Source organism: Arthrobacter sp. UYNi723 (assembly GCF_054057635.1).
Genome location: NZ_JBSRZM010000012.1, coordinates 1 through 57,671, shown reverse-complemented (window position 1 = coordinate 57,671; position 57,671 = coordinate 1). Strand labels below are relative to the sequence as shown.

45 protein-coding genes (1 of these 45 running past the window's edge) are annotated in these 57,671 nt (G+C 66.3%); 18 read left to right on the top strand and 27 right to left on the bottom strand.

The genetic code is table 11. The features are described 5' to 3' along the window. Positions 1 to 240, bottom strand: partial view of an ECF transporter S component gene (locus tag ACVWY0_RS11140; protein WP_485836748.1) — the 5' end (the start) only. Its footprint begins 603 nt before the window's first position; the window shows 240 of its 843 coding nt (coding positions 1-240); it begins with the start codon at positions 238 to 240; its stop codon lies off the left edge, out of view. A 143-nt stretch (positions 241 to 383) separates the two neighbouring features. On the opposite strand from ACVWY0_RS11140, the gene ACVWY0_RS11135 reads away from it, so the two are divergent. After that, positions 384 to 932, top strand: a complete 549-nt coding sequence (locus tag ACVWY0_RS11135) for an FAD-dependent oxidoreductase (protein WP_485836747.1) — start codon at positions 384 to 386, stop codon at positions 930 to 932. Continuing rightward, the gene (locus tag ACVWY0_RS11130) at positions 845 to 1,564 is read left to right on the top strand and encodes an FAD-dependent oxidoreductase (RefSeq protein ID WP_485836746.1); all 720 of its coding nucleotides are present in this window, start codon (positions 845 to 847) and stop codon (positions 1,562 to 1,564) included. Before ACVWY0_RS11135 ends, ACVWY0_RS11130 begins: the two co-directional genes overlap by 88 nt. A 9-nt stretch (positions 1,565 to 1,573) precedes the next feature. Here ACVWY0_RS11130 and ACVWY0_RS11125 read toward each other — a convergent pair whose 3' ends face one another. From ACVWY0_RS11125 to ACVWY0_RS11090, 8 genes are all read right to left on the bottom strand, one after another. Next, the gene (locus ACVWY0_RS11125) at positions 1,574 to 2,599 is read right to left on the bottom strand and encodes a nucleoside hydrolase (protein ID WP_485836745.1); all 1,026 of its coding nucleotides are present in this window, start codon (positions 2,597 to 2,599) and stop codon (positions 1,574 to 1,576) included. 12 nt (positions 2,600 to 2,611) lie between these two features. Continuing rightward, a complete protein-coding gene (locus ACVWY0_RS11120; protein WP_485836744.1) occupies positions 2,612 to 3,589 on the bottom strand; it encodes an aldo/keto reductase in 978 nt (325 codons plus the stop codon). An 11-nt stretch (positions 3,590 to 3,600) separates the two neighbouring features. Continuing rightward, entirely contained in the window at positions 3,601 to 4,161 is a 561-nt protein-coding gene (locus ACVWY0_RS11115; protein ID WP_485836743.1) for a hypothetical protein, read from the bottom strand. Beyond that, positions 4,158 to 4,775 (bottom strand): DUF402 domain-containing protein, encoded by a 618-nt coding sequence (locus ACVWY0_RS11110; RefSeq protein ID WP_485836742.1) that lies wholly within the window; start codon positions 4,773 to 4,775, stop codon positions 4,158 to 4,160. The genes ACVWY0_RS11115 and ACVWY0_RS11110 overlap by 4 nt, the downstream gene beginning before the upstream one ends. After that, positions 4,772 to 6,745, bottom strand: coding sequence for a 1-deoxy-D-xylulose-5-phosphate synthase (gene dxs, locus ACVWY0_RS11105; RefSeq protein ID WP_485836741.1), 1,974 nt, complete (start codon positions 6,743 to 6,745; stop codon positions 4,772 to 4,774). Before dxs ends, ACVWY0_RS11110 begins: the two co-directional genes overlap by 4 nt. Before the next feature lie 129 nt (positions 6,746 to 6,874). Continuing rightward, complete coding sequence (acnA, locus tag ACVWY0_RS11100; protein ID WP_485836740.1) at positions 6,875 to 9,685, bottom strand: aconitate hydratase AcnA; 2,811 nt, start codon at positions 9,683 to 9,685, stop codon at positions 6,875 to 6,877. Between the two features lie 152 nt (positions 9,686 to 9,837). Then, complete coding sequence (locus ACVWY0_RS11095; protein WP_485836739.1) at positions 9,838 to 11,262, bottom strand: class I SAM-dependent RNA methyltransferase; 1,425 nt, start codon at positions 11,260 to 11,262, stop codon at positions 9,838 to 9,840. Beyond that, positions 11,259 to 13,235, bottom strand: a complete 1,977-nt coding sequence (locus tag ACVWY0_RS11090; protein ID WP_058929324.1) for an APC family permease — start codon at positions 13,233 to 13,235, stop codon at positions 11,259 to 11,261. The genes ACVWY0_RS11095 and ACVWY0_RS11090 overlap by 4 nt, the downstream gene beginning before the upstream one ends. Before the next feature lie 118 nt (positions 13,236 to 13,353). Here ACVWY0_RS11090 and ACVWY0_RS11085 point away from each other — a divergent pair, with 118 nt between their 5' ends. Beyond that, positions 13,354 to 14,025, top strand: a complete 672-nt coding sequence (locus tag ACVWY0_RS11085; protein ID WP_056345371.1) for a potassium channel family protein — start codon at positions 13,354 to 13,356, stop codon at positions 14,023 to 14,025. Beyond that, the gene (locus tag ACVWY0_RS11080; protein WP_485836738.1) at positions 14,025 to 14,765 is read left to right on the top strand and encodes a potassium channel family protein; all 741 of its coding nucleotides are present in this window, start codon (positions 14,025 to 14,027) and stop codon (positions 14,763 to 14,765) included. The genes ACVWY0_RS11085 and ACVWY0_RS11080 overlap by 1 nt, the downstream gene beginning before the upstream one ends. Here the strand turns inward: ACVWY0_RS11080 and ACVWY0_RS11075 are convergent. The 4 genes from ACVWY0_RS11075 to dut all read right to left on the bottom strand — a co-directional run bounded on the left by ACVWY0_RS11075 (position 14,732) and on the right by dut (position 17,220). Further along, entirely contained in the window at positions 14,732 to 15,484 is a 753-nt protein-coding gene (locus ACVWY0_RS11075) for a DUF3159 domain-containing protein (protein WP_485836737.1), read from the bottom strand. The genes ACVWY0_RS11080 and ACVWY0_RS11075 overlap by 34 nt on opposite strands. Next, complete coding sequence (locus tag ACVWY0_RS11070; protein ID WP_485836736.1) at positions 15,481 to 15,843, bottom strand: single stranded DNA-binding domain-containing protein; 363 nt, start codon at positions 15,841 to 15,843, stop codon at positions 15,481 to 15,483. Before ACVWY0_RS11070 ends, ACVWY0_RS11075 begins: the two co-directional genes overlap by 4 nt. Then, entirely contained in the window at positions 15,836 to 16,573 is a 738-nt protein-coding gene (locus tag ACVWY0_RS11065) for a DUF3710 domain-containing protein (protein ID WP_485836735.1), read from the bottom strand. The genes ACVWY0_RS11070 and ACVWY0_RS11065 overlap by 8 nt, the downstream gene beginning before the upstream one ends. 104 nt (positions 16,574 to 16,677) lie before the next feature. Continuing rightward, positions 16,678 to 17,220, bottom strand: coding sequence for a dUTP diphosphatase (dut, locus tag ACVWY0_RS11060; RefSeq protein WP_485836734.1), 543 nt, complete (start codon positions 17,218 to 17,220; stop codon positions 16,678 to 16,680). Positions 17,221 to 17,335: 115 nt separating this feature from the next. Here dut and ACVWY0_RS11055 point away from each other — a divergent pair, with 115 nt between their 5' ends. Next, the gene (locus ACVWY0_RS11055) at positions 17,336 to 17,824 is read left to right on the top strand and encodes a DUF3093 domain-containing protein (protein WP_485836733.1); all 489 of its coding nucleotides are present in this window, start codon (positions 17,336 to 17,338) and stop codon (positions 17,822 to 17,824) included. Between the two features lie 10 nt (positions 17,825 to 17,834). Here the strand turns inward: ACVWY0_RS11055 and ACVWY0_RS11050 are convergent, their stop codons facing one another. Next, entirely contained in the window at positions 17,835 to 18,134 is a 300-nt protein-coding gene (locus ACVWY0_RS11050; RefSeq protein ID WP_485836732.1) for a DUF4193 domain-containing protein, read from the bottom strand. Between the two features lie 291 nt (positions 18,135 to 18,425). Here ACVWY0_RS11050 and sepH point away from each other — a divergent pair, with 291 nt between their 5' ends. Beyond that, complete coding sequence (gene sepH / locus ACVWY0_RS11045) at positions 18,426 to 19,811, top strand: septation protein SepH (RefSeq protein WP_485836731.1); 1,386 nt, start codon at positions 18,426 to 18,428, stop codon at positions 19,809 to 19,811. 4 nt (positions 19,812 to 19,815) lie between these two features. Here the strand turns inward: sepH and ACVWY0_RS11040 are convergent, their stop codons facing one another. The 3 genes from ACVWY0_RS11040 to ACVWY0_RS11030 all read right to left on the bottom strand — a co-directional run bounded on the left by ACVWY0_RS11040 (position 19,816) and on the right by ACVWY0_RS11030 (position 24,523). Further along, entirely contained in the window at positions 19,816 to 20,982 is a 1,167-nt protein-coding gene (locus ACVWY0_RS11040; protein WP_485836792.1) for an alkaline phosphatase family protein, read from the bottom strand. Positions 20,983 to 21,061: 79 nt separating this feature from the next. Continuing rightward, positions 21,062 to 21,808, bottom strand: coding sequence for a DUF5998 family protein (locus ACVWY0_RS11035; protein WP_485836730.1), 747 nt, complete (start codon positions 21,806 to 21,808; stop codon positions 21,062 to 21,064). 42 nt (positions 21,809 to 21,850) lie between these two features. Next, the gene (locus tag ACVWY0_RS11030) at positions 21,851 to 24,523 is read right to left on the bottom strand and encodes a bifunctional acetate--CoA ligase family protein/GNAT family N-acetyltransferase (protein ID WP_485836729.1); all 2,673 of its coding nucleotides are present in this window, start codon (positions 24,521 to 24,523) and stop codon (positions 21,851 to 21,853) included. A gap of 111 nt (positions 24,524 to 24,634) precedes the next feature. Here ACVWY0_RS11030 and ACVWY0_RS11025 point away from each other — a divergent pair, with 111 nt between their 5' ends. After that, positions 24,635 to 27,145, top strand: a complete 2,511-nt coding sequence (locus ACVWY0_RS11025; RefSeq protein WP_485836728.1) for a DNA gyrase/topoisomerase IV subunit A — start codon at positions 24,635 to 24,637, stop codon at positions 27,143 to 27,145. A 9-nt stretch (positions 27,146 to 27,154) separates the two neighbouring features. Beyond that, positions 27,155 to 27,673, top strand: a complete 519-nt coding sequence (locus ACVWY0_RS11020; protein ID WP_056345336.1) for a DinB family protein — start codon at positions 27,155 to 27,157, stop codon at positions 27,671 to 27,673. Between the two features lie 6 nt (positions 27,674 to 27,679). Here the strand turns inward: ACVWY0_RS11020 and cydD are convergent, their stop codons facing one another. From cydD to ACVWY0_RS11005, 3 genes are read right to left on the bottom strand one after another with little or no spacing between them, the layout of a single operon-like run. After that, positions 27,680 to 31,195, bottom strand: a complete 3,516-nt coding sequence (cydD, locus tag ACVWY0_RS11015) for a thiol reductant ABC exporter subunit CydD (RefSeq protein WP_485836727.1) — start codon at positions 31,193 to 31,195, stop codon at positions 27,680 to 27,682. 6 nt (positions 31,196 to 31,201) lie between these two features. Next, entirely contained in the window at positions 31,202 to 32,251 is a 1,050-nt protein-coding gene (cydB, locus tag ACVWY0_RS11010; protein ID WP_485836726.1) for a cytochrome d ubiquinol oxidase subunit II, read from the bottom strand. 22 nt (positions 32,252 to 32,273) lie between these two features. Further along, complete coding sequence (locus ACVWY0_RS11005; protein WP_485836725.1) at positions 32,274 to 33,866, bottom strand: cytochrome ubiquinol oxidase subunit I; 1,593 nt, start codon at positions 33,864 to 33,866, stop codon at positions 32,274 to 32,276. Between the two features lie 262 nt (positions 33,867 to 34,128). Here ACVWY0_RS11005 and ACVWY0_RS11000 point away from each other — a divergent pair, with 262 nt between their 5' ends. Both ACVWY0_RS11000 and ACVWY0_RS10995 read left to right on the top strand, forming a co-directional pair. Next, positions 34,129 to 34,515 carry a BlaI/MecI/CopY family transcriptional regulator gene (locus ACVWY0_RS11000; RefSeq protein WP_058929341.1) on the top strand — a complete coding sequence of 129 codons (387 nt, stop codon included), beginning with the start codon at positions 34,129 to 34,131 and terminating at the stop codon, positions 34,513 to 34,515. 6 nt (positions 34,516 to 34,521) lie between these two features. Next, positions 34,522 to 35,559, top strand: coding sequence for a M56 family metallopeptidase (locus tag ACVWY0_RS10995; protein ID WP_485836724.1), 1,038 nt, complete (start codon positions 34,522 to 34,524; stop codon positions 35,557 to 35,559). A 96-nt stretch (positions 35,560 to 35,655) separates the two neighbouring features. Here the strand turns inward: ACVWY0_RS10995 and ACVWY0_RS10990 are convergent, their stop codons facing one another. After that, the gene (locus tag ACVWY0_RS10990; protein WP_485836723.1) at positions 35,656 to 37,764 is read right to left on the bottom strand and encodes a DNA gyrase/topoisomerase IV subunit B; all 2,109 of its coding nucleotides are present in this window, start codon (positions 37,762 to 37,764) and stop codon (positions 35,656 to 35,658) included. Between the two features lie 256 nt (positions 37,765 to 38,020). Here ACVWY0_RS10990 and ACVWY0_RS10985 point away from each other — a divergent pair, with 256 nt between their 5' ends. Next, positions 38,021 to 38,242 (top strand): DUF7455 domain-containing protein, encoded by a 222-nt coding sequence (locus ACVWY0_RS10985; protein WP_056345317.1) that lies wholly within the window; start codon positions 38,021 to 38,023, stop codon positions 38,240 to 38,242. A gap of 169 nt (positions 38,243 to 38,411) precedes the next feature. On the opposite strand, the gene ACVWY0_RS10980 is transcribed toward ACVWY0_RS10985, so the two are convergent. The 4 genes from ACVWY0_RS10980 to ACVWY0_RS10965 all read right to left on the bottom strand — a co-directional run bounded on the left by ACVWY0_RS10980 (position 38,412) and on the right by ACVWY0_RS10965 (position 43,699). Then, positions 38,412 to 39,719, bottom strand: a complete 1,308-nt coding sequence (locus ACVWY0_RS10980) for an RNA polymerase sigma factor (RefSeq protein ID WP_058929344.1) — start codon at positions 39,717 to 39,719, stop codon at positions 38,412 to 38,414. 266 nt (positions 39,720 to 39,985) lie between these two features. Further along, positions 39,986 to 41,248, bottom strand: a complete 1,263-nt coding sequence (locus tag ACVWY0_RS10975; protein ID WP_485836722.1) for a DUF4192 domain-containing protein — start codon at positions 41,246 to 41,248, stop codon at positions 39,986 to 39,988. 81 nt (positions 41,249 to 41,329) lie between these two features. Then, positions 41,330 to 42,691, bottom strand: coding sequence for an MFS transporter (locus ACVWY0_RS10970; RefSeq protein ID WP_485836721.1), 1,362 nt, complete (start codon positions 42,689 to 42,691; stop codon positions 41,330 to 41,332). Positions 42,692 to 42,760: 69 nt separating this feature from the next. After that, a complete protein-coding gene (locus ACVWY0_RS10965) occupies positions 42,761 to 43,699 on the bottom strand; it encodes a proteasome assembly chaperone family protein (protein WP_485836720.1) in 939 nt (312 codons plus the stop codon). A 260-nt stretch (positions 43,700 to 43,959) separates the two neighbouring features. Between ACVWY0_RS10965 and ACVWY0_RS10960 the strand changes: the two genes are divergently transcribed. The 5 genes from ACVWY0_RS10960 (at position 43,960) to ACVWY0_RS10940 (ending at position 50,208) form a co-directional block, all read left to right on the top strand. Beyond that, complete coding sequence (locus ACVWY0_RS10960) at positions 43,960 to 45,486, top strand: leucyl aminopeptidase (protein ID WP_485836719.1); 1,527 nt, start codon at positions 43,960 to 43,962, stop codon at positions 45,484 to 45,486. Positions 45,487 to 45,769: 283 nt separating this feature from the next. After that, entirely contained in the window at positions 45,770 to 47,152 is a 1,383-nt protein-coding gene (gene lpdA / locus ACVWY0_RS10955; RefSeq protein ID WP_485836718.1) for a dihydrolipoyl dehydrogenase, read from the top strand. A 124-nt stretch (positions 47,153 to 47,276) separates the two neighbouring features. Next, positions 47,277 to 49,034 (top strand): 2-oxoglutarate dehydrogenase, E2 component, dihydrolipoamide succinyltransferase, encoded by a 1,758-nt coding sequence (sucB, locus tag ACVWY0_RS10950; protein WP_485836717.1) that lies wholly within the window; start codon positions 47,277 to 47,279, stop codon positions 49,032 to 49,034. A gap of 162 nt (positions 49,035 to 49,196) precedes the next feature. Further along, a complete protein-coding gene (locus ACVWY0_RS10945) occupies positions 49,197 to 49,547 on the top strand; it encodes a hypothetical protein (RefSeq protein WP_252614038.1) in 351 nt (116 codons plus the stop codon). Positions 49,548 to 49,779: 232 nt separating this feature from the next. Continuing rightward, the gene (locus ACVWY0_RS10940) at positions 49,780 to 50,208 is read left to right on the top strand and encodes an OsmC family protein (protein ID WP_111906955.1); all 429 of its coding nucleotides are present in this window, start codon (positions 49,780 to 49,782) and stop codon (positions 50,206 to 50,208) included. Between the two features lie 124 nt (positions 50,209 to 50,332). Here the strand turns inward: ACVWY0_RS10940 and ACVWY0_RS10935 are convergent, their stop codons facing one another. After that, the gene (locus ACVWY0_RS10935) at positions 50,333 to 53,827 is read right to left on the bottom strand and encodes a S41 family peptidase (RefSeq protein WP_485836716.1); all 3,495 of its coding nucleotides are present in this window, start codon (positions 53,825 to 53,827) and stop codon (positions 50,333 to 50,335) included. 74 nt (positions 53,828 to 53,901) lie between these two features. On the opposite strand from ACVWY0_RS10935, the gene ACVWY0_RS10930 reads away from it, so the two are divergent. Next, positions 53,902 to 54,795, top strand: a complete 894-nt coding sequence (locus ACVWY0_RS10930) for a TIGR01777 family oxidoreductase (protein ID WP_485836715.1) — start codon at positions 53,902 to 53,904, stop codon at positions 54,793 to 54,795. Positions 54,796 to 54,836: 41 nt separating this feature from the next. On the opposite strand, the gene ACVWY0_RS10925 is transcribed toward ACVWY0_RS10930, so the two are convergent. Continuing rightward, the gene (locus ACVWY0_RS10925; protein ID WP_485836714.1) at positions 54,837 to 56,762 is read right to left on the bottom strand and encodes a serine/threonine protein kinase; all 1,926 of its coding nucleotides are present in this window, start codon (positions 56,760 to 56,762) and stop codon (positions 54,837 to 54,839) included. Positions 56,763 to 56,910: 148 nt separating this feature from the next. On the opposite strand from ACVWY0_RS10925, the gene lipB reads away from it, so the two are divergent. Then, entirely contained in the window at positions 56,911 to 57,579 is a 669-nt protein-coding gene (gene lipB, locus ACVWY0_RS10920) for a lipoyl(octanoyl) transferase LipB (RefSeq protein ID WP_485836713.1), read from the top strand. The last annotated feature ends 92 nt before the right edge of the window (positions 57,580 to 57,671 follow it).

The following is a 57,671-nucleotide window of genomic DNA, read 5'->3' as shown; positions in this document are numbered from 1 at the left end:
CGTGGACACGGGCAGTGTGGGCAGTACGCCGATTATCAGGAGCACCGCCCCCAAGAGGAAGCCGGACAGGGCGATCAGGGCCGACGCGCTGCCGGGACCACCGGTGATGTCCGCAGGCTGGTTCAGGACCAGGTAGACGTAGGTGCCGGCGATGGCCAGCGCTCCGAGGGTTTCCAGCAGGCGGCGGTTCCGGACAGTGGCCGGCGTCGGTGACGGCAGCGAGAGGGAGGGCGATGACATGGCGTTCCTTCTGGGGATGCAGGCTGTGGCGCCCGGATGGCCCGGGCGGTACGGAATGCCGCCTATGTCACCTCGGCGGCAGCCGGGGGCGTCTGCGCCGGCCCGGATCCGGCATCAGTCTACCGTCCGGAAATTCGCAAGCCGTGCTGGTCCTTGGAGGCAACCCCGCCATTAGGTTCCGCACTACCGTCCGTCCGCTGGCAGCAGCCGGCCGTACGATGTGCCTGAACGTCGGCTGCATCCCCACGAAGATGTTTGTCTACCCGGCCTCCTTGGCCGCCGCGCCCAGGGAAGCCGCCCGGCTGGGCGTGGACCTGAGCCTGGACAAGGTGCGCTGGAATGAACTGCAGGACAGGATCTTTGGCCGGATCGATGCGATCTCCGAGTCCGGCCGCCGGTACCGGGCCGATGATCTGGCCCATGTGGACCTGTACCAGGAACACGTCCGGTTCACCGGTCCACGGACGCTCACCACTGATTCCGGGGTGGAGCTCACCGCGGACCGGGTGGTGGTGGCCGCGGGATCCCGGGCCGTGCTCCACGATGTCCCGGGGATCGGCCTGCCGCAGGTGCACACCTCAGGTTTGGCTTCTCGCTCCGGGCAGTGGAGGACAACGGCGACGGCAGTGTCACCGTGGTGTTCGCGGACGACGACGGCATACCGCTGCGGGTCGCGGCGGACATCGTCCTGATGGCTACCGGTCGGGTGCCGAACACGGACCGGCTGGGCGTGGACGCCGCCGGCTTTGACCTGGATGAGGACCACACCCTGTCCGTGGACCTCCGGGTCCTCGCCGGCGGCAAGCCCGTTGAGGGTGTCTATGCCCTGGGTGACATCGCCAACAGCTACCAGCTCAAGCACGTCGCCAACCGGGAGGCCCGGGTGGTGGCGCACAACCTGGAACACCCGGACCGGCTCCGGACCATCAACTACACCGCGGCGCCGTTTGCGGTATTCAGCAATCCGCAGGTGGCCTCCGTGGGCCTGACCGAGGAGGAAACCCGGTCCCAGGCAACAGCCGGGACAGACGTTGTGACCGCCGTCCAGGACTACGGCTCCACTGCCTATGGCTGGGCCATCGAGGACGAGGAAGGGGTGGTCAAGCTTGTGGCCGAGCGGTCCACCGGCCGCCTGCTCGGCGCGCACATCATGGGCCACGAGGCCTCGCTCCTGATCCAGCCGCTGATCCAGGCGATGGCCACCGACGTATCGGTCCACCAGCTCGCGCGGGGACCGTACTGGATCCATCCGGCCCTCATGGAAGTAGTGGAGAACGCCCTGCTCGCGCTGGACGTGGACTTGCCTGAAAACGCGCCGCTGTAGGGCGAACGTTCAGCGCAGCCGCGCCGCGAGGCCGCCGACGGACCGTATCAATTCCCCGAAGGCCTGCTCAGGGTTGTTGTCCGAGACGATCCGGGCATTTGGCGGGTGACTCCACAGGTTCCGGTAATCGGCCACGGTGGTCCCCATCAGCAGGGGCGATTCAACCTCGACGTCCACGGTGGCCAGGCGGGTTGCGTAATCGAGCGTCCCGGCGGCCACACCGGCGGCGAAGTAGTCGTGGACGTGCGCCAGGTAGCCCTGGCCGTAGAGACGGTGGAACTCAAAGTAGAAGCGCAGCGCATCGGACAGGTGCCGCACCAGCGGACTGTCGGCCGTGCTCCTGAGCCCTTCAGGCTGCTTCGGCAGGACCAGCTCCCGCTCACCGCAGCCGGCCGCCTCCGCGAGCCGCAACACATGCTCCGGCCGCAGCTCGATCCGCTCAGTGGTGTCCAGTGAACAGACAATGGGCAGCCGGTCTACCGGCAGGCCGCGGTAGGCCGCATAAACTTCCTTGGCCGCCTGCGGATCAACGTGCGTATTCCATTCGGCGGTGGGAGTGGTGTTCCCCTGGTGGTAGAAGCTGCCGCCCATGATCACTACCTTGCCCAGCATTTCGGGCAGCCGAGGTTCGCGGCGGATGGCCAGCGCGAAGTTCGTCAGCGGCGCCGTGATCAGGGCCGTGAGCTCCCCCGGATGTGCACGGGCCGCCTCCACCCACAGGTCGGCGGCGTGCCGCGCCGCGACCGACCCGGACGGCGGCGGCAGGACGGCGTGGCCAATGCCCTGGGGTCCATGGGTTTCCGGCGTGGTCACCAGCGGAATGCTCAGCGGAGCGAATGCGCCGACGGCGACCTCCACCCCTGTGCGTCCGCACAGCTCCAGCATGGCGAGCGTGTTTCGCGCCACCTGGTGGGCGTCCACGTTCCCGGGCGACGCCGTCACCGCCACGAACTCCACCTCCGGCAAGGAGGCCAGGTAAGCCAGCGCCAGGGCATCGTCGATCCCGGTATCCACGTCCAGCAGTAGCTTGGTCATCGTCAGGGTTTCCTAAAAGAGTGCCACTTTGGGGACCTTCGGGAAGATCGCATCCAGTTCGGCGCGTTCCGTCGGCGACGGCACCCAGGCAACAGCGGCCGCATTTTCGCGGACCTGCTCCGGCCGGGTGGCCCCGGCGATCACGCTGCTGACGGCAGGCTGGGCCGCGAGCCAGGAGAAGGCCACCTGGATCTCGGTCAGGTCGCGGTCGGCCGCGAAGGAACTGAAACGCTGCAGCTGGTCCCAGTCGGCGTCGTGCACCATGTTGGTCCGTGTATGGCTCAGCCGTGATCCGGCCGGAGCCGAGCCCGGCGAATATTTGCCCGTCAGCAGGCCGTTGGCTAGCGGGAAGTAGGGCAGGACACCCAGGCCGTAGGCTTCTGCCGCCGGCGTGACCTCGAGTTCCGCCCGCCGGTCCAGGAGGTTGTAGTGGTTCTGCGTCGAAATGAAACGTGTGCCGCCGGCGGCCCGGGCCACAAATTCCGCCTCGGCGATCTGCCAGCCGGCGCGGTTGGAGTGTCCGATGTAGCGGACCTTGCCGCTGGAGACAAGGTCATCGAGGGTACTCAGCGTCTCCTCGATGGGGGTCAGCGGGTCAGGCGTGTGGAACTGATAAAGGTCGATCCAGTCCGTGCCCAGCCGCCGCAGCGAGGCCTCCACCGCACGGACTATGTAGCGCCGGGACCCCCGGGCCCCAAAGTCGTTGCCATTGGCACCCCGGACGTCCATGCCGAACTTGGTGGCTACCACCGCATCATCCCGATTGCCGGCCAGGGCCTTGCCCAGCATCGTCTCGCTGAGTCCGGGTTCGCGCCCGTAGTTGTCGGCAACATCGAAAAGCGTCACCCCGGCGTCGAGGGCGGCACGGACGACGGCGTCAGTCCCCGCCTGCGATTCGGTCACCGTGTGGGCACGGCCCAGGTTGTTGCAGCCGAGCCCCACCACGGAGACGGTCAGCCCGGAGTTTCCCAGGCGTCGGTAGTCAGGCATGGATTTCCCCTCTAGAGGCTGAAGGTGTTGGCAGGCTTCGCGGAGTGTTTGAGTTTGAAGTGGTCCGGTTCGCTGTACGGGGCGGCGCCGATGCTGAGCTTGGTGAAGTCGAGGTCTTCTCCGCGGCTGCAGACCTTGATGGCGCTGACGGCTTTGTTCACGTCGGGGCAGAGGCAGACGATGTTCAGTTTGTAGTCGCCGAACTCGGAGCGTTCCACGGTTCCCAGGCCGCGCCAGGCCAGGTGGCTGATGAGGGCGTCTTTCGCCTTTTCCTCAAGGTAGCGGTCACGGTCGGTGCCCTCCTTGGTTTTGAGGGCGAACTGCGCCACCACCCAGAACTGGTCCTCGTCGGGGATTTCGGCGAAGCCGTCCTCTGCGCACTGCACGGCAAAGGCATCCATGAGGCCCTCCACCGCAGCGGCGTCAGCCACATCGGTCTCTTCGGTTTTGCTCTGGTGGCCAACCACGCCGTAGTTCATCACGAACTGGCTGTAGTCCTCGTCGAACCAGCCTTCACGGAAGTGCAGTACTCCCTCGTCGTCCCGTTTGTAGACCCTGATGATTCCGCTCATGACCGTCCCTTCGTGAACCATCCGGCATCTGTTCCGTCGAATGGTGCGTGCTGTGCCTTGACGGCCTGATAAAGCTCATCGGCGGCGGCCTGGATGTCATCCACCAGCCGGTCCGGGTAGTTCATGGCGATGCGGTGCACGGCGAACTCGTCCTGGTCATCGATGAAGACGCCCCGGCCGGCCATGCGGATCACGTCCAGGTCCATGTCGATCACATGGAACTCGGTGACCGCGGGCCGGATGTCCGTCCACTCGTGGGAGACGGCGAGGTCAACGTAGACCCTGACCCCGCTGGGGTGGGCGTCGTCGTAGAACGTGGCCACCCAGTCTCCTGACCGCGGCACCAGGAGCACGGCGTCGGATGCTGTGTAAAAGGCAGCGCCCGGACGCGAACAGAATTCGTTGGTCCCCTGGAAGATCCACCAGCCGTGCCGGTCTTCGCCGAGGTACCGCCCCGGGACCACCCAGTGGGCTTTTCCATTCCATTTCCGGTTCCGGGCCACCACCAGCTGGCCTGGCTGCAGTCCCGCGGGAACGCGGGTGGTGCTGGTGTGCCTCGCCGGGCTTGAATCCCCGACGGCGGCCGGATACTTCAGTGCGTCCTCTTCCCTCACAGGATCGGCAGGCTGCCGGTGGTGGGGTGTTCCTGGCCTGGCAGGGGGCGCGCGAAGGGGACTTTTGTGCCCAGAACCTGGGCGACGACGTCGTGCGTGATCTGCTGGGCCGTCAGCCCGACGCGCTCCAGCACCTGGCTGCGCGTGCCGTGGTCCAGGAACTCCGCAGGGAGCCCCACCTCGTTCAGGGCGGTGTCCACGCCGGCGGCGCGCATTTCCTGCCGGATCCGCGATCCGACGCCGCCCGCCCTGACACCGTCCTCGATGCAGATGACCAGCCGGTGGTGGGAGGCCAGCGCAATGATGGAACGCCGCACCGGCAGCACCCAGCGCGGGTCCACCACGGTGGTGCTGATGCCTTGGGCGCCCAGGCGGTTGGACACGTCCAGGGCCAGTTCGGACATGGCTCCGACGCTGACGATCAGGACGTCGTTTTCGGTGGAGCCGGCCGGCCGGCGGGCCAGCACGTCAACTCCGTCGCCCAGGCGTTCGATGGCTTCCAGCTCGGCGCCCACGGTGCCCTTGGAGAAGCGCACCACAGTGGGGGCGTCATTGATGGCCACGGCCTCGCGCAGCTCTTCCCGCAGCCGGGAGGCGTCGCGCGGCGCGGCGAGGTGGAGTCCGGGCACGATCTGGACCATTGCCATGTCCCACATGCCATGATGGCTGGCCCCGTCCGGGCCGGTGACGCCGGCCCGGTCCAGGACGATGGTGACGCCGGCTTTGTGCAGTGCCACGTCCATGAGGAGCTGGTCAAAGGCACGGTTCAGGAAGGTGGCATACACGGCCACTACGGGGTGGAGCCCGCCGAAAGCCATGCCGGCGGCGGACGTCAGCGCATGCTGCTCGGCGATGCCGACGTCGATCACGCGGTCCGGGTGCTTGGCCGCAAACTTGTGCAGGCCCACGGGAATGAGCATGGCCCCGGTGATGCCCACAATGTCGGTGCGTTCGTCGGCGATCTTCGCGATCTCGTCAGCAAAAACAGACGTCCAGGACTGTGCCCCGGAAACTCCGGTCGGTTCGCCTGTCTCCGGATCGATGATGCCGACGGCGTGGAACTGGTCCGCTTCATGGGCCCTGGCCGGGGCGTAGCCGTGGCCCTTCTCGGTCATGGCGTGGACAATCACGGGTCCGGCGTAGTTCCTGGCCGTGGACAGGGCGTGCTCCATGGCCTGCAGGTTGTGGCCGTCAACGGGGCCGATGTACTTCATGCCGAGGTCTTCGAACATGCCCTGCGGCGCCCACCAGTCCTTGATGCCCTTTTTCATGGCGTGCAGGCTCTTGTAGGTGAACTGGCCTATGGGGCCGCCGTTCTGGAGCTTCTTCTTCCACCAGTCCAGCGTGCCCTCATAGGCAGGGGCGGCGCGGAAAGAGTCGATGGTGGGGCGCAGTGAGGCAAGGTAATCTGCGAAGCCGCCCACTGTGGGGGCATAGGAGCGGCCGTTGTCGTTGACCACGATCACCACGCGGCGGCGCTTGTCCGCCGCAATGTTGTTGATGGCTTCCCAGGCCATGCCGCCGGTCAGCGCCCCGTCTCCGACGACGGCGACGGTGTATCGCTCCGACTCGCCGGTGAGCTGCCTGGCACGGGATATGCCGTCCGCCCAGGAGAGGGAGGAGGAAGCATGCGAGCTTTCCACAATGTCATGCTCGGACTCGGCGCGGGACGGGTAGCCGGACATGCCGCCCTGCTGGCGCAGGGTACTGAAGTCCTGGCGGCCGGTGAGGAGCTTGTGCACATAGGACTGGTGGCCCGTGTCGAACACAATGCTGTCCCGGGGCGAATCGAAGATGCGGTGCACGGCCAGGGTCAGTTCCACAACGCCGAGGTTCGGTCCGAGGTGTCCACCTGTCTGGGAGACGTTGGTGATCAGGAAACTCCTGACCTCAGCGGCCAGCTCTTCGAGCTGCCCTTGAGACAGCTGGTTCAGGTCCTGCGGATTCCGGATGGTGTCCAAGATTCCCAATGACCCCTCCTTCGGGTGGTAGACGTGCCTGTTAACTCTAACGCCTCGCGGAAAATGCAAAGCCGAAGCCCCGGCTGGTCGGTGACCGGCCGGGGCTTCGAAAGAGTACTGCGTGGGTTCAGATTCCGGCTAGTTGGCCGAGATCTGGCGCAGGACGTACTGCAGGATGCCGCCATTGCGGTAGTAGTCGGCTTCGCCCGGAGTATCGATGCGGAGTACTGCATCGAAGGACTTGGCGGAGCCGTCTTCAGCGGTGGCGGTGACCTTGAGGGTCTTGGGCGTGGTCCCCTCGTTCAGGGCAATGACGCCCTCAACCGAGAAGGTTTCCGTGCCGGTCAGCCCCAGGGTGGCTGCGGATTCTCCAGCCGGGTACTGCAGGGGCAGGACGCCCATGCCGATCAGGTTGGAGCGGTGGATACGTTCGTAGCTCTCGGCGACGACGGCCTTGACGCCCAGGAGGGCGGTGCCCTTCGCTGCCCAGTCACGCGAGGATCCGGAACCGTATTCCTTGCCAGCCAGGACCACCAGCGGGGTGCCGGCTGCCTGGTAGTTCTGCGCGGCGTCGTAGACATAGGCCTGCGGGCCGTCAGCCTGGGTGAAGTCGCGGGTGAAGCCACCTTCGACGCCGTCCAGGATCTGGTTCTTGATGCGGATGTTCGCGAACGTGCCGCGGATCATGACTTCGTGGTTGCCACGGCGTGAGCCGTAGGAGTTGAAGTCCTTGCGCTCCACACCGTTCGCCAGCAGGTACTGGCCGGCAGGGGTGTCCGACTTGAAGGAACCGGCCGGGGAGATGTGGTCGGTGGTGACCGAATCGCCCAGCTTCAGCAGCACGCGCGCGCCGGAGATGTCCTGGACGGGTTCCGGCTGCGCCTTTATGCCGTCGAAGTACGGGGGCTTACGGACGTAGGTGGAGTTCGGATCCCAGGCGAAGGTGTCGCCGGCCGGGGTGTCGAGCGCCTTCCAGCGTGCGTCGCCGTCAAAAACGCCCTCGTAGCCGCGGGCGAACATGTCCTTGTCGATCGAGGAGTCGATGACCTGCTGGACCTCAACCGGGTTGGGCCAGATGTCCTTCAGGAAGACCTCGTTGCCTTCGGAGTCGGTGCCCAGGGAATCGGTGTCGAAGTCGAAGTCCATGGAACCGGCCAGGGCGTAGGCGATGACCAGCGGCGGGGAGGCCAGGTAGTTCATCTTCACGTCCGGGTTGATCCGGCCTTCGAAGTTGCGGTTACCGGAAAGCACCGCTGTGACGGAAAGGTCGTTGGCCTGGATGGCCTCGGAGATTTCGGCGTCCAGCGGTCCGGAGTTGCCGATGCAGGTGGCGCAGCCGTAACCCACGATGTAGAAGCCGAGCTTCTCGAGGTACGGGGTCAGGCCAGACTTGTTGTAGTAGTCGGTGACAACCTTGGACCCGGGAGCCACGGAGGTCTTGACCCACGGCTTCGAGGTCAGGCCTTTGTCGACGGCGTTGCGGGCCAGCAGGGCTGCGGCCAGCATCACCGAAGGGTTGGACGTGTTCGTGCAGGACGTGATCGAGGCGATGGATACCGCTCCGTGGTCCAGCTCGAACTCGCGGCCGTCTTCAGTCTTGATGTGCACCGGGTTGGACGGACGCCCGTGGGCGCCGTTCGCTGCGGACACAACACGGCTGGTCTCGGTGGTGTGCGAGTCGGCGTGCGTGAACGACGGCGCGTCCGATGCGGGGAAGGACTCGTCCAGTGACTCGTCCACGCTGCCGTCTTCGATGGCGACGTAGCTGTGGATGTCCTTGCGGAACTGTTCCTTGGCATCCGTCAGCTCAATGCGGTCCTGGGGACGCTTGGGGCCGGAGATGGAGGGAACAACCGTGGACAGGTCCAGCTCGAGGTACTCGGAGAACTTGATCACCTTGGACGGGTCGTGCCAGAGGCCCTGCTCCTTCGCGTAGGACTCCACGAGGGCAACGTTCTGCTCGGACCGGCCGGTGAGGCGCAGGTAATCCAATGTGACGTCGTCGATGGGGAACATTGCGGCGGTGGAGCCGAATTCCGGGCTCATGTTGCCGATGGTGGCGCGGTTGGCCAGCGGCACTGCCGCAACACCTTCGCCATAGAATTCCACGAACTTGCCCACAACACCGTGCTTGCGCAGCTGCTCGGTGATGGTCAGCACCACGTCCGTGGCCGTGGCGCCGGCCGGAATGGACCCGGTCAGCTTGAAACCCACAACACGAGGGATGAGCATCGAGACAGGCTGTCCCAGCATGGCCGCTTCGGCTTCGATGCCGCCAACGCCCCAGCCCAGTACACCCAGGCCATTGACCATGGTGGTGTGCGAATCGGTGCCGACGCAGGTGTCGGGGTACGCCCGGAGGACGCCGTCAATTTCACGGGTCATGACCGTGCGGGCCAGGTATTCGATGTTGACCTGGTGCACAATGCCGGTTCCCGGGGGAACAACCTTGAAGTCGTCGAATGCTGTCTGGCCCCAGCGCAGGAACTGGTAACGCTCGCCGTTGCGCTGGTATTCGATCTCCATGTTGCGCTCCAGTGCGCCGGAGTTGCCGAAAGCGTCGATCTGCACGGAGTGGTCAATGACCATTTCCGCAGGAGCGAGGGGGTTGACCCGCTTGGGGTCGCCGCCGAGTTCCTTGACCGCTTCACGCATTGTCGCCAGGTCCACCACGCAGGGGACGCCGGTGAAGTCCTGCATGATCACGCGGGCAGGCGTGAACTGGATTTCTGTATCGGGCTGGGCATTGGGATCCCAGCCAGCCAAGGCACGCACGTGATCGGCAGTGATGTTCGCGCCGTCCTCGGTCCTCAACAGGTTTTCAAGCAATACCTTGAGGCTGAACGGAAGGTTTTCTGCACCTTCAACGGAGTTCAACCGGAAAATTTCGTATTCGGTTCCGGCTACATTAAGTTTGCCTTTTGAACCGAAGCTGTCCACAGTGCTCATCGCAGGACTCCTCTCGCAACAGTTTCATCTTTGTCGCGCGGTAGACCGCTTTCTAGTTAGGCAGGCCTAATTAGTGCTGGCCACAAAAATTGCAGGAGGTCAGCCGTGAATACGGGGCGCGACGTGGGATTACTACCGCAATCCTAGTAGCATCACTGACCCGGCGTCAGCAACGCCACCGTCTCCAGGTGGTGGGTGTGCGGATAGAGATCGAAGGCCCGCAGGCCCGCCAGGGACCAGCCTGCCTGCTGGAAGTACCCCACATCCCGGGCAAACGACGCCGGATCACAGGACACGTAGGCGATGGCGCGGGGCCCGGCGGCGATCAGCTGGCTGACCACGGGCTTCCCGGCGCCCGCCCGGGGCGGGTCCAGCACAATGGCGTCGAAATTCCGCGGCTTTTGGCGGAGGACACGTTCCACCCGGCCGTGCTCAATCTCCACCTGCGGCGCACCGTGAAGGTTCTTGCGGGCGTCCCGGCTGGTTCCCGGTGCGCCTTCCACCGAGAGAACCGAGCCGGTCTCCCCCACCGCGTCAGCCAACGGAGCCGTGAACAGCCCAGCGCCGGCGTAGAGGTCTGCCACCACGGAACCCGGCGCCAGGAATCCGCCATTGTGGAGGAATTCTGTGATGGCCCCCACAAGCGTCCCGGGCGCGTCGCGGTGGATCTGCCAGAAACCGGCGCCGGTAACCCTGTAGTCGTGGCCGGCCGCCGACTCCTGGACCCAGGTCCGGCCGCGCAGCTGCGCAACTTCGCCGGTCAGGGGGTCGAATGTGGCCACGGAGACGTCGTCCGGAAGCTGGGCCGCAATGGCGCTGAGCCGCTTGGGCTTGGTGCCGGGTGCAGGAGCCAGCAGCACCAGTGGGCGTGAACCGTTCGACGGCGCCGCCACCTCCACGCGTTCGATGCCAGTCAGGTCAAGGTCCCACAAGCGCAGCCGGTTGATGCGCTCCGTTGCGAGCGGCATCTCCCGGACGGCAATGACGTGGTCGGAACGGTGCGCGTGCATGCCAAGTTTGCCGCCCGGAGTCACCGAGAAGCTGGCGCGCGTCCGCCACCCCAGGCCAGTGCCGGCGTCGTATGTTGAATCCGTCCCCAGGCTGGAATCCCGCCCGCCCGCGTCCACAGCCTCCACAGCCTCCACGAGGTTTCCGAGGTCCAGCCCGTCGGGCAGGCGTTCGACGGCGGCGAGCCGCTGAAGCTGTTCAGCCAGTACCGCCGACTTGAGCGTGCGCTGGCGGGCCAGGGAGATGTGGCCGAATTCGGCCCCGCCCACCGGCGGATGCCCGTGGGCCCAGGCGCGGAGGGAGTCCGCCGGACGCCAGAAGTGCTCCACCCGGTCCGGGGAGGCTTCCAGCACCTCCACAACGTCGGCGCGCCAGAACTTGGCAGACTCCCCCGCGTCGGTGAGGCGGACGCGTACCTTTTCGCCGGGGATGCCGTGCCGGACAAAGATCACCCTGCCCTCGTGCCGGGCCACACAGTGGCCGCCGTGGGCCACCGGGCCGACGTCGAGCACCAGTTCGGTGGGGGCTGCCGTGGCAGCTGGGGAGTGGGTCTGGGTCTGGGGGTTCATCGGATATCCTGCATGTTTTTGGCTTCTTCGGACGATTTCAACTGCCACGGGACACTGGCCACCATCACGCCAGGTTCAAAGTGCAGCCGGGTTTTGATGCGCAGCGCCGTCTGGTTGTGAACCAGCTGTTCCCACCATTTGCCGACCACGTATTCGGGGATGTAGACCACGATCAGGTCGCGGGGGGAATCACGGCGCATGTTCTTGACGTATTCCATGATGGGCGTGATGGTTTCCCGGTACGGGCTGGCGAGGACGGTCAGCGGCACGGGGATCTCCAGCTTTTCCCAGTCGGCAACCGTGTGCGCGGTTTCCTCGGCGTTGATGTCCACCGTGATGGCGTCCAGCCGCGACGGCCTCGACGCCCGGGCGTAGGCCAGGGCACGCAACACCGGCTTGCGCACGTGGGACACCAGCAGTACCGCGTGGACCCTGGATGGCAGGGCACGCGGCGAGGAGTCCTCGTCCACGGCCAGTTCCTTGGCCACGTTGTCATAGTGTGCCCGGATGCTCCACATGATCAGGAACAGGATGAACATGGCCAGCAGCGCGATCCACGCGCCTTGCTGGAACTTGGTGATCAGCACGATCACCAGCACCAGGGACGTCATGCCGAACCCGATGCTGTTGATGGTGCGGGACTTCACCATCCGGCGTCGGGTGGCTTTGTCCTTGGCGAGCTTGAGGTGCCTCCCCCAATGCCGGATCATGCCCAGTTGGCTGAGGGTAAAGGAGATAAAGACGCCCACGATGTAGAGCTGGATCAGCTTGGTGACGTCGCCGTTGAACGCGAGGATCAGCACCAGCGCTCCGGCGGCCAGGGCAAGGACACCGTTGCTGAACGCCAGGCGGTCTCCCCTGGTCCGCAGCTGGCGCGGCAGGTAGCCGTCCTGGGCCAGGATGGAGCCAAGTACCGGGAACCCGTTGAACGCGGTGTTCGAGGCGAACACCAGGATCACACCGGTGGCGGCGACCACGATGAAGAACAGGATTGATCCCGGGCCGAAGATGGTCTGGGCGATCTGGCTGATGGCAGGACTCTGGATGTAATCCTCCGGCAACGGCAGGCCGTTCATCAGGAATTCCGTCGCCGGATCCAGCACGATGTGCACCTTCGTGGCGTTGGCCAGAAAGATGATGCCGGCCAGCATGGACGAGGCGATGACGCCGAGCAGCAACAGCGTGGTGGCCGCGTTTTTGCTCTTCGGTTTCTGGAAGTTCGGCACACCGTTGCTGATGGCCTCAATGCCGGTCAGCGCGGCGGCGCCGGAGGAGAACGCCCGGAGCAGGAGGAAGGCGCCGGCCAGGCCCACCAGCCCTTCGTCGAAACCGGGCGCCGGCACAATCTCGAAGGCCGCCGACGGTGCTTCGCCCAGCTGGCCTGTCGCGGCCTGGAAGACGCCCACCGCTGTCATGCCGAGGATCGCCGCCATAAAAATGTACGTGGGGACAGCGAAAACGCTGCCGGCTTCCTTGATGCCACGGAGGTTGACGAGGGCAAGGATTACGACGCCGATGGTGGCGAACAGGGCCTGTTGCCCATGCAGGGAAGGCACCGCCGTGGTGAGGTAGGTGGCCGCCGAGGACATCGAGACGGCCACCGTCAGGACGTAGTCCACCAGGAGGGCTGAGGCCACGGTCAGCCCGGAAAACTTGCCCAGGTTTTCGTTGGCGATCTCGTAGTCTCCGCCGCCGGAAGGGTAAGCGTGTACGTTCTGCCGGTATGACGCCACCACCGTGAGGAGGACAACCATGACGGCCAGGCCCACCCACGGCGAAAAGGCCACTGCACTCACGCCGGCCAAGGCCAGGGTGAGCAGGATTTCATCGGGGGCATAGGCCACGGATGACAGTGCGTCGGAAGCGAAAACCGGGAGTGCTATCCGTTTGGGGAGCAAGGTATGGGCGAGCCTGTCATTCCTGAAGGGCCTGCCCACCAGCACCCGTTTCACGGCATTCAATATAGTCAGCACTCCACAAAGCTAGTCTGATTCCCCGCCCATGTCATGACGGCGTCCGGGCGGATGCAGCACGCGCGCTGCCGGTAGAGTTCTAGCAGCAGCAACAGGCTACGGAAGTTGAGGAGATACGGTGGCGCATTTCGTGATCATGGGATGTGGCCGGGTAGGGGCCACTCTGGCGCACACGCTGGAAGACGCCGGTCATTCCGTCGCCATCATCGACCAGGATGACCGCGCGTTCCGCCGGCTTCGGCAGGGCTTCACGGGCCGGAAAGTCACCGGTGTGGGCTTCGACCGGGACACGCTCCAGCAGGCCGGCGTGGCAGAGGCGTACGCCTTCGCGGCCGTTTCAAGCGGTGACAACTCCAACATCCTGGCCACCCGCGTGGCGCGCGAGACCTTCCACGTCCCCCACGTTGTGGCCAGGATCTACGACCCCGGCCGGGCAGAAATCTATCAACGGCTCGGCATCCCCACCGTGGCAGCCGTCAGGTGGAGCGCAGACCAGGTCTTGCGCCGCATCCTGCCCGAACAGCATCTCGCCGGCGATTTCCGCGAGCCTTCCGGCCGGCTGGTCCTCGCCGAAGTGGACCTCGACGCCGGCTGGATCGGCCACCGGATCAGCGAGGTCGAAAAAGCTGCCGACATCCGGGTGGCATACCTCACCAGGTTCGGCGAGGGCATGCTCCCCGAAACCGGGACTTCGTACCAGGACGGCGACACAGTCCACGCCATGCTGCCGGTGGACCGCAGTTCCCAGGTCGCCCAGATTCTGGCCAAAGCACCCGCCAAGGAGTTGTAGTGAAAGTTGTTATCGTCGGCGCCGGCAGCGTCGGGTCATCGATCGCCAGGGAACTGCTGGCCCACAAGCACGAAATCCTGCTGATCGACCTCAAGCCTGAGGTCATCGGACGCAGCGGGCTGCGCGGCGCGCACTGGCTCGTGGGCGACGCTTGCGAGCTCAGCACCCTGCAGGGAGCGAAAGTGGAGGACGCCGACGTCGTTGTTTCAGCCACGGGCGATGACAAGGTGAACCTGGTGGTCTCACTCCTGGCCAAGACCGAATTCGGCGTGGGCCGCACGGTGGGCCGGGTCAACAACCCCAAGAACGACTGGATGTTCAACGACTCCTGGGGCGTGGACGTTGCCGTCAACACCCCCCAGCTGATGACCGCGCTTGTGGAGGAAGCGGTGGAGATCGGTGACCTGGTCCGGCTCCTGACGCTGCAGACCGGCGTCGCTTCGCTGGTGGAGTTCACGGTGCCGCACGATTCGCACGTCATTGGCCTGACGGTGGGCGACATCCATTGGCCCGAGGACGCCACGCTGGTGGCAATCCTCCGGGACCACGCGCCCATCACTCCCAGCCGAGATGACGTGATCGATGGCGGAGACGAATTGTTTTTCGTCACCACTATCGCGGCCGAGGATCAGTTGCGTGCGCTGCTGTCGCCCGAATCAGCGGAAGAGGCCTCCCATGAGCCCGAAGGCGTGCAGCCTGCCGAAACTCAGGCGCCGGAGGACGACGGCTTCGGCGGCTGATCCGACGTCGGGGCGTCGGCATCCGCCGGTACCGGCCGGGTGAGCAGCCACGCGATCCAGACGCCGAGGATATAGAGCGGCGCCCCCATGATCAGGCGGGTCGTGGCCAGGGCGGCGAGTCCGTCCTCGCCCATCAGGTACAGGGGAACCTGAACGATCAGCCGAAGTACCAGGACAGCCACGATGATCCACGTGCCCAGGCGGTAAGCCTTAAGCCGCGCGGGATCCTTGCGCCAGTCCAGCCCTTCGTTGCGGATGATCCCGAACAGCAGGCCGGCCACCGGCCACTTGATCGCGATGGAGATCACCATGGCGAGGATGTAGGCGGTGTTCGTGAAGAAGCCCGGCAGGTAGAAGTCCTCGGCCTTGCCCGTAGTGTTGGCGAGCCAGGCCGAGATTCCCACCCCCACCACGCCGGCGAGGGCCTGGGTCAGCGGGCGCCGCTGGACGAGTCGGACCACCGTAAACACCGCGGCGGAGGCCAGCGCGGCCACCAGCGACGGCGTCAGGTCCCGCGTGATGGTAAAGGCGATCAGGAAGACCAGGCCGGGCACAATGCTCTCGGCGATGCCCTGGATTCCTCCGGCGCTCTTGAGGACATCGATCCGGCCGTCATGGGTGCGGTGCAGGCCGGCCTTGGCTGCATAGCCCTCAGCAAGACCCTTCACCGCGGACGGCTCGGGCTGTTCGGACGGCTCGGGCTGCTGGGGCGAGGTCATTCGTTCTCCTGGCGGGAAAGTATTTCATAGCGTGGATTGAACATGGTGGGCAGGCCTTGGCTTTGGGACAGCATGCCCTCAAGGCGGACTACGGTCCCGGCCTCGATGCCCGGCACCCTGCGCCGCCCCAGCCAGACCACACGCAGGCGGCCACCCGTTCCCTGGGCCGGTTTGGCGCCCGACTCGCGAATGTCGGGGTCCGAGACAATGGCGGTGAATGCCGCGTTCTGGTCCGCGGGCATGTAGGTGACCGATTCGATGTGCCCCTGGCACACCACCCTCCCCCGTTCCGGCAGCCGGCTGACCGGCATCCCCGCGTCCGGGGAGGAGTCCTGGGGACCTTGGCGGGAATCAGCCAATCTGGGTGGTTTCCGGACCACGTTCGGGGCCCTTGAACTCGGGGGCATTGAATTCGGGGGCAGCAGGCGGCGGGGTGACGCTGGCATCCTTGGGCAGCCGCAGCTGAAGCAGGTCCCGGGGCGGCATGGGGCTGTCGCCCCGGATGACCACAATCTTGCGGAAAAGGGACTCAAGCGGTGCCGCAGCCTCGCGCTCCATCGCTGCCGCGCCGCCCAGGACGCCGCGCAGGAACCACCGCGGCCCGTCGATGCCTATGAAGCGCGCCACCCGGTAGCCCTGGCTGCCGTCCTGTGCACCGGCGGGCAGTTTGGCGATCAGTTCGGTTCCGAAGCCACCCTGGACTTCTTCAACCTGCCCGCCCTGGCTTCCCACGGACTGACCGATCTGTTCGCGGATCTCGTCCCACAGTCCCTCGGTCTTGGGAGCAGCAAACGCCTGCAGCTGAAGGCTGGAGCCGTTCAGGTCCATGGTCACAGCGACCACGCGCTGGGTGGCTTCCTCAACTTCGAGCCGTAGCTGGAGCCCCTCGCTCGGGGAAATCAGCAGCGCACCGAGGTCAACATAGCCCTCGCGGCTGGAGACCTCGGAAACATCAAAGGGGCCCGAGACCCGACGCCCGGCGTCCGCCGAGGCCGTGTCAGCGGAATCCGTTGATTCCGCTGAGGCCTGGGATTCGTCCGGGTCGGCCGATTGTTCCTTCTTTGATTTCCTGCCGAGCCCAAAAACCATGGGGTTTGTCTCCTTAGTTGTGAAAGTGACTCGCCGGCCCGGGGGTACCGTCGGAAGTCTTACTGCCGCGGGCAACCAACGCTGGTTGCCGCCGTCGGCGGGTGTCAGGCGTTTGACGAGGTGAAGCCGCCGGTGGATCCGAATCCGCCGGCTCCCCGCACAGATTCGCTCAATTCGTTGACGGGGACAAACTGCGCATATTCCACCCGCTGGATCACCATCTGTGCAATTCTATCGCCGCGCCGCAGCTCGATGGCGTTCCTGGAATCGGTATTGAGGAGGGTCACGGAAATTTCCCCGCGATAACCGGCATCCACAGTGCCGGGCGCATTGACGATAGTCAGCCCATGCTTCGTGGCCAGGCCGGAGCGCGGGTGGATCAGGGCTACAAACCCGTCCGGCAGCGCGATGGAAACACCGGTAGCCACCAGCTTCCGCTCCCCCGGTGCCAGAACCACATCTTCCCGGGCCCGCAGGTCAGCTCCCGCATCGCCGGGGTGGGCATAGGAGGGTGCCTCCAGCCCGGCGTCGAGCATTTTCAGCTGCACCTGCAGCGTCGGGGCCCCGTAGGCTGCGGCTGTATCCGGCGCCGAGCCGGCCAGCTCATTGTCAGGAACGGTTTCAACAGTGGCAAGTTCGTCAGTCACAGTCACTCACTCTAACGCCCAGCCACAGTTCCGTCCTAGATTCAAGGGGACGCCGCAGGCCAAGACAGGATGAACCCAAGATGAAATAGCCAGCCAAAGGTGGAAAGCTGGGGGCATGCCCGAATCCAGCTCCACCGCGCCCGTCCCTGACGCCCCCTCTGCCGGCACCCCGGCAGTTTTCCGGGAGAGGCTGTGGCCGAACGTCTGGATCTGGATCATCGCGGCAGGGATCTCCGGTGCCGGGATCCTCGTTTTCGCCCCGATCAGCATGATTGCGGGCTATACGGCGGCCGGCGTCCTGTTCACCATCATGGCTGTCCTGCTGGTGCTGTCCACTCCGACGATCCTGGTCACCAGTGACGCCTTGACGGTAGGACGCGCCACCATTGAGCGCCGCTTCGTCGGCGACGCGGCAGCGTTCCACGGCAAGGACGCCACGGCCCAGCGGGGAACCCGGCTCAATGGCCTCGCCTACCTGTGCATCCGTGGCTGGATCGACCCGGTGGTGCGGATCGAAATCACGGACCCGTCTGACCGGACCCCCTATTGGCTGACGTCGTCCAGGCGGCCCGAGGAACTCGCTGCCGCGCTTTCGCGGAAATAGGCACCCCGGATCAGCCCTCGCACTCCTTGCAATAGAAGTGGCCGTCTTTTTCCCGCGCAATCTGCGAACGGTGCCGGACCAGGAAGCACGAGGAACACGTAAATTCGTCAGCCTGTGGAGGCACCACCAGAACCAGCAGCTCTTCGCCGGACAGGTCCGCCCCGGGAAGCTCGTAGCCTGCGGCGAGGTCGCTTTCGTCCACATCAACCGCGGCCGTCGGGTTATCTGATCGCCGGGTTTTCATATCCTCCAGCGAATCCTCGGTGAGGTCTTCTTCGGATTTTCGCGGCGCATCGTAGTCGGTGGCCATCTCGGCTTAACTCCGTTCCTTTCCGGTCAGCGGGTGACACCCTTGATAACGCCGGACACTTCATGTTTGTGCCCCGGCGTGGGCACATCCTTCCGCATGCGCGCGATGCTCGCGGCAAAATCCAGACTTCCGCGCGGGTCCGGTCCGCTGGCACTGCGCAAACCCCCTATGCTGACCGCACTGGCGTCCGAAAGTGCCGGAATATCGCGGCGCGCCCTTGCTCCTAACCCAAAAGGGTGCCGGTGAGTGGCAGAGTTTCGATTGATAGTAATGCCAGGGTGGAGGATTTGTATGCAGGATCTACGGCTTGTAGGCGTACACGACGACGGGGAGCATCTCCTGTTGAGCGGTGCCGGCGGCGAGATGTTCCAGCTGCCGATCGATGAAGCACTGCGGACGGCCAGCCGGTCTTCGGCGAAGACCGCTTCCGCGGCTGCGCCCATTGCCATGTCCCCGCGGGACATCCAGTCACGGATCCGCAGCGGTGCCACCGCATCGGAGGTGGCTGAGCTTTCCGGGCTTCCCCTCGCAAAAGTCGAGCGGTACGAGGGCCCTGTCCTTGCCGAGCGGGAGTATGTAGCGCAACAGGCGCGGAAGGTGGAAGTGGCTTCGCCCTCCCCCGGCCATGACACCTACCGCTCCATTTTCGGCGACCACCCGGCTTCCCTCCACGACATGGTCAACCACCGGCTCTCAGCCCACGGGATTGAACCTTCCACCGTGGAATGGGATTCGTGGCGGCGCCAGGACGGCAACTGGACCGTGGTGGCCCGTTTCGAAACCAAAAAGGACGGCACCTCCGGCATCGGCGAAGAGCCGCCTGCGCAGTGGACGTTCAGTCCGGCCCGCAAGTCGCTGCAGAACGCCAACCGCTGGGCCCAGCAGCTCAGTGAGCTGGAACCGCTGGACGGCCCCGTTCCGGCCCGCCGCCTCACTGCCGTCTCGGACCGGCCGTTTGACTTTGAAACCGACGCGGAAGCAGCCGCCGCCCGAAATTCCACCGGTCCGCATTCCGTCCCGCAGGCCAGGGAATCCGACGGTCTCCTGGACATGCTCCGTTCGCGCCGCGGCCAGCGCCTGGGCGTCGACGAAGACGCGGACGACGCCTTGGCGCTGTTGCTTACCCACGGCGTGCCCGCTGCCCATCCACGCCCCTCGGAGGTGGTCCCTGAACCGGACTCCAAGGAACAGCACCGCCACGAGCCGGAAACCCGGGAGGCAACTCCCGCCGAGTCCACCTCGCCGGACGATGCCCTGCCCGCCGCAGCAGCAGCAGATCCCCTCACCCGCAAGCGCGACGCGCGGCCGTCAATGCTGTCCCGGCTGAGCCTCATCCCGCCGCACCGGGACTCAGAGGATGACGACGTCCTGAAACTGCACGACGGCGTCAGTACCGACACGAGGGAAATCACCATTGTGGCGTCCCCGCTTCGTCCCGCAGGGCAGGGTGCCCCCGGCGAGACAGCTCCGGGGCGTCCCGCGCCGAACGTGGGCCTGGACGAACTGCTGGGCGGCGGCAGCCCGCGCCGGGCAGCCTACGCGGCCGGCACCGACGACGCAGGATCCGGCCAGCACCACGACCATGACGCGGACCAGCCTGAACGGCAGCCCGCAAAACCGAAGCGGTCCACGGTTCCCAGCTGGGACGAGATCGTCTTCGGGACCAAGCGGGACTGACGCCTCAGCGTCGCCGTGGCCTGCCTTCTGCCGTAAAGCACAGCAGCGGCACTTCGCGTTCGGCTTTGGTCAGCGAGCCGTGCTGGCCCACCACCTCCATGGCGGCGGGGCGCCCGCGGCGGGTGTCGTAGAGGGCCAGCGCGTCCCGCGCCGCAATCATGATGTCGCCAATCCGGGGCCCGACGGCGGGGCGCAGCATCCCGAACAGACCGGCGGCGATGGCATCCTCCCGGGTAAAGGCCCAGATCCTGTCGCCGAAACGGGCACGCCACGCACCCAGCAAGCGCTCCCGGCCCACGGCGTCTGACGGATCCTCAAGGTAGAGATGGACCATCCGGGGCTCCCCCGCCGTATGCCGCACGCCGTCAACAAGCGACGCGTCCGCCGAGAAGTCGATCCGCTGCTGTTCCGGGACGTCGAGCATCCCGTGGTCCGCCGTGAGGAGGACGGTGGTCCCGGCCGGGAGCGACGCGTTGAGCCGTTTGACGGTTGCGTCAAGCTCTTCGAGCTGGTGTTCCCACTGTTCAGACTGGCAACCGTGCCGGTGGCCGGCCTTATCCAGTTCGTTGACGTAGAAGTACATCAGGGACTTGCCGGCGGTGTCCATGGCTTCGGCGGCGGCTTCTGTTCGCGCGTGGGCCGTCACGGCTGAGACGAAATTCCCGCCGCGGAGGGCCGCCTGCGTCATGGGCGAGTTGCCGAACTGCGGCAGGCTGACCGTGGTCACATTAACGGATTCGGCGGCTCGTTCGAAGACGGTAGGAAACGGCTGCCACTCAGCGGGGTCCACCTTGGCATCCCAGTTGCCGAGCATGTTGACGACTTTGTCCTGGTCCGGGTCCAGGACGTCATAGCCCACCATTCCGTGCTGGCCTGGCGGGAGTCCTGTGCCGAAGCTGGCAAGGGCAGCGGCCGTGGTTGAGGGGAACGTGGAGTCCAGCCAGACGGGAACTTCCCCCTGCCCGGAATGCATCACGGAGCGCAGGAAGGGTGTGTGGGCAGACTTCTGTTTGAGCAGGTTCCGGCCCAGGCCGTCGGCCAGGACCACGCAGACGCGCGACGCCGGCGGAAGGCCCAGGGTGTTCGCGAAACCTTCTACCCCTAGGCTGGCGGCCGCGCTAGTGAGGACATCCCCGATGGACCGCCGGCCAAAGGCGGGCGCGGGCGGCATGCTCAGCTGCGGGGCGGCCACTTGGGAAACCGCTGCGGAAGAGGCTGAGGAGACTGTTGCTTTTCCTTGGTCCGGCATCTCAGCGCTGCTGGTGCCCGCGGCTAAGCCTGTTTCCGAATACACCCGTCCGGGGCCGGGGCTGGAGCGTCTGGCCGGCGTGCGGCGCGGGAGCCGTGGAGCCGGTGTTCACGGCCCGCAGGGCGCGGGCGAAGAGTTTGGCGTCCTGGACGGCTTGGGGACCGTCGGCTTCGGCGCTGATCCGCAGGACGATGTCCTCCTGGGCAATGGTGCCGCTGTAGCCGTGGTCTGCCTCGCATTGCGGGTCTCCGCAGCTCGCGGGCCCCATGTCCAGCCGTTGGCCGCCGGACCAGGCAATGGCGAGGGTGACTTCCCGGACCGGATCCGAGGGCTTGTAGTCCTGCGGCTGGGAGTACATGTAGCTCAGGACCACGGAGCGGATCTGCGCGACGGGCACGGATTCGGTGGAAATCTGGGCCACGATCTGTTCGCCGGCCTCGTCGAGCTGCTGGTCGTCCACGTGGGTGATCACCAGCATGTCTGAGGTCAGGACCAGCACGGTGATGTGGCGGCGGACTTCGGCCCGGTCAAAGTGGGTTTCCAGGTGCACCAGGTGGGCCACGCATTCGCGGCCGTCCAGGGCGTCGTCAACGACGTCGGCCACCAGGCGCGGGTAGAAACCAGCCTTCTGGAGCGCACCGTCCAGGCTCTGGCCCTGCGGCGTGTGGCTGTGTGAGCTGTGGGGGCGGGTTGCCTGGTTGTCACTGCCGGAGGTGGAAGGCGTCGACGGGGAAGGCTGTGAGCTCATCCCCCCATTTTCACAGATCGGCCGGGGACATGCTAACCGCGGTCAGCCCAGCATGGCCCGGCGGGCACTGTCGGTACGCTGGGCTGCGTTGCCGATCCGGATATCTGCGGCCAGGATGGACACGCCCTGGGTTCCGCAGAGGACCGGATTGAATTCCACCAGGGCTATTTCCGGATGGTTGTCCTTCATCCAGGCCAACCGCCCGGCGACTTCTTCCAGGGCGTCAATATCCACGGCGGGAAGGCCCTGGTAGCCGAGGAGTTTGCGGGCGGCCCGGGGCCCACGGATGAAGTCTTTCACGTCGTCCGCGGACAGCGGAGGAACGCGGTGCGCCCAGTCCTCCAGCAGGTTGACGGCGTCCCCGGCGAGCCCGAAGGAGACCACCGGTCCAAGCAGCGGATCCTCAATGGCCCGGAACGTGCACGCCTGCCCCACCGGGGCCATGGACTGCACCTCCAGGGCCGGCGAACCGTAGGGTGCCAGTGAGCGCCGCATCTGCACGATGTTGCGGCGGAGGGAATCCGGATCCTCGACGTCGAGGCGGACTCCGCCCAGGTCCAGGCGGTGGCGGAGCGCCGGGTCGGTGGTTTTCAGCGCGACCGGCCAGCCCAGCCTGCCGGCGGCAGCAACCGCCTCGTCCTCTGAGTCGAAACCGGCGGACGGGAGCACCGCAATGCCGTAGTGCGCCAGCAGCTCTGCCGCGGACGCCGGATCGAGGGTCTTGAGTTGCTCCCCGTGGACATCGCGCAGAAGCTGATCCAGCAGGATCCGTGCGCCTTCCGGATCGCAGCCGTCGGGTTGGACAAAGTGGCCGGGGTCCCGTGCCACCCATTCCGCGTAGCGCACGACGGCGGCGAGCGCCGCCACAGCCGCACCGGCGTTCGAGAAGCACGGCACCCCTCCCACCATGCCCTCCACGTAGATGGAGGGATCAAGGATGCCGGTGAAGGCGGCGACTACCGGCTTTCCGGCGGCGGCCGAGCATTCGGCCAGGACCTCGGCGATATGGTCCACGGTCAGGCCACGCACCGGCAGCAGCGCGGCCACCACGGCGTGGACGGCGTCGGACGCGAGCGTGTCCTGGAGGCTGCGGCGGAGGGCCGGCAGCGCCAGTGACATGCCGGCGTCGAGATCCACGTCCGTGATGATGCCATCCACGGTCAGGCCGTGGGCCTCGGCGCTGTCCGCCACCACTTTGCCCAGCGCCAGGGAGTTGCTGAAAATGGCCAGTCCGGGCCCCGCCGGGAGCGGCTGGCCGGACACTATCTGGGTGATGTCCATCAGCTGTTCGATGGTCTCTACCCTGATGACGCCGGCCTGGCGCATCATGGCGTCCAGCGCACCGGCGGGCGCCTGGGTGGTCCGGACGGCGTGGCCGGGCGGCAGCCGCAGGCCCATGGTTTCCGATTTGGCGACCACCACGGGCTTCGTGCGGGCGAGCCGCCGGGCGAGCCGGGAGAATTTGCGCGGGTTCCCGATCGACTCCAGGTAGAGGCCCACGGCGGCGGTGTCGGCGTCGTCCTCCCAGAACTGCATCATGTCGTTGCCGGAGACGTCCGCGCGGTTGCCCGCCGACAGGAACGTGGACAGGCCCAGCCTGCGGCGGTGAGACGCCGCGTAGAGGGAAACACCGATCGCCGCCGACTGGCTGAACAGGCCCAGACCCCCGCGCCGCGGCAGTGAGGGCGCCATGGAGGCGTTCAGTTTCACGTCGGGATGGGTGTTCACGATCCCCAGGGATGCGGGCCCGATCACCCTCATGCCGTTGGCCCGGGCCTTGCGGACCAGGTTGCGCTGGCGGGTGAGGCCGCGTTCGCCGTCGTCCGCGAAGCCCGCGGAGGCAATCACCAGCCCCTTGACCCCGGCCGCGGCGCACTGGTCAACCACAGTGGCCACTTCCTCGTAGGGGACGGCGATCACGGCGAGCCCCACCGGCTCCGGGACCTCGGAAATCCGGCCGAAGGACAGCATTCCGGCGAGCTCCAGTGCCTCCGGGTTGATGGCGTAGACCTGCCCGGAAAAACCGCCTTCAATGATGTGTTCCAGCAGCTGGTACCCCACGGTCCCCCACTTGCGGCTCGCGCCGATGACTGCAATGGACGACGGCGCCAGCAGGTCCCGGACGCTCCTCGCCTCGGCGCGGTGCTCGCGTGACTCCATCACCGCCCGGGACTTTTCGGTGGGGTCGATGTTGAACTCCAGGCTCACCACACCGTCGTCGAAGTGGCGTTTGACGTCGTAGCCGGCGTCGGCGAACACCATCAGCATTTTGCGGTTTTCGGGCAGCACTTCGGCGCTGAAGCGGCGGATCCCGTTTTCGTGGGCGGCTGTGGCAAGGTGTTCGAGCAGGATTGAGCCGATGCCCCGGCCCTGGTGGGCGTCGGCGATGTTGAACGCGACTTCGGCTTCGAGGGGGTCATCCAGCCGGTCGTAGCGGCCGATCCCCAGGATTTCGCCGCCGAAGGTGATCACCAGGGCAACCCGGTCCTTGTAGTCCACTTCGGTGAAGCGCTTGAGCTCCTTGCTGGACAGCCGGGCCTTGAATGCGAAGAAGCGCATGTAGATTGAGTTCTGCGATTGCCCGGTGTGGAAAGCCTGGACCGCGTCGGCATCGCTGGGGTGGATGGGCCTCAGATGGGCGGTGCCGCCGTCACGGAGCACGACATCGGCTTCCCAATGTTCCGGATATTCGCCGTCCCCGGGCTGATCCACCATAGGCTTAGCCTAACCACAAACTGACGGCGCAGGCCGTGTGCCCGGAGTTATCCTCCACACCTGCGCCCAGACCACAGCACCACCCGTAACCCAGAAGGATCCACCAGCCCTATGGCCCGCCGCCAAAGCCCAGCCCCTGCCGGGGACGCACCCCAGGATTTCGTCGAGAACATCGTGGACATCGATGTCACGTCCGAGATGGAAGGCTCCTTCCTGGAGTATGCGTATTCGGTGATCTACTCCAGGGCCCTGCCTGATGCCCGGGACGGGCTCAAGCCGGTCCAGCGCCGGATCCTGTACATGATGAGTGAGATGGGCCTGCGTCCGGACCGCGGCCACGTCAAGAGCGCCCGTGTGGTGGGCGAGGTCATGGGCAAGCTCCACCCCCACGGCGATACCGCCATCTATGACGCCATGGTGCGGATGGCCCAGGACTTCTCGCTGCGCCTGCCGCTGATTGACGGCCACGGCAACTTCGGCTCCCTCGACGACGGTCCGGCGGCCCCCCGGTACACGGAGGCGAGGCTCGCGGCAGCAGCCCTGACGCTGACCGACCACCTCGACGAAGACGTGGTGGACTTTGTCCCCAACTACGACAACCAGCTGACCCAGCCGGATGTCCTCCCGGCCGCGTTCCCCAACCTGCTGGTCAACGGCGCCACGGGCATCGCCGTCGGGATGGCCACCAACATGGCCCCGCATAACCTGGTGGAGGTCATCTCCGCCGCGCGGCACCTGATCGCCTACCCGGACGCGACCCTCGATGACCTCATGCGCTTTGTGCCGGGGCCGGACCTGCCAACAGGCGGCCGGATCGTGGGCCTGGACGGCATCCGGGACGCCTACGCCACCGGACGCGGTTCCTTCAAGACCCGGGCGAAGGTGGAGATCGAGCAGCTCTCGGCCCGGCGCACCGGCCTGGTGGTCACCGAGCTTCCCTACATGGTGGGCCCCGAAAAGGTGATCGAGAAGATCAAGGACGCCGTCAATGGCAAGAAACTGACCGGGATCAGTGACATCGTTGACCTGACGGACCGCCAGCATGGCCTGCGCCTGGTCATCGAGCTGAAAAACGGGTTCAACCCGAACGCCGTTCTCCAGCAGCTTTACCGCTACTCGCCGATGGAGGATTCCTTCGGCATCAACAACGTGACGCTGGTGGACGGCCAGCCGCAGACCCTCGGCCTGGTAAAGCTGCTTTCCGTGTACGTGGAGCACCGGATCGATGTGGTGCGCCGGCGGACGTCGTTCCGGCTGGGCAAGAAGAAGGACCGCCTGCACCTGGTGGAGGGCCTCCTGATCGCCATCGTGGACATTGATGAGGTCATCCAGATCATCCGCTCCTCGGATGAGGTGGCGGCGGCCAGGGTCCGGCTGATGTCCATCTACGATCTTTCCGAAATCCAGGCCAACTACATTCTGGAACTGCGGCTGCGGCAGCTGACCAAGTACTCCAGGATAGAGCTTGAAAAGGAGCAGGAGGAGCTGCGCCGCGAGATCGCGGAACTGGAAGCCATCCTCGGCTCCGAGGAGCGGTTGCGCGGACTTGTGTCCTCCGAACTCGGCGAAATCGCCGAAAAATACGGCACGCCGCGGCGGACGGTCCTGCTCGAATCCGAGGCCGTCTCCCCCACCGTGGCCGCAGCCCTGGCGGCCGCCCCCAACGGCAAAGGCCAGGCCGCGCCGCTCGCCCTGGAGATCTCGGACGATCCCTGCTGGGCCATCCTGACGGCGTCGGGCCAGATCGCGCGCACGTCCAACCAGGAGCCCCTCGCCGAGTCCGGGCCGCGGGCCAAGCACGACGTTTTCCGTTCAGTGGTCAAGACCTCGGCCCGCGGGGTAATAGCGGCGGTCACCTCACAGGGCCGGATGCTGCGGCTTCAGGTCATGGACATGCCGGTGCTGCCGCCGATGTCCGGCCTGCCCAACCTCGCCGGCGGTGTTCCGGCCAAGGACTTCATCACGCTGCTGAAGGGTGAAGCGCTGGTGGCGTTCGCTCCGCTGGATGAAGTCCTGGCCATCGGCACCGCCCAGGGTGTGGTAAAGCGGGTCCAGCCCGATTACCCCCTGAACCGCGAGGACTGGGAAGTCATTGCGCTCAAGGACAAGGACGAGGTGGTGGGTGTGGCGCCGGCCGGGTCTGAGGAGACCGATCTGGTGTTCCTGACCCGTGAGGCTCAATTGCTCCGTTTCAGCGCCGCCAACGTCCGGGCCCAGGGCAGGACGGCCGGCGGCATGGTGGGTATCAAGCTCGGCGCCGGGGACCAGGTGCTGTTCTTCGGGGCGGTCACCGCCGCCGACGACGACGCCGTGGTGGTCACCATTGCGGGCACGAACGGCGCCCTGCCGGGCACCGCTCCGGGTGCGGCGAAAGTGACGGCCTTCGCCGAATACCCTGCCAAGGGCCGTGCGACAGCCGGCGTTCGCGCCCACAGGTTCCTCAAGGGCGAAGACACGCTGCTGCTGGCGTGGGCCGGGCACGGACCGGCGAAGGCCTCATCGCTGGCCGGTGTTGCCAGGTCGCTGCCGCAGGAGCACGGCCGGCGGGACGGTTCGGGGATTCCGCTGTCCCAGGCAGTGGACGCGGTGGGTCCGGCCATGGCCTGGAGCGATCCGTCCTAGACTGCTGCCATGCCTATCATTCCTGATGAAAAGGACTGGACCTGGGTCCTCTCCCGGCCGTGCCCCGAGTGCTCCTTCGATGCTTCCACCGCCACACCGGCCACGGTGCCGGGCAGCGTGGAAAACATGCTCCCGCGCTGGCGGGCCGTCCTCCGCCGGCCTGACGTTGCAGAACGCCCGGATGACAGGACGTGGTCGGCGCTGGAATATGCCTGCCACGTCCGCGACGTCTTCACGCTGTTCGACCAGCGGCTGAACCTTATGCTCGACGCCGACGGCGCCCGGTTTGAGAACTGGGACCAGGACCAAACGGCAGTCGAAAAGGATTACGCCAATGCCGATCCCGCCGTGGTCAGCGCCGAACTGACGGCCGAGGGCAAGCAGATTGCCGAGTCCTTCGCCGGCGTCCGGGAGTCAGAGTGGGGACGGCGGGGCCTGCGCAGCAACGGTTCCGAATTCACGGTCCTGACGCTGGCCCAGTACTTCCTGCACGACGTCGTCCATCACCTCCACGATGTGGACGGCTGAGGGGACTCAACCCACCAGCGAAGCAGCCGTGCCCGTCCGGGACACTGCCGAGAGCTCCAGCCGGGCGTCATCCGGCTGGATGTCGGCCGGATTGTGGGTGACCATGACTACTGTGCGGTCTTTCAGGCCGGCGCGGAGGTCTGCCAGCATCTCCCGTCCCGACTGTGCGTCCAGATGAGCCGTGGGCTCGTCGAGCAGGATAACTTCGGCCCCCGTCAGCAGGGTCCGCGCCACGGCCAGCCGTTGCCGCTCGCCGCCGCTGAGGAAGGAACCACCCGGCCCGATCCGGGTGTCCAGCCCGGCCGGCAGCCGCGACACCAGGGCGCTGAGGCCGACGGCGGCCAACGCCGCTTCCAGCTCGGCTTCACCGGCGGCAGGCGCACCGTCACCATCACCGCCGCCGCCGCATGCAGGAGAAGCACCCGGCACCGCCGCTGCGGAGGGGACGCCCAGCATCAGGTTGCCCCGCAGCGTCGAATCGAACAGGTGTGCCTCCTGCGGGCACCAGGCCGCCGTCCCGGTCACCGCTGCCCGGCCGGTGGCGGCCGGCAGGAATCCCAGCAGGACTGCGAGCAGCGTGGATTTCCCCGCACCGGACGGTCCGGTGACCGCCAGCCAGGTGCCCGGTCCGGCCGTTGCGGAGACCCCGGAGAACACAGGTTCCCCGCCGGGCCACGCCGCCCCAACGCTTTCCAGTTCAACCCCCGCGGCGGCACCGGAACGGGCGGGGACAGCATGCAGGCCGTCGCCGGCCCCGGTTTCCGTGGCGCCGCCATCCAGCACCCCTGACTCACCGACCCGGCGCATAACGCTGCGAAGCGCCGGGTACTGGCGCACCGCCGTCGTCATCGCCGCGTACGGTTCCACGAGTGCAAGCTGCAGCAGGACAACAACCGCGGCCGTGGCGGGCTCCATGGTTCCTGCCAGCACCTGGGGTGCGGTCAGCACGGCAGCAGCCAAGGCGGCGGTGCCGCAGGCAGCGACGGTGATGGCCTGGCCGAGGCCTTCGGCCCAGGCGGAACGCTGCGATGCCCGGGTGGCCAGGCGGTCCTCGGCGCGCAGCGCGTCCAGGACTGTTGCAGCGATGCCGTTCGCGTGCAGCTCCGCCCGGGCATCCAGCGCAGCGGACGTACGCCGCAGGACGCGTGCCCGCAGGCGCTGTTCCGCTGTGGCCGAGCGGCGGTCCCCCCACAGGGCGGCGGCCGGCGCCACGAACAGGCTGACAGCTGCTGCCAAGGCAACGGCCGGCAGAGCGGCAGACGCCACGAAGGCGCTTGCCACCAGCGTTGAACCGGCCACGGCGAGCGCCGTGGCGGGCGGCAGCACAACCCGCGGCAGCAGGTCCCGGACGGTGTCGACGTCGTCAATCACCGTACCCAGGACGTTGCCGCCCTGCAGGAGCCGCCGGAGTGAGAGTGCCTTGCGGCTCAGTGATTCCCAGAGCCTGCCGCGCAGGCGGGTGAGGGCGCCGAACACGGCATCGTGCAGCAGGAGCCGTTCCCAGTAGCGCAGGACGGCGCGCCCGATCCCAAAGAACCGCACCCCGACGATGGCAGTGAGCAGGTACAGGATGGGCGGCTGTTCGCTGGCCCTGATGATAAGCCAGCCGGAGAGGCCGGACAGGGCAACAGCGAAAAGGGCGGCAAAAGTCCCCACCACGGCGGCGCCGGTGAACCGGCCAGCGACCGGTGACAGCAGGCCGGCCAGGAGGCGGGAAGTCCCGCCTGGCCGGGAATCCGCTGCCGCGGGGTCCTGGGTCCTCGCCGGGTGACGCCCGGAAATTTCCGGGGCATGCTCTTGCTCCACAATGGCCCCCGTTCCGCCATCGCACACGGTTCCGGACGGCCCTGTCCCTGCTGACAGCACGGCTCCGTCGGAGGGCGCCGTGACGCCGTGGACGGAAACAGGCACCAGGTGGTCAGCCAGCTCGCGGGTCTGCTGGTCGTGGGCCACCAGGATGACGGTGACCTGGCCCCGGAGCGCACGGATCGAGTCCTGCACCAGCGCCGCCGACACGCCGTCAAGGTGTGCGGTGGGCTCGTCGAGAAGCAGCAAGGTGGCACCGGACCTGATGCGGGCCAGGCCGCGCGCCAGCGCAACGCGCCGCAGCTCGCCCGGGCTCAGTTCGGCCGGATGGTGGCCGGCGAGGTGCCCGGCAGCCGCAGCGGCCAGACAATCCGTGGCCGCCTCGGCTGCTGCCGGAGTATCTGAGCCCCTTCCGCCACCGAGGTACAGCATGACCTCCTCGAGCACGGAGTCCGCCACCATGACCGGGTGCTGCGGGACCCAGGCGATCGCGTCGCGTCCCAGGCCGGAGAGGCGGCCGGACACGGTGGTTCCGCCGCCGTCCCCGAGGGTCCCGGCCAGCACGCCAAGGACGGTGCTTTTGCCGGCGCCGCTGGGGCCGTCCAGGGCGGTGATCAGCCCGTGCGGGGCAGTGAACGTTAACGGCCCGACGGCGGGAGCGGACCGTCCGGAGTACGTGACACTGAGGTCGGTGACCGTCACTCCCCCGGCCCCGGGCACGGAACCCCGGCTGCCGCCGTCGGACGCGGCAGCTTCGCGTCCCTGTGCGGGCAGCGGCTGCGGCTCGGGTGCGCCAGTGACCTTCCTGGTCTCGGCCAGGGCCGCCCGGCCGTCATCACTGGCGTGGTGGGCGGTGCCCAGCTCGCGCAGCGGCAGGTAGCAGTCCGGCGCAAGAATCAGCGCCAGGAGGCCGGCCTCAAGCGGCATGTCGCCGTGCACCAGGCGGACGCCGATGAACACGGCAACCACTGCGACGGAAATGGTTGCGATCAGTTCCAGCGCCAGTGCGGACAGGAATGCGGTGCGCAGCGTCCCCATGGTCCTGGCGCGGTATTCCTCCGAGATCTCCTCGAGGGCCTTGCGCTGCGCGGTGGCACGGCCCAGTCCCACCAGCACGGGAAGGCCCTTGGCCAGTTCCAGCATGTGTGCGGACAGCCGGGTCAGGGTTTCCTGGGCCTCGCGGACATGGTCCTCGGTGTAGCGGCCAATCAGCACCATAAACAGCGGAACGAGCGGAACTGTCAGGACAATCACCACCGCGCTGACCCAGTCAGTGAACAGGATGCGGGCCCCGAGCAGCAGCGGGATCGCGGCGCAGTTCACCAGAGCGGGGAGGAACTGCGTGTAGTAGCTGTCCAGCGCATCCAGCCCGCGCGTAGCCAGGACGGCCAGCCCGCCATCGGCCGGGCCAGTGCTCCGGGCACCGTTCCGCAGGGCCCGGGCCAGCAGCTCGGAGCGGAGTTCCTCCTTGATGCCCAGCGCGGCGCGGCGCGCGGCGATGCCCTGGGCCCAGACGGTGGCGGACCTTAGGACAACGCCCGCCAGGCCCCAGGGCAACTGCTCGGCCCACGACCCGTTCCCGGTGGCCAGCCCGGCCAGCATGGCAGCCACGGCCTGCCCCATCAGGACCAGTGACAGCGCCTTCAGCGCTGCCAGCAGGCCAAGCCAGTAGATGGCGGAGCGTGTGGCCGGTCCGGCCGGAAAGTCTGGGCGCACGGCCGGTCAGTCCTTCGTGGTGAATGCCCGGACGGCAATGGCCGGCAGGAAGCTGTGCGCCGCGGGGATCTGGGACGCGCTGACCCGGCGCCGGAACACCCAGTAGGTCCATGCCTGGTAGGTGATCACGAGGGGCAGGCCAACGGCTGCCACCACGCTCATGAGCCCGAGCGTGTAATCGGACGACGACGCGTTGGCGACAGTGAGGTCAAAGGCAGGGTCCAGCGTGGAGGGCAGGACTACCGGGAACACCGCACCGAAAATTGACGCGCTGCCGAGGAGGAGGAAGACTCCCATCGCCATAAACGCCTTGCCTTCTGATCCCCGCCGGGCCAGGAACCACGCCGCTGCCGCGGCCACCACGGCCACGATCACGGCCGCCCAGGTCCACGGCTTGCCCTCCAGGAACTGGATAATCAGTGCCCAGCCGGCCAGGGGCAGCAGCAGGACCGGAAGCAGCCGGACGAACCAGCGGCGCGCACGGTGGCGGATGTCGCCGTCGGTCTTCAATGCGAGGAACGCCAGCGCGTGCAGCAGGGAGAACCCCACCACGGCCAGCCCGCCCAGTACGGCGTAACCGCTGAACCATGCGAACGCACCGCCTTCGCGGTCACCGTTCGCGTTCAGCGGCAGGCCGGTGGTGGTCAGGGCCAGGGCAGCGCCGACACCGAAGGCGGCAAAGAAGGAGCCCAAGGCGATGGCCCAGTCCCAGCGCGCCCGCCATGTGTCCGTGTCACCCTTGCCGCGGTATTCGAATGCCACGGCCCGGAAGATAAGGGCAACCAGCACCAACAGGAGCGGGAGGTAGAGGGCGGAAAACAGCGAGGCGTACCACAGCGGGAACGCCGCAAACGTTGCGGCTCCGGCCGTGATCAGCCAGACCTCGTTGCCGTCCCAGACCGGACCGACAGTGTTCAGCAGGACCCTGCGCTCGGTGTTGTTCCGCGCAAAAAGCTTCATCAGCATCCCCACGCCGAGGTCAAAGCCTTCAAGGAAGAGGTAACCGGTCCAAAGCACCGCGATGACGATGAACCAGATGGTGGGCAGCAGTTCCATGCTCGAGTATCCTCTGCTCTTCTTAGTAGGCGAATGCCAGGACGTCGTCGGCGGGCTTGCCATTGCCGGGGCCCTTGTTGGCGCCCCCGTTTTCGTCGGCCGGGCTGTGGGCAAGTTCCGGCATCGCGGACACCACACCGCCCCGGATGAACTTGACCAGGAGCTTGACCTCAACCACCAGCAGCGCGGCGTAGACGGCGGTCAGGACGATCAATGACGTCAGCAACTCACCGGCCGACACTCCTGGTGAGACTGCGGCCGCGGTGAACATAAACACCTGGTCGATGCCGTTCAGGTCCGGGTTGGGGGCCACCACAAACGGCTGCCGGCCCATCTCGGTGAAGATCCAGCCGGCCGCGTTGGCGCCGAACGGGGCAAGGATGCCGAACACCGCCAGGCGCATCAGCCAACGGGACGCGGGCACGGTGCCCTTCCGCGTCACCCACAGCGCGATGAGCGCCGCCAGTGCCGCAAGGCCGCCGAAGCCGATCATCATCCGGAAGCCCCAGTAAGTGACTTCCATAACCGGGACGTACTCGATCTCCTGGCCGGCCCGCTCGCCGTAGATCGGGTTGTCCGGCAGATGGGTTCCGTAGTCGGCCTTGTACTGGTCCAGGAGTCCGTTGACGCCCCTGACCTCCGTGGTGAAGTCGCCATTGGCCAGGAAGGAGAGGATGCCCGGAACCTCGATCAGTGCAACAATCTCATCGCAGTTCTTCGAGCCAAGGTTCCCGACGCTGAGCACGGAGAAACCGGTGCCGTCGTGGCAGGCGCCCTCGGCCGCGGCCATCTTCATGGGTTGCTGCTCAAACATGAGTTTGCCCTGCAGGTCGCCGGTCAGGGCGGTGCCGGCGAACGAGATCATGGCGACCACGGCGCCGATCCGCAACGAGCGGATCCACACTTTGTAATCGGTCCGGTCCCGGCCGGGGATGGCGGCTTCGCCGGGAATCACCTTCCCGTCGGCACCGATGGTATCGATGCCGTCCGTGCGCCTGCGCCAGAGCTGGTACCAGGCGATGCCCAGGAGGAAACCGCCGGCAACGGCCAGGGCTCCCATCAGCGTGTGCGGAAAGGCCACCAGGGCCGTGTTGTTGGTGAACACGGCCCAGGCGTCCGTCATGACCGGCCGGCCGTCAATAATCTCCGCGCCCACCGGATGCTGCATCCAACTGTTGGCCACGATGATGAAGTAGGCGGAGAACACCGATCCCACCACGGCCACCCAGAGGCAGGCCAGGTGGATGCCCGGCTTCAGCTGCTTCCAGCCGAAGATCCACAGGCCCAGGAACGTGGACTCAACAAAGAAGGCCAGCAGCGACTCCAGGGCCAACGGCGCCCCGAACACGTCTCCAACGAAGCGGCTGTACTCGCTCCAGGCCATGCCGAACTGGAATTCCTGCACAATGCCGGTGGCCACGCCCATGATGAAGTTGATCAGGAAGAGCTTGCCCCAGAACTTGGTCATCCGGAGGTATTCCACCTTGCCGGTGCGGTGCCAGAGCGTCTGCATTACGGCCACCACCAGGCCAAGTCCGATGGTGAGGGGCACCATCATGAAGTGGTAGACGGTGGTGATGCCGAATTGCCAGCGTGCGATTTCCAGAGCTTCCACAGCAGTCCCTCGGGTTGGCGGAGCAACTTTTCTACGATACGTAGAACTTTGACTTCTACAGAGTGTAGAACAATGCGGCGGGCACTGTAAACCAACAGTTCCATGTGGAAGTGGCGCCCACAAGGCCGCGGCGCGCCGAGTGTTCTACCGTACGTAGAAACTCAGGCGAAAAACAGGTAACTTTGTTTTTGTATCTGTAGCGCTAGTGCAGTCACCGCGGCCCTCAACGGCCCGGTGCGGGGAAATCGAAGGATGTATCTCAATGGCAAGTCTTGGCGAACTGGAACGGGCAGTGATGGATCTGCTCTGGGCGGGCCACGAAGCAGCCACCGCGAATACCCTGCGCGACAGACTGGCAACAACCACCGAGGCAAAAGGGGATGCTGCCGGGCATGAGGGCAAGGAGCTTGCCGTCACCACGGTCCTGACCGTCCTCTCACGGCTTGAGAAGAAGGGCCTTGTGGAGCGGGAACGCGGTACGCGGCCGCACCGCTACCAGGCCGTTTCCAGCAGGGAAGACCACACCGCGGAGCTGATGCACGAAGTGCTGGGCTCAGCGCCTGACCGTGAAGCCGTGCTGGCACGGTTTATCGGCTCCGTGACGGACAGTGAAGCGGAAACACTGCGCAAACTGCTTGGCCACATCTAGCGGACCATGTTCTGGACCTCGTACCTGCTGGCGGTCCTCGCGATAGTCCTGGCGTGGCCAGTGCCTATCCTGCTTTCCCGTGCCTCGTGGCCTGCCCGGTCACCGTTCACGGCCATGCTGCTGTGGCAGGCAATAGCACTTGCGGGCGGGCTGTCCATGATCGGCGCCATGCTGGTCTACGGGCTTGAACCGATCGGTGACAACCTCATCTCCGGGCTTCGCGGGCTGGCGGATATGGTCCTCTTCAACGCGCCCACCACGGCCTTGGGCTTCTGGCATCTGTTCGCCCTGTCCGCCGCGGCGCTGCTCACCGCCCACCTGGTCTTCACCCTCTTGCTGACCTACTACAAGATCGAACGGCAGCGGCGTAGGCACCGGGAACTCCTGGCCCTGTTGGCCGCCCCGTCCGTCGATGCGGCCCGCACGGTGGTCATCAGCCACGATTCACCTGTTGCCTATTGCCTGCCGGGCGGGGCCCGCTCCGTCACAGTGCTCTCGGACGGCCTGATGGCCGCGCTGGAGCCGGCTGAATTGCGGGCCGTCCTGAGCCACGAGAATGCCCACCTTAACCAGCGCCACCATCTCCTGCTCTGGGCGTTTGCCGCGTGGCGCCAGGCGCTCCCCTGGCTGCCCACCACCCGCCTCGCTCAGGAGTCGGTGAACTCGCTCATCGAAATGCTGGCGGACGACGTCGCGCTGAAGACGGAAAGCAAGGCCACGCTCATCAAGGCGATCGCCATTGTTGCCAGCGGACCTACCGGAGGTATGACGGCAGGGATGGGGGCGGGGATGGGGGCGGGGATGGCGGGAAGCATGGCGGCCGCCGCCGTACCGTCCGCGCACCCCGGCCTTGCCCTGGACGGTCTTGAGGCGCCCACCGGCGCCGTCTCAGGTTCTGCCCGGACCACCATCTCCCGGGTCAGCCGGCTGCTGTCCCCTGAGCCGCAGCTGCCTGCCGCCGCCCGCGGGATGGTGCTTGCCGGCTCCGCCTTGCTCCTGGCCGTGCCCACCGCCCTGCTGATTGTGCCGGGCCTGCTGGGCTGAACCGACGCCGTGGATGGAACCGCCGTCGTGGACTGAACCTGGCATGGGCTGTGCCGACGCCGGCCTAGCCATCACAGGGCTGTGCCGCCCCGGACATCAGGCGTCGATCCGCTCCCGGTCCAGGCTGGAGGCGCCGGCGATGATGAAGTCTTTGCGGGGGGCAACATCGGATCCCATCAGCAGGTCGAACGTGTCTTCCGCATGCTTGGCGTTCTCGATCCCCACCTTGCGCAGCGTCCGGTGCCGCGGGTCCATGGTGGTCTCGGCAAGCTGTCCGGCGTCCATCTCGCCCAGGCCCTTGTACCGCTGGATCGGTTCCTTGTAGCGCTTGCCTTCCTTGGCCAGCCGGGCCAGGAGCACATGGAGTTCCGCCTCCGAGTAGGTGTAGATCATGTCGTTGGCTTTCTGCCCGGCGTTGATGACCTCCACCCGGTGCAGCGGCGGCACGGCAGCATAGACCCGTCCGGCGTCGATCATGGGGCGCATGTACCGGAAGAACAGTGTCAGCAGCAGGGTCCGGATGTGGGCTCCGTCGACGTCGGCGTCGGTCATGAGAATGACCTTGCCGTACCGGGCCGCGTTGATGTCGAAGCTGCGTCCGGATCCCGCACCCACTACCTGGATCAGCGCAGCGCACTCCGTGTTGGACAGCATGTCACCCACGGACGCCTTCTGCACGTTCAGGATCTTGCCGCGGATGGGCAGCAGCGCCTGGAAGTCCGAGGACCGCGCCAGCTTGGCGGTTCCCAGTGCGGAGTCGCCTTCCACGATGAAGAGTTCGGAACGGTCGACGTCGTCCGTCCGGCAGTCGGCAAGCTTGGTGGGCATGGAGGAGGTTTCCAGGGCATTCTTGCGCCGCTGGGTTTCCTTGTGCACCCGCGCGGAAATCCTGGACTTCATCTCGCTGACGATTTTTTCCAGGAGCAGCGCAGAGTGGGCCTTGTCGTTCCGGTTGGCCGAATTCAGCTTTGCGGTGATCTCCTGCTCCACCACCTTCGAGACGATGGCGCGGACGGCGGAGGTGCCCAGGATTTCCTTCGTCTGGCCTTCGAACTGCGGTTCGGCCAGCCGGACCGTCAGGACAGCCGTCAGGCCGGCGAAGATGTCATCCTTCTCGATCTTGTCGTTGCCGGCCTTCAGCTTGCGGGCGTTGGCCTCCACTGCTTTCCGGAACGTCTTGACCAGCGCCTGCTCGAAGCCCGACTGGTGGGTTCCGCCTTTGGGCGTGGCGATGATGTTGACGAAGCTGCGGACGGTGCTGTCATAGCCGATGCCCCACCGGAGAGCCACGTCCACTTCGCAGTCACGTTCAACCTCGGCGAGCTGGCTATGGCCCCGTTCGTCGAGTACCGGCACGGTTTCCTTGAATTTGCCTGAGCCGTGCAGCCGCCAGACGTCGGTCACGCCGGGATCGGCGGCCAGGAACTCGACGAACTCGGACAGGCCGCCGTCGTGGTGGAACACCTCTTCGTGGCCGGCTGCTTCACCGGGGGTACCGGGCAGCCTGCGCTCATCGCGGACGGTGAGCTTGAGTCCCGGTACCAGGAAGGAGGTCTGTCGTGCCCGTGCGGCCAGTTCGTCGTAGGAGAACTTGGCGTCCGGCGTGAAAATCTGGCGGTCCGCCCAATAGCGGATCCGGGTCCCGGTCACACCACGCTTCGCCTTGCCCACCACATCCAGCACCGAGCCGTCCACAAACGGCGCGAACACTGCCGACGGGTCCAGCTTGGATCCCTGGTCCTTGAAGCGCCCAGGCTCGCCGCGGCGGAACGACATTTTGTAGGTCTTGCTGCCGCGGTCCACTTCTACGTCCAGGCGCGCAGACAGGGCGTTCACCACGGAGGCGCCCACGCCGTGCAGGCCGCCGGAGGCCGTATAGGACCCGCCGCCGAACTTGCCGCCCGCATGGAGCTTGGTGAAGACCACCTCGACGCCGGTGAGCCCCGTCTTGGGTTCCATGTCCACGGGGATGCCGCGGCCGTCGTCGTGGATTTCCACCGAGTTGTCCGCGTGCAGGATGATCTTGATGTCGTGCCCAAATCCGGCAAGCGCTTCGTCCACCGAGTTGTCGATGATCTCCCACAAGCAGTGCATCAGCCCGCGCGAATCGGTGGAACCGATGTACATGCCGGGGCGCTTGCGGACGGCCTCGAGGCCCTCCAGGACAGAAAGGTGCCGGGCGGTGTAATCAGAACTTGGTGCCACGGGTTGTGAACTCCTTCAGTGACGGAACAGCTGGCGCTGCGGGCGCTCCATCAAGCCTAGTCGGCGCGGCAGCAGACAGAGGGCTGCCACACTTCCCACGGGCTGTGGGCAAGGCCACTCGTTATCTTCCCGTGACCGAAACCGGCGGCTTGATCCATTCTTGTGGCTACGCGGACAGCGAACTTGACCCGTCCTTGCGATGGGACTGGTACGAATACTGGTTATATAGACATACAGATCTACTAAGGAGGCCGACATGACAACAGCAGTGGCAGACCGCACACTCAACGCACTGGACCGGTGCGATCGTTGCGGGGCTCAGGCATATGTCCGCGTTGTACTCGAGTCCTCCGGTGGTGAGCTGCTGTTCTGCGGCCACCATGCCCGTGCAATCGAGGCTACGCTGAGGCCGTTGAGCTCCGACTGGCACGACGAGACGGGCAGGCTTCACGAGAAGGCTCCCGTGTCCGTCGACTGACCAGGCGCACCACAACCTGATACACCTCGAAGAGGACCCCTCCAGCCGGAGGGGTCCTCTTTTGTCGTGAACTTGCCATGAAGCCGCAGACAGGAAAACGCGGGTCCCCTTCGGCCCATCGATCCGAAGATGATGGGCCGAAGGGGACCCGCGCTGCCTGAGTCCTGATCTAGTCCAGGTAGTCCCGCAGCACCTGCGACCGTGACGGGTGGCGGAGCTTGGACATGGTCTTGGATTCGATCTGGCGGATGCGCTCACGCGTAACACCGTAGACCTTGCCAATTTCGTCTAAAGTCTTCGGCTGGCCGTCGGTGAGGCCGAAACGCATGGCCACCACGCCGGCTTCGCGCTCGGACAGGGTGTCCAGGACGGAGTGCAGCTGTTCCTGCAGGAGCGTGAAGCTCACCGCGTCGGCGGGAACCACGGCCTCGGAATCCTCGATGAGGTCACCGAACTCGGAGTCACCGTCTTCACCCAGCGGGGTGTGCAGGGAGATCGGTTCGCGGCCGTACTTCTGGACCTCGACGACCTTCTCCGGAGTCATGTCCAGTTCGAGGGCCAGTTCTTCGGGCGTGGGTTCGCGGCCCAGGTCCTGAAGCATCTGGCGCTGCACGCGGGCCAGCTTGTTGATGACTTCAACCATGTGCACCGGGATGCGGATGGTGCGGGCCTGGTCTGCCATGGCGCGGGTAATGGCCTGGCGGATCCACCACGTGGCGTACGTGGAGAACTTGAAGCCCTTGGTGTAGTCGAACTTCTCGACAGCGCGGATCAGGCCCAGGTTGCCTTCCTGGATGAGGTCCAGGAACAGCATGCCGCGGCCGGTGTAGCGCTTGGCCAGCGAGACCACGAGGCGGAGGTTGGCTTCGAGCAGGTGGTTCTTGGCGCGCTTGCCGTCGTGGATGACGAACTCAAGTTCACGCTTGAACTTGGGGTCCATCGAGCCGTCGTCGGCGTTGATTTTCTCTTCGGCGAAGAGTCCGGCTTCGATCCGGAGCGCGAGGTCAACTTCCTGCTCGGCATTGAGCAGCGCAACCTTACCGATCTGCTTGAGGTAGTCCTTGACGGGGTCAGCCGTGGCGCCAGCCGACATCACCTGCTGGACAGGGGCATCGTCGTCATCGGCATCCGAGTAGACAAAACCCTTGCCCGTGGCTGCTGATGCGGCCTTGGCGGCGTTGATCTCGCTGTCATCGGCGATGTTGATGTCGTCGAGGTCTTCCTCAACGTCCTCATCATCGTCCGATGCGCCGCGGGCTGATTTTCCGGCTGCTTCGGCAGCGGCTTTGGCGCCGGGTTTGGGCCCGCGCTTCTTGGGCTCAGGCTTGCCGTCCAAACCGGTGTCACCGGAGGCATCCTTGATGGCTTTGTTGGCTGCCCGCGTCGCTGCTCGCTTGGCGTTCGTTGCAGCCTGCTTCGCCTCAGGGGACAAATCGTCCTGGGCGGCGGGTTCCTTCTTCGCGGAAGACGGGGTCACAGAAAACCTTTCTAGCGGCGGTCTGTGGAATCACCATACGGGCAACACCACTATGACCCTGTCAAGTCCGTGATGAATATCAGGTGCAACCACGGCCGGCAGAGTCTACAAGTAGAACTGCCGGGGCGGCTGTAATGTTCCCAACTGGGCTTCATCACATGCACTTGATTCACGGACCCAACCGGGTCTCGGCAACCATTGTCTCACGGTTTTCCCAAACCCGACCTCAACGCTGCCCCCATCCAAACCGGTCAGGCGGAATCCGGTCAGGCTGCATCCGGTTCGAATTTCCGCCAGGCGGCCTCCTTCCGTGCAGCCCAGCCGCAGAGGGTGCCGCGCCGGACCAGCTCAAGCATGAGTTCGGCGAGCCGGTAGCCCGGCTCCTCGTCAAGGGCGCGGCCGAGGTACGCAGCAGCGTAGGAGCCCCTCCCCCTGCACCACGCGATCCACCCACGCCCGGTCAGCGCGGCTGCACCGGCCTGCCCGCCGCACGCCGACAGCTGTTCCAGCACTTCGTCCAGGCTGTTAAGGGTGTGCCAGGCAGGAACCACCGGGTCCAGTCCCAACAAGACTTCGCCATATCCTGGAATGCCCTGCATGCTGCGAGTACCGGGTCCGGTAGCACCCGTTCCGCCAGGCTCCCGTCCTGTCAGTCCGGATCCCGACGCTGGAAGTCCGGATGGTAAGGGCCCCGGGAGTACGGGCCCCACCGGAGCCAGGATGCAGCCGACATCGAAGATGCCGAACATCTCGGCACCCGCCAGGGCAGCCGCCTGACCGGCGGCGGCCATCACCAGGACGGCGTCACGCCAGGCGGGGACCCGGAGCGACGCGCGAAGGAAGGCAACGTCATTGACGGGCAGAGGCTGACCAGGCTCGTTGGCAAGCAGGGCCTCCCACTGGACCATCAGCTGGCCGAACTGTTCCCTGCTCCCCCGTCGCCGGTCCAGCTGTGCCGCCCACGTGGCCTCAGAGGCAAGGACGGCTGCCCGGTCCTCGCCGGAAAGCAGGGGTGGAGGATGCGCCCCGTCCTCCGGCGCGGGCCCGACGCTGCTGCCGCGGAAGACCATCTCGGCATTAAGCATGCTGTCCCGGATCGCCTGAACAGACCGGCCCGGCGAGGGGCAGCAGGACGGATCGGCGCAAAAAGCATCACGCCAGAAGGAGTCGCCGACATACCAGGCGTCCCGCACCGGCATCCCCGCGGCCCCTAGGACCATCTGGAGTGCATCCAATAGCCCGCGGTAGGTTCCAGGTGGTTCCATCCAGCCGTCGTTGGTGAAGCATGCCAGCAAGGCGGCGTCGGCATTCTTGTCAGCCAGGAGATAATCGCGCACCGTGCGCGCGTACTCCCGCGGGTCCGCGAGGGTTTCCGGGCCCGGAAGATCCAGCCTCAGGGTTGCTCCCAGCCGGTTCCCCTGCAGGGTCATCGCAACCAGGCTGTCGGCCGGCCAGTAGCCCAGGGAATGCGGAATGAACCCGAGGATGTCTTCAGGGCCTCGGACGGTCAGGTGTTCTGAAGGTTTCATGGTTCCAGCTTTGGCGCAGCGCGAGCCGCGGTGAAGCGCCAACTTACCGTATGTGAATAACCTGCCTGTGCAGGAAAGGTGTCAGTCTTTACCCGCGCGGTCCTTGGACTCGGACGGCTGGCGACGCTGGGCCAGGTTCGCCCGCCGCTGCTGCGCCATGGCCCGAAGCAATGGTGCCACCACAACACCTTGCGCTGCCATCTGGCGCCGTACTTTGCGCCGACAGACAATCGTCATGGCGGCGCCAAAGCCCAGCAGCAGGAACTGTACGCTGAGTGCGATCCGGAACGGTTCCAGCCCGTACAGGACGCCGTCGGAATAGCCGCTGGCCAGCAGGACGTCCAGCACCAGGCCGATCAGGAAGATGGCCACGAGGGCCGCGATAAAGCCGCCCACGTTCACGATGCCCGTTGCGGTTCCGATCCTGTGCGCCGGATTGAACGTCCGTGCGAAATCAAACCCGATCATCGATCCCGGCCCCCCGATGGCCAGGACGACCACCAGGCACGCCAGCAGCCACAGCGGTGAACGGCCAGGCATCAGCAGCACCGCGGCCCAGGCAGCGGCCGTGGCGCCGGCGATGAGCAGGACCATCGTTGACCGGCGAAGCGGGTGGCGGGAGACGAACTGCCCAATGAAGGGGCCCACCGCCATCGCCGCCGCAACGTACAAGGTCATCAGGCCGGCAACGGTTCCGGCATCCAGGCCCTGCCCCGAGATCAGGAACGGATATCCCCAGGTCATGGCGAAGACGGTGCCGCTGAACTGGATGGTGAAGTGGCTCCACATCCCCAGCCGGGTGCCCGGCTGGCGCCATGCCCGCGCGAGCGAGGCGCCTGTGGCCTTCAACCCCTGCTGCGCCTGCGGCGCGGGCGCACCGGGCGGGTGGTCCTTCAAGAGCACCAGCACCAGGACAACCGCCACGCCCGCCATGCCCGCCAGCATCAGGAAACCGGAGGTCCAGCCGAAGGAATGCAGGACAAAGGCGAAGGGAAGCACACTGAAAAGCTGCCCGAGCTGGCCTGACATGCCCGTCAGCTGGGTGACCAGGGGAACCCTGGCCGGCGCGAACCACAACGGAATCAGGCGGATCACGGAAATAAAGGTCATGGCGTCCCCGGCGCCCACCAGAATCCGCCCCGCCACACCGCCGGGGATGGTGTCGGCGAAGGCCAACTGGAGCTGGCCAAGACCCATCAGGACGGCTCCACCGGCGATCATGGCGCGCGAGCCGAATCTGTCCACGAGCAGGCCCACGGGGATCTGCAGGCCGGCGTAGACCAGCAATTGCAGCACCGTAAAGAAGGAGATGGCGGACGCGCCGGCATGGAACCGCTCGGTGGCCTCAAGTCCCACCACACCGAATGACGTGCGCTGGGAGACGGCCACAAGGTAGGCGAAGATGCCGATGGTCCAGATCAGCCAGGCTCGGGGTGCAGTCACCCCCTCATTATGCCGGGGCTGCTGCCCGGACCAGGGCAGGCGTCTGCCAGGCGGACGCCGTGGGGCGGGCTACGGGTGCGGGTTCTCGCGGGCCAGGTAGGCCTCCACTGCCGCGCCCAGCTCGTCCCCGTTGGGCAGTTCGTCATTTTCATCGGCCAGGAGGGAGCGCCGGACGGTGCCTTCGGCCTTTTCGTCGTACCTCTCCTCCAGCCGGGTGACCACCTGCTGGACATCTTCGGAGGCGGCCACCTGCTCGGCGATCTGGCGGCGCACTTCCCGGCCCGCTTCGCGCAGCCGGTCCGCCGGCAACATCAGGGACGTCGCGGCACCGAGGAATTCGAGTCCGGCTACGGCGGCTGGCGGGTATTCCGCCTCAGCAAGGTAGTGCGGAACGTGGATCACGTAGCCGGCAACATTGCGCTCGGCTTCCATCAGCCGCAGCTCCAGAATGTGGCCCACGGCCGCCGGAACGTCAACGGTGGGCTTCCAGACCGAGATGCCCTCGATCAGTTCCGGACGGTTGCCGTGGACGGTCACACCCACTGGGCGAGTGTGCGGCACCGGCATGGGAATGGAGTGGATCCAGGTCACGAGGTTCACGTCCAGCTTTTCCACGATGCCGACGACGGCGCGCGCGAACCGCTCCCATTGAAGGTCGGGTTCAAAACCGGCCAGCAGCAGGAAGGGGCTGCCGAGCCCGTCCGTCAGCTTGTACAGCGCCAGCTTCGGCTGCTGATAGTCCTGCAAGTGATCTTCCACAAAGGAGATGTGGGGCCGCCGCGACCGGTAGTCGATGAGCTGGTCGGCGTCGAACACCGCCATCGTCTCGGCGTCGAGGGTGTCCAGGAGCTCCGCATTGATCTGCTTCACCACGTGGCCGGCATCGGCGAAGCCGGTGAAACCCATCAACAGGTTCAGCCCGCGGAGCGCCGGGCTGTGGAACAGCTCGATGTTGCTCGCATAGAGCGCATCGGGGTCCAGCAGGGAACCGGAAATCCGTTCAAGCACGGCGTCGTCCTTTCAAGGAGTCGGGTGAATATCTTGTACAACGCGGCCAGGCACCCCTGAATTCCGCCAGCGGGTGTGGCGCAGGTCTCAGGAGATTCCGCTGCCGCGGCCCGCAGCGGCTACGATCGTGAATGGCCCGCCGGACGGGTTAACCGGCACCCCGGCGACGTCCCGATCGGACGGCCGCCGGATTTCCATGGCCGGGCGCCTGACATCCATACCAGCGCGAACAGCCTTTTCGAGAATTGAGGACTTACCCCGTGGTCAAGAATACTGAAATCAACCTTAGTACCCTCGCTAAGGACCTGAAGAGGACCCCCAGTGACGCCGTTGTCATCGGCGTAGGACAGGGATCGGACGGACCTGTCCTGCTTGAGAACCCGCTGACCGCAAAATCTGCTGAAGCGCTGACCGATTCTCTGAAGGTCCTGGGCGTCACCGGCGCCGCTGACCAGATCGTTCGGCTGCCCGGCCTGCCGGAAACGGGTGCCGGGGTCCTGGTTCTCGCCGGCGTCGGCAAGGTGGCCGCTGGCCGTCCGCTGACCGAAGAGGCCCTGCGGCGTGCCGCAGGTTCCGCCGTCCGCCAACTCGGTGGCCTGCCCACTGTTGTCCTCGCGCTCCCGACGGCGGGAGTCGCCGACGTCGCCGCGGTCGCCGAGGGTGCCGCCCTGGGAGCCTATTCCTTCACCGAGTACCGGTCGTCCAACGACGGGCTGAAGGATCCGGTCCGCAACGCAGTGATCTACACGGACGTTACCGCCAATGATGCGCTGCGCTCTGCCCTGACGCGGGCAGGCCTGATCTGCAAAGCCGTCAACGCCACGCGGTCCCTGGTCAACCAGCCGCCCAGCCACCTCTACCCCGAATCCTTCGCCGAGGCCGCCAAGGAACTGTCCAAGGGCCTGCCTGTTAAGGTGACGGTCTGGGACGAAAAGCGCCTCGAAAAGGAAGGCTTCGGCGGCATCATGGGCGTGGGCAAGGGGTCCACGCGCCAGCCCCGCCTGGTGAAGGTCGAATACGCCCCCGCAAAGGCCACCGCAAAAATCGCCCTGGTGGGCAAGGGCATCACGTTCGACACCGGCGGAATTTCGATCAAGCCGGCCCTTGGCATGGGTGACATGAAGAGCGATATGGCGGGCGCCGCCGTCGTCCTTAATACTGTGCTGGCCATTGCGGGACTTGGCCTACCGGTGAAGGCGACCGCCTGGCTCTGCATCGCAGAAAACATGCCCTCCGGTGCGGCCTCACGGCCGGCGGATGTCCTTACCATGTTCGGCGGCAAGACCGTTGAGGTGCTGAACACCGATGCCGAGGGCCGCCTGGTCATGGCTGACGGCATCGTCGCGGCGAGCCTCGAATACCCTGACGCCATCATCGACGTCGCCACCCTCACCGGTGCGCAGCTCATCGCCCTCGGCAACAGGACCGCCGGCGTGATGGGCTCTGACAGTGTCACCGGGCCACTCAAGGCCGCCGCCGACCGTGCGGGCGAACTGGTGTGGCCCATGCCGCTGCCGGAGGAACTGCGCCCGAGCATCGACTCCCAGGTGGCCGACCTCGCCAATATCGGTGAGCGCCACGGCGGCATGATGACCGCGGCCGTTTTCCTGCGCGAGTTTGTGGGCAAGGGCAAAGACGGGGAGCAGATCCCCTGGGCGCACATCGACATCGCCGGCCCCTCCTTCAACAACGGAAGCCCTTACGGCTACACCCACAAGCAGGGCACGGGCTGCACGGTCCGCACACTGGTTGCCTACGTGGAGGACATGCTGGCGGCTGCCGTCTGACCCCCGGGGAACCCTGACCTGTGCTGTTGAGTTGTCACGCGGCCGTTTGACCTGCGACCGCAGAACCGGCCGTGATCCCTTGGCCACATGGCCGCGTGACACTCGACACAAGCGCCCCACAAAGGCGGCGCCAAGGTGGAGCATGGATGAGGGGTTCGCTAAGGTGAACCCCGGTAGTCACAAATGCACGAGAACCTGCCTGCTGGCATAATCACGGCAGTACAAGTTCCAAGACCAGATGATGCGCACGATCGCGTCATCGTTCACGCGAGGGAGCGTCTAAGTGGCCGATCAGGCAACTGCGCAAGAATTCGACATCCTGGTACTAGGTGGCGGCAGCGGCGGATACGCCACGGCCCTGCGTGCCGTACAGCTTGGCTTGACCGTTGGTCTGGTTGAGAAGGCCAAACTGGGCGGCACCTGCCTGCACAACGGCTGTATCCCCACCAAGGCCCTGCTGCACTCCGCAGAAGTTGCCGACCACGCCCGCGACGGCGCCAAGTACGGCGTGAACGTGGAGCTCCAGTCCATCGACATGACCGCCGTGAACGCCTACAAAGACGGCATCGTTGCCGGTAAGTTCAAGGGCCTGCAGGGTCTGATCAAGGGCAAGGGCATCACCGTCATTGAGGGCGAAGGCAAGCTCACCGCCCCGGACACCATCACCGTGAACGGCACGGCCTACAAGGGCAAGAACATCGTCCTCGCCACCGGCTCCTACTCCCGCTCCCTTCCAGGCCTGGAAATCGGCGGCCGCGTGATCACCTCTGACGAAGCCCTGAAGATGGACTACGTGCCTAAGAGCGTCATCGTCCTGGGCGGCGGCGTCATCGGCGTCGAATTCGCTTCAGTATGGAAGTCCTTCGGCGTGGACGTCACCATCATTGAGGGCCTGCCGTCCCTGGTGCCCAACGAGGACGCATCCATCATCAAGGTCCTGGAGCGCAGCTTCAAGAAGCGCGGCATCAAGTTCAACACCGGCACCTTCTTCCAGGGCGTCGAGCAGGACAACGACGGCGTCAAGGTCACCCTGGTGGACGGCAAGACCTTCGAAGCAGACCTTCTGCTCGTTGCTGTCGGACGCGGACCGTCCACGGCGGGCCTGGGGTTCGAAGAAGCGGGAGTCACGGTTGATCGCGGCTTCGTGATCACCAACGAACGCCTCCACACCGGCGTCGGCAACGTCTACGCCGTCGGCGACATCGTTCCCGGCGTGCAGCTGGCACACCGCGGTTTCCAGCAGGGCATCTTCGTCGCCGAAGAAATCGCCGGCTTGAAGCCCGTGGTTGTCGACGACATCAACGTCCCCAAGGTCACCTACTGCGATCCCGAGATTGCCTCGGTGGGTTACTCCGAGAAGGCCGCCAAGGAGAAGTTCGGCGATGACAGGGTTGAAAGCACGGAATACAACCTGGCCGGAAACGGCAAGAGCGCCATTCTGGGCACCGGCGGCATCATCAAGTTCGTCCGCGAAAAAGACGGCCCTGTTGTTGGCGTCCACATGATCGGCACCCGCGTCGGCGAGCAGATCGGCGAAGCCCAGCTGATCGTCAACTGGGAAGCCTACCCGGAAGATGTTGCCGGACTCATCCACGCGCACCCGACGCAGAACGAGGCACTCGGCGAGGCCGCAATGGCCCTGGCCGGTCGCCCGCTTCACGGCTAATTACAGCCAGCAGCACAGCAAGACAACAGGGCTTTGTGCACCCGGCGTGACCCGCCGGGTGCACTAAGCTCGAACAAGCCAGCCATCATCCGCACAAAAGATCAATAAGGAGAACGGGGACGACATGTCTGAATCCGTTAACTTGCCCGCCCTCGGTGAGAGCGTCACCGAAGGAACCGTCACCCGCTGGCTCAAGCAGGTAGGTGACCGGGTAGAGGTGGACGAACCGCTGCTCGAGGTTTCCACCGACAAAGTAGACACCGAAATCCCCTCTCCGATTGCCGGCATCATCGAGGAAATCCTCGTAGCCGAAGACGAGACCGCTGAAGTAGGCGCTCCCCTGGTCCGCATCGGCGACGGCTCCGGCGGCGGCGCAGCCCCCGAAGCAGCAGCACCGGCTGCAGAGGCCCCGGCCGAGGAAGCCCCCGCCGCACCGGCTGCAGAGGCCCCGGCCGAGGAAGCCCCGGCCGCAGAAGCACCGGCTGCAGAAGCTCCCGCAGCGGCAGCACCCGCCGCTTCGGACGGCGAAAGCCACGATGTCACCCTCCCGGCACTGGGCGAAAGCGTCACCGAAGGAACCGTCACACGCTGGCTGAAGGCCGTGGGCGACACCGTTGCAGTGGACGAACCGCTGCTCGAGGTATCCACGGACAAGGTTGACACCGAAATCCCGTCCCCCGTCGCTGGAACGCTGCAGGAAATCCGGGTCAACGAAGACGAAACCGCCGAAGTTGGCGCCGTCCTCGCCGTCATCGGCTCCGGCGCGGCAGCCCCTGCAGCCTCCGCACCGGCACCAGCAGCAGCGCCGGCACCCGCCGCCGCGCCTGCCGCACCGGCACCCGCAGCGGCACCGGCACCCGAAGCACCCAAGGCAGAGCCTGCTCCGGCGGCACCTGCCGCGGCAGCAGCACCTGCTCCCGCTACGGCCCCGGCACCCGCAGCCGAGCCTGCTGCCGGCGGCGAATCCGGCTACGTGACTCCCCTGGTCCGGAAACTGGCCAACCAGCACGGCGTGGACGTCGCATCACTGTCCGGCACCGGCGTCGGTGGGCGCATCCGCAAGCAGGACGTCCTCGCCGCGGCAGAAGCCAAGGCCGCTCCCGCTGCAGCAGCACCGGCAAAGCCGTCCGCCGCTCCGGCCGGCCCGGCTGCCTCCTCCCTGCGTGGCACCACGCAGAAGGCACCCCGCATCCGCCAGGTCATCGCCCGCCGTATGCGCGAATCCCTCGAAATCTCCACGCAGCTCACGCAGGTGCACGAGGTGGACATGACCAAGGTGGCCAAGCTCCGCCTGAAGGCCAAGAACTCCTTCCTGGCCCAGAACGGCGTCAAGCTCACCTTCCTGCCGTTCATCGCCAAGGCCGTGGCCGAGGCCCTCAAGCAGCACCCCAAGCTCAACGCTGCGTACGACGAGGACAAGCAGGAGATCACCTACCACAACGCCGAGCACCTGGCGATCGCAGTGGACACAGACAAGGGCCTCCTGGTTCCGGTCATCTCCGATGCCGGCAACCTGAACCTGGCCGGACTGGCCGCCAAGATCGCCGACGTTGCCGGGCGCACCCGCGACGGCAAGATCGGCCCGGACGAACTGTCCGGCGGAACGTTCAGCATCACCAACATCGGTTCGGTCGGCGCCCTGTTCGACACCCCGATCATCAACCAGCCTCAGGTCGGCATCCTGGGCACCGGTGCGATCGTCAAGCGCCCCGTGGTGGTGGCCGATGAGAACGGTGACGACTCGATCGCCATCCGCTCCATGATGTACCTGTCCCTCACGTACGACCACCGTCTGGTGGACGGCGCGGATGCGGGCCGCTTCCTCCAGACCCTGAAGGCCCGCCTTGAAGAAGGCGCCTTCGAGGCCGACCTGGGACTCTAGCCCCAGGCCAGAACCGCGCGACGGCGGTGCACGCGCCGGTGGGAAACCACCGGAAGGCGTGCACCGCCGTCGCGTTTTAAGGCGCAGCGCTGTCTCCGCCGACACACAAACTCTGCGGCCGGCCTTACTACATGATGTAGAACCCCTGCGTAGACTGATCGCATGATTATCGTGTACAATCTCGTGGTCTTCCTGCACATCGTCGGCGCCGCCATGATCGTCGGAATCTGGATCGGGAACATGAAAACCCCCACGGTCCACCCCCGGCAGTTCGACGGCGCAGCTCTTCAGCTCATCACCGGCATTGTGCTGATGGGCCTGATCCCGTCCCTGGACATGGACGCGAATTACTTCAAGCTGGGCATCAAGTTCGCCATCGCCCTGGCCGTCGGCGTGCTGGCTTTCATCGGCCGCCGCAAATACAAAAAGGGCGAAGACATCAGCAAAGGCCTGGCCCACGGAGTTGGCGGACTTGCACTGCTCAACGTGGCCATCGCCACGATGTGGAACTGAACGCCGGCTGAACCACTCACGACGGCGCCGCTCCCCCGCTGTGGGGTGCGGCGCCGTGGCTGTTTAACGGACAAGCGGTGACCGCCACGCAGCCGCCAGGCGGCTGGGTTGCACAGTCACAATCCACTGAGAGCGGACAGCCTGTGCACGGCCGCCGCTCAATCCCTAGGATTGGAACCGGCGGGGCCAGGCAACGGCCGGTCCCGGTTCGAACCGACTTTGAGGAGTGGACATGGCAGCAACACGCACCGCGCACACAGTATGGAACGGCGACCTGATGACGGGGTCGGGTCAGACCACGCTGGACAGCTCCGGCCTCGGCACATTTGAGGTTACCTGGAAGGCCCGCACCGAAGCGGCCGAAGGCAAGACCAGCCCGGAAGAACTGATCGCCGCAGCGCACGCGAGCTGCTTCTCGATGGCGTTCAGCAATATGCTCGCCCAGGCCGGACATGCTCCGGAAGAAGTCAACACCAAAGCCGACGTGACCTTCGTTCCCGGCACCGGGATCACCGGGAGCCACCTGACCATGTCCGCAAAGATTCCCGGCATCTCCGAAGAGGAGTTCCAGCGGATCGCCGGCGAGGCCAAGACCGGCTGCCCGGTTTCCGGCGCTCTGGCCAGCATCGAGATCACCCTGGACGCGTCCCTGGAATCCTGATCCGGTCTGGCGGCTGCCGCGTTCGCTCTGGACGCTGACGGCTCCTGAGACAGAGCAGGCCCTGCCCCGCCCGGATTCACCGGGAGGGGCAGGGCCTTCTTTGTTCTGTTGGTGCCTGGCCGTCCTATTCGCCGTGCCGGCGGGCCGGAAGCGGTGCGGGCTTGAGGCGGCGGTAGCCATCGCGGACCGGGGGCTTGTCCGTGGGCAGCTCCTGGATCATTTCCTTGAGCGCACCGATCCCGTATTCCAGCTGGGGGTCCCTGCCGGCGGCATGAGCATGCGGCGGGTAGAGCACTTCGATGTCGGGGTCCACGCCGTAGTTTTCCACGGACCAGCCCACGCCGCCACCGAACCAGGTGGCGTACCGCGGCTGGGTCACGCCGGTGCCGTCGGCCAGGGAGAACCTGTTGTCGATCCCCACCACACCGCCCCACGTGCGCGTGCCGATCACCGGGCCGATCCCGCGCAGTTTGGAAACCTGGGTGATGATGTCGCCGTCGGACCCGGCAAATTCATCGGCGAGGATGATCACCGGACCCCGCGGCGCGTGGTGCGGGTAGGTCCGCGGACGTTCTCCGCGGGGCATGCTCCAGCCGGTGACCTTCCGGCCAATCAGCTCCGCCACCAGCTGGGACGTGTGTCCGCCACGGTTCCGGCGGACATCCACGATGAGTCCGTCCAGGGCAGTTTCGGTGTCCAGGTCGCGGTGCAGCTGCGCCCAGCCGTTGGCCATCATGTCCGGGATATGCAGGTACCCGTAGCGGCCGCCGGAGGCCTCCCGGACGATCCCGCGGTTCGCGGCCACCCATTCCTGGTAGCGCAGGCGTTCCTCGTCCTTGACCGGGATCACGGCGATCCTCCGCTGCTCTCCTGCCTCGACTCCATGCCCGGCTCCGTTGCGTAATGTCAGCTCCACAGCCCGTCCGGCGGCGCCCACCAGCTGCATCGCGGGGCTCACCGTGGCGGACAGCGGCACACCGTCGATGGCCAGTACTACGTCCCCAGCTATGGCGGCAGCGCCGGGCCGGTTCAGCGGCGAGGTGGCCAGCGGGTCCGAGGACTCCCCGGCAAGGATCCGGGTGATCTCCCAGCCCGCCGCTGTGAAGGCAAAGTCTGCGCCCAGCCGTCCCTGGCCGTTGCTGCCGTTTTCCGTGACGGCTGCGGGCCGGACGTAGGCGTGCGAGGTGCCCAGCTCGCCGTGGAGCTCCCAGAGCAGGTCCACCAGGTCGTCGTGGGACCCCAACCGGTCGACGATCGGACGGTACCGCTTGTGGATCGACTCCCAGTCCTGTCCTGCCATATCCTCGGCCCAGAAGAAATCGCGCTGCAGGCGCCAGGCTTCGTCGAACGCCTGGCCCCAGACGCTGAGGGGGTCCATCATCACGCGGATGCGCCCCAGGTCCACCTTGACCAGCTGGCCGGATTCCTCATCGGCTTTGGCAGCAGAAGGAACTACGCTGACCTGCTTGTCGTTGACCAGCACTACTTTCTTGCCATCGCCGGAGAGCCGGTAGCTGTCCAGGGCTTCCACCAGCGTGGCGGACTTCCGGCGGGCCAGGTCGAACCGGACCAGGCTGGGGCGGGCGTCCTTGTCTTCCTGGCTGGCTTTGCCGTCGCCGGTGACGCCTGCCAGGGCCCAGTCCAGCCATAGCAGTGCACCCTCCGTTGACGTGAGTGACGTGTAATTGCCCTGGGGCACCGGAACGCCGATGACCCGGTGGGCCAGCCTGGCCGGGTCCACGCGGACCGCGGGACCTGCCGCGGTGTCTGCGTCCGTGGTGTCCGCGCTGTCCGTGGTTGCGGCAGGGGACAGGTCAACAGCGGGGCCAAACGGCGACGGCGTCGTGGCAGCCAGTGCCACCAGGTACGGCTTGATGGGGCTGGGGAAGGACAGGTCGAACGAGTGCCCGTCGTACACCGGATCAAAGCTGCGGTTGGACAGGAAGGCCAAGAACTTACCGTCCGGCGTGAAGCTTGGGGACCCGTCGCAGAAACGGCCGTCAGTGACCTCGACCACGCCGCCCGCCAGGTCCGCGGCATTGGCCAGCCGAAGCCGGCTCCGGGAGCCGAACGAGGTGACAGGTTCGGACCAGGCAAGCCACTGGGAGTCAGGAGACCACGCGAGTTCCGCGATGCTGCCCTCGCCGATGCTGGTGACGAGGGAAAGCACACCGGTGGCTGTGTCCGCCACATAGACATCCCCGAAGGAGGTTCCCACGGCAAGCCACCGGCCATCGGGGCTCGCTTCCAGGGCGCTGGCGCGTGACGGCTTCGGGAAGGCGATGCGGGTCGGCAGGCCGGACCGTCCTGCGTTGACGTCGGCTTCCGACGGGCCGTGGGCGGCGTCGGCCGGGGAGTCATCGGCCCGGGAGTCATCAGGCACCGGAACAACGACGTCGGCAGTCACCGGTGCGGACGATGCCGCCGCGGGAACCGGACGCGGCAGTGGCGCTTCCGATTGGTCCCGGGCGGCTGCAGCAGGTACGGCAGCCGGGGCTGCCGTGACGGCAGGGACCACGGTGTCGGGGACCTGCGCGGCAATCTCCTTGATGTAGATCGCCTCCACGCCGTCGTGATCGGCGACGTAAGCGAGGCGGCCGCCGTCGAGCGGCCTGGGGAGCCGTGCCCGGACACCCGGGGTGGCCTCGACGATACGGGAGGGGCCGTCCTGGTGACGGAGCCAGTGAAGCGTGCCATGGGCCTCCACTGCGCTGGCGGAGCCGCTGTCATCCGGCACCACCGTGCCCAGATGTTTGGAAGTTTTCAGCAGGCCCGGGCGACGCGATTGCGACGCGGAACCCAGCGAGATGTCCAGCCGTACCGCGGCAGAGGACAGATCGTGCAGGATCCAGAGCTCACCGGCAGATTCGAAGATGACCCGCCCACCGTCGGTGGACGCGTGCCGGACGTAGAAGTCCTCGTGGTCGGTGTGCCGTCGAAGATCGCCTCCGCCGGGCAGCACCGAGTACAGGTTTCCGTAACCCTCGTGGTCTGACAGGAACGCGATGCGCCCGTCCACCCACATCGGATCTGCGAGGTTTCCGTCGAGGTGGGGAACCAGGCGCTCGAACTCCCCGTTTCCGTCGGCGTCAATCCAGAGCTTGCCCGCGGTACCGCCGCGGTACCGCTTCCACCAGGCCGGTTCACGGGAGAGCACACTGGCCAGGACAACCGGCCGCTCGTCCCCAACTTCCGGACCAAAGGCCACGGATTCGACCGGTCCGAAAGGGAGCTCCTCAGCCGACCCGCCGTCGACCGGGACGCTGTAAGCGTAGGTGTGCCGGCTTTCAGCTTGGCGGAACGCGCTGGTCACTACTGCGTCGCCGGCTGCCGTGAAGCCTTTGACCTTGGTTGTGGCGTGGCCGAAATACGTCAGTTGCCGGTAGCCACCGCCGTCCACCTCCGCCGAGACCACTTCCGGGGCGGTTCCCTGGATGACCGTCCAGACCAGCCGTTTGCCGTCAGGCGTAAACCGCGGATTGCGGGCGGGCAGCTGCAGTGACGAAACCCGCCAGGCGCGGCCACCGCTGAGCGGCGCGATCCACACGTCGTCCTCTGCCACAAACGTGACCAGATCGCCGTGGACATGCGGAAACCGGAAGTAGCTCGAAGAAGTCATCGTTCGATCATAGTCAACTCCCGGTACGGTCCCGGGGAGGTACCGACGGCGTGCGGGCCGTGGTGAGATGGATCATGCACATCGTCATTGCCGGGGCCTCAGGGCTGATCGGGACCCATTTGTCCGCAACGCTGCGAGAGGCCGGTCATGACGTGACCACGCTCGTCCGACGCGAGCCCACGTCCGCGGCCGAAATCCGCTGGGACCCCGCAGCGCGCCGCCTGGATCCGGCGGCGCTGGCCGGCGCGGACGCAGTGGTCAACCTCTCCGGTGCCGGGATCGGGGACAGACCCTGGACCAGACGCCGGGTCGACGAGCTGATGACTTCGCGGTTGGCAGCCACCGGCACCCTGACCGCGGCCATGGCCACGCTTGACGACCCGCCGCGCACGTTTATCAGCCAGTCGGCGTCCGGGTACTACGGCGATTCCGGGTCCGCCCAGCTCCGGGAGAACGCGTCGCCGGGCTCGGGTGTTCTGTCACGTATCTGCGTCGAGTGGGAGGCCGCCGCCCATCGGGCGCCGGCCGGCGTCCGCGTGGTCACACCACGCACCGGTGTTGTCCTCAGCCCCGCAGGTGGCGCGCTGGGCCGGCTGCTGCCGCTGCTTCGCCTCGGGGTGGGCGGTCCACTCGGCCACGGCCGGCAGTACTGGCCGTGGATCACTCTTCCGGACGTCGCCGCAGCATTTATGTTCCTCGCTGACTCCGGGCTCCACGGACCGGTCAACGTCTGCGCCCCCGAAAGCGCTGACGTCAACGCGTTGGTCGGCGCCCTGGCATCCGCGCTCCACCGGCCGGCATTTTTCCGGGTACCTTCGCTGGCCCTGCGCCTGGTCCTGGGTCAGTTGGCCGATGAACTCATCCTTCCCAGCCAGCGGATGGAACCGGCGGTACTGGAAGCAGCCGGCTTCCAGTGGCAGCACCCGTCACTGGCCGAGGCCGCTGCCTGGGTGGCGGGCAAGCACTGAGTCTGAGTCAATGGGCTGAGGCAACGTGCTGAGGCAACCAGTCAGGACCCGGGCAGGACGTCCGTGATCCGCCAGCGGCCGTCAACGGAGACCAGCACCAGCCGGAGGTTCTGGGCGGCCACCGGTGCGCCGGCCGCCACGATCGCTCCGGAAGCGTCCCTCTCCTCATAGGGCGACGTGGCTGACGTGACACTGACAACAACCTGGCCGGATGGACTGCCGGGCTGGACCTGCAGATCCGCTACGGAACTCGTGAATCCGGCCAGGACGTGGCCTGACTCCTGGAGCTCGGCCTTAAGGCCTGCATCCGCGGCAGAGGCCGCCGATCCCGGGGCATTAACCAGATCCAACAGCTCCAGCCGGCCGGAGCTGAAGGCTAGTGACCTCACGGCGGCCAGTCCCCGGACTGCTTCGAGCGGGTCCGCCGAGTCCAGCTGAGCGGCGGCGTCGGCCGGGACTCCTGCGGCGGCGAGCATGGTGTCCAGCTCGCCGGTGTCCACCTCGCCGGTACCCGCACTCTCCGCTTCTGCCCGTGCGCCGGTCCTGTCGCCGGCACTGGCAGCGACCGCCCCTGGTCCGGCGGGCACCGCCCACGGCCCCTCCGGCCCAAAGGCGCCAGCGGCCCAGATGGCTCCCGCCACGATGGCACCGGCTCCCACCGCCAGCAGCACCGTGCCCCGATTGCGTCCGGCCATCCCCACACGCCCGCCGCGCCGGTTTGGTCCGGGGCCCACCACCTTCTGCGACACCACCGTGCGACGCTTCGCCCCGGGGTTTTGTTCGTGATCCTTCGGGCCAGGTTCCACGGCATGCCTGCCGCGCGGCGCCGGCTTTTCCCCGTCGACAGCCTGGACCATTGCGGCGACGCGGCTGGCCGCTGGTGTGCTGGCCTCTGGTGCGCGGGGCTTCGGTGCGCGGACCACTCGCAGCTCCGCTTCCTCCCCAGCCGGGAACGGAAGGACCTGCCGCACCCCCACCAGCCCGGACCAACGCGAGGTCGAGATCCGGCGCCGCCAGGCCCGGAGACCATTCCGGAGCGCGCCGCCGGGATGTTCCGGGACGGGGCGCCGCGTCAGCAGCTGCGGGATAACCGTGGCGTGGACGGAGGAGGCGAGGTCCACCGGCAACGGTGGGGCACTGCGGTAGACCGCCGTCGCCAGCTCAACAGCCGTGGGCCGGAGCCGCCGGTCCTCGTTAAGGCCAGCCTCCAGGGCCGCGGCCAGCTCGACTGGAACGTCAGGGAGCAGGAGGGAAAGAGGCGGACGGTCGGCGGTACGGCGTGGCGGCTGGCCCGTGAGGCAGTACCACCCCAGCGCCGCCACCGAGTAGACGTCGCGTTCCGGCTGCAGCCCCGCCCTCACGGCGTCCACCGGTACCGGATCCATGAACCCCGCGGTGCCATGGTCCGGCACTGCCGAAACATCACCCACCATCCTGGCGATGCCGACGTCGGACAGCATTGGCTTGCCATGGCCTGTAAAGAGGACGTTCCCGGGCGATACGTCACCGTGGGTGAACCCCTGGCCGTGCAGGTAGCCCAGTACCTGGGCAATAGGGGTGAGCACGGTGACCGTCTCCCCGATGGTGAGCTTGGCCCTGCTTCCGACCAGCTCTCCGAGGGAACCGCCGGGCGCGTAATCCAGCAGTAGCCCTATTCTCCCTCCGGCCGTCACTGCTGATCCGGCCGGCTCGCGAAGACGGAGGGCGTCGTGGGCTTTGATGAGGTGCTGGTGGTCAAGGACAGAAAGAATGCGGATTTCACGGCGGATGGCCTCCTCGGAGTCGGCCCCGGCTTCACTGTGTTCGCCGGGACCGGTCGCGCCGCTGTGCCCTGCACCGAGCCATTTCAGCGCAAACTCGCGGCCCGACCTTTCTTCAGTAACCAGCCACACCGTTGAACTTCCGCCGCGGCCCAACATGCGGCCCACCAGGAATCCGGGAACCACCGGGGCAGTGAAATCTTCCATGACTCATGTCTAGCGGAATCCGGGAATGCCTGCAGAAGTTATCCACAGGCCATGGGCATCCACCGGATCCGCCAGCGCATGAGTCAGTGCATGAGAGGTCCGACACTATGACCGGACCCCTCGCGGATCGGGGTCTAAGCTTGACGGCATGACTCTTGAGTTTTCACAGGTGGGTCTCGCCCCGGACTTCGTTGACTACACGCGCGGCTGGGATCTGCAGCGCGGGATCCACAGCAAGGTCGTCACAGCCGTAGCGCCCAGCACTGTCCTCATCCTTGAACATGCCGCCGTCTATACAGCGGGCAAGCTCACGGAAGAGCACGAGCGCCCGTTGGACGGCACGCCCGTCGTTGCGGTGGACCGCGGCGGAAAGCTGACCTGGCATGGCCCCGGCCAGCTGATCGCGTATCCGATCCTCAAGCTGAAGAACCGGTCAGGCATCCGAGACTACGTTGAGCGGCTCGAAGCCGTCATGATCGCGGTCATGGCTGACTATGGCATCAACGCAGAGCGCATCAAGGGACGCGCCGGCGTGTGGATCACGGCGGACAGCAAGGGCCCGGACCGGAAGATTGCAGCAATCGGCATCCGGGTCCTGGACGGGGTCACAATGCACGGCGTCGCCATTAACTGCAACAATGATCTGGCGCCTTATGCCCAGATCATCGCCTGTGGCATCACCGACGCCAGCGTCACCACAATGTCCATCGAAACCGGCAGGAACATCGCCCCGAGCGAGATCGCGGACCGGTTCGTGGAAGAATTTCGCAAGCACGAAGAAGCACTCGTTTCAAGCCCTGAGGGAGCACTCCTGTGACACTGGCACCAGAAGGCCGGAAGCTGCTGCGCGTTGAGCAGCGCAACTCTGCAGTACCTGTGGAGCGGAAGCCGGAGTGGATCAAGGCCAAG

What these genes read in the sequence shown, in the direction of transcription:
- lipB (WP_485836713.1), top strand. Translation starts at nt 56,911, where the DNA reads ATGACTCTTGAGTTTTCACAGGTGGGTCTCGCCCCGGACTTCGTTGAC.
- ACVWY0_RS11075 (WP_485836737.1), bottom strand. Translation starts at nt 15,484, where the DNA reads ATGACCTCGCCCCAGCAGCCCGAGCCGTCCGAACAGCCCGAGCCGTCC.
- ACVWY0_RS11035 (WP_485836730.1), bottom strand. Translation starts at nt 21,808, where the DNA reads ATGAGCTCACAGCCTTCCCCGTCGACGCCTTCCACCTCCGGCAGTGAC.
- ACVWY0_RS11055 (WP_485836733.1), top strand. Translation starts at nt 17,336, where the DNA reads ATGCCCGAATCCAGCTCCACCGCGCCCGTCCCTGACGCCCCCTCTGCC.
- ACVWY0_RS11120 (WP_485836744.1), bottom strand. Translation starts at nt 3,589, where the DNA reads ATGCCTGACTACCGACGCCTGGGAAACTCCGGGCTGACCGTCTCCGTG.
- ACVWY0_RS11030 (WP_485836729.1), bottom strand. Translation starts at nt 24,523, where the DNA reads ATGGTGGATCAGCCCGGGGACGGCGAATATCCGGAACATTGGGAAGCC.
- sucB (WP_485836717.1), top strand. Translation starts at nt 47,277, where the DNA reads ATGTCTGAATCCGTTAACTTGCCCGCCCTCGGTGAGAGCGTCACCGAA.
- ACVWY0_RS11000 (WP_058929341.1), top strand. Translation starts at nt 34,129, where the DNA reads ATGGCAAGTCTTGGCGAACTGGAACGGGCAGTGATGGATCTGCTCTGG.
- ACVWY0_RS11025 (WP_485836728.1), top strand. Translation starts at nt 24,635, where the DNA reads ATGGCCCGCCGCCAAAGCCCAGCCCCTGCCGGGGACGCACCCCAGGAT.
- ACVWY0_RS11125 (WP_485836745.1), bottom strand. Translation starts at nt 2,599, where the DNA reads ATGACCAAGCTACTGCTGGACGTGGATACCGGGATCGACGATGCCCTG.
- ACVWY0_RS10975 (WP_485836722.1), bottom strand. Translation starts at nt 41,248, where the DNA reads ATGAAACCTTCAGAACACCTGACCGTCCGAGGCCCTGAAGACATCCTC.
- acnA (WP_485836740.1), bottom strand. Translation starts at nt 9,685, where the DNA reads ATGAGCACTGTGGACAGCTTCGGTTCAAAAGGCAAACTTAATGTAGCC.
- sepH (WP_485836731.1), top strand. Translation starts at nt 18,426, where the DNA reads ATGCAGGATCTACGGCTTGTAGGCGTACACGACGACGGGGAGCATCTC.
- cydB (WP_485836726.1), bottom strand. Translation starts at nt 32,251, where the DNA reads ATGGAACTGCTGCCCACCATCTGGTTCATCGTCATCGCGGTGCTTTGG.
- ACVWY0_RS10935 (WP_485836716.1), bottom strand. Translation starts at nt 53,827, where the DNA reads ATGACTTCTTCGAGCTACTTCCGGTTTCCGCATGTCCACGGCGATCTG.
- ACVWY0_RS11115 (WP_485836743.1), bottom strand. Translation starts at nt 4,161, where the DNA reads ATGAGCGGAATCATCAGGGTCTACAAACGGGACGACGAGGGAGTACTG.
- ACVWY0_RS11065 (WP_485836735.1), bottom strand. Translation starts at nt 16,573, where the DNA reads ATGGTTTTTGGGCTCGGCAGGAAATCAAAGAAGGAACAATCGGCCGAC.
- ACVWY0_RS11095 (WP_485836739.1), bottom strand. Translation starts at nt 11,262, where the DNA reads ATGAACCCCCAGACCCAGACCCACTCCCCAGCTGCCACGGCAGCCCCC.
- ACVWY0_RS10925 (WP_485836714.1), bottom strand. Translation starts at nt 56,762, where the DNA reads ATGGAAGATTTCACTGCCCCGGTGGTTCCCGGATTCCTGGTGGGCCGC.
- ACVWY0_RS10945 (WP_252614038.1), top strand. Translation starts at nt 49,197, where the DNA reads ATGATTATCGTGTACAATCTCGTGGTCTTCCTGCACATCGTCGGCGCC.
- ACVWY0_RS10995 (WP_485836724.1), top strand. Translation starts at nt 34,522, where the DNA reads ATGTTCTGGACCTCGTACCTGCTGGCGGTCCTCGCGATAGTCCTGGCG.
- ACVWY0_RS11040 (WP_485836792.1), bottom strand. Translation starts at nt 20,982, where the DNA reads ATGCCGCCCGCGCCCGCCTTTGGCCGGCGGTCCATCGGGGATGTCCTC.
- ACVWY0_RS10985 (WP_056345317.1), top strand. Translation starts at nt 38,021, where the DNA reads ATGACAACAGCAGTGGCAGACCGCACACTCAACGCACTGGACCGGTGC.
- ACVWY0_RS10930 (WP_485836715.1), top strand. Translation starts at nt 53,902, where the DNA reads ATGCACATCGTCATTGCCGGGGCCTCAGGGCTGATCGGGACCCATTTG.
- ACVWY0_RS11020 (WP_056345336.1), top strand. Translation starts at nt 27,155, where the DNA reads ATGCCTATCATTCCTGATGAAAAGGACTGGACCTGGGTCCTCTCCCGG.
- ACVWY0_RS11050 (WP_485836732.1), bottom strand. Translation starts at nt 18,134, where the DNA reads ATGGCCACCGACTACGATGCGCCGCGAAAATCCGAAGAAGACCTCACC.
- ACVWY0_RS10940 (WP_111906955.1), top strand. Translation starts at nt 49,780, where the DNA reads ATGGCAGCAACACGCACCGCGCACACAGTATGGAACGGCGACCTGATG.